General features: G+C 45.0%; 48 protein-coding genes, 1 riboswitch and 1 other annotated feature (2 of these 50 running past the window's edge). Of the genes, 25 read left to right on the forward strand and 23 right to left on the reverse strand.

Annotation, left to right across the window (positions count from 1 at the left end; translation table 11 throughout):
• From BUB28_RS01095 to abc-f, 4 genes are all read left to right on the forward strand, one after another.
• Positions 1-513: the 3' portion of a PIG-L deacetylase family protein gene (locus BUB28_RS01095; RefSeq protein ID WP_072947878.1), read on the forward strand. 168 nt of this gene lie to the left of the window's left edge; only the last 513 of its 681 coding nucleotides appear in the window; its start codon lies off the left edge, out of view; the stop codon is at positions 511-513.
• A 113-nt stretch (positions 514-626) separates the two neighbouring features.
• Positions 627-1,247 carry a hypothetical protein gene (locus BUB28_RS01100; protein WP_175547779.1) on the forward strand — a complete coding sequence of 207 codons (621 nt, stop codon included), beginning with the start codon at positions 627-629 and terminating at the stop codon, positions 1,245-1,247.
• Between the two features lie 4 nt (positions 1,248-1,251).
• Positions 1,252-2,046, forward strand: coding sequence for an ABC transporter permease (locus BUB28_RS01105; protein WP_072947881.1), 795 nt, complete (start codon positions 1,252-1,254; stop codon positions 2,044-2,046).
• Positions 2,047-2,082: 36 nt separating this feature from the next.
• A complete protein-coding gene (gene abc-f / locus BUB28_RS01110; RefSeq protein ID WP_072947883.1) occupies positions 2,083-3,573 on the forward strand; it encodes a ribosomal protection-like ABC-F family protein in 1,491 nt (496 codons plus the stop codon).
• Between the two features lie 196 nt (positions 3,574-3,769).
• On the opposite strand, the gene metG is transcribed toward abc-f, so the two are convergent.
• Positions 3,770-5,761 carry a methionine--tRNA ligase gene (gene metG, locus BUB28_RS01115; RefSeq protein WP_072947884.1) on the reverse strand — a complete coding sequence of 664 codons (1,992 nt, stop codon included), beginning with the start codon at positions 5,759-5,761 and terminating at the stop codon, positions 3,770-3,772.
• Positions 5,762-6,044: 283 nt separating this feature from the next.
• Positions 6,045-6,289 (forward strand) — a binding site (T-box leader).
• Between the two features lie 109 nt (positions 6,290-6,398).
• On the opposite strand from metG, the gene BUB28_RS01120 reads away from it, so the two are divergent.
• Entirely contained in the window at positions 6,399-8,750 is a 2,352-nt protein-coding gene (locus tag BUB28_RS01120; protein WP_072947886.1) for an AMP-binding protein, read from the forward strand.
• Between the two features lie 58 nt (positions 8,751-8,808).
• On the opposite strand, the gene BUB28_RS01125 is transcribed toward BUB28_RS01120, so the two are convergent.
• Both BUB28_RS01125 and BUB28_RS17210 read right to left on the reverse strand, forming a co-directional pair.
• Entirely contained in the window at positions 8,809-9,624 is an 816-nt protein-coding gene (locus BUB28_RS01125; RefSeq protein WP_072947888.1) for a 5-methylcytosine restriction system specificity protein McrC, read from the reverse strand.
• A 15-nt stretch (positions 9,625-9,639) separates the two neighbouring features.
• Positions 9,640-11,397 carry an McrB family protein gene (locus tag BUB28_RS17210; RefSeq protein ID WP_072947889.1) on the reverse strand — a complete coding sequence of 586 codons (1,758 nt, stop codon included), beginning with the start codon at positions 11,395-11,397 and terminating at the stop codon, positions 9,640-9,642.
• Between the two features lie 244 nt (positions 11,398-11,641).
• On the opposite strand from BUB28_RS17210, the gene BUB28_RS17315 reads away from it, so the two are divergent.
• From BUB28_RS17315 to carB, 5 genes are all read left to right on the forward strand, one after another.
• Positions 11,642-12,532, forward strand: coding sequence for a GNAT family N-acetyltransferase (locus BUB28_RS17315; protein ID WP_242939898.1), 891 nt, complete (start codon positions 11,642-11,644; stop codon positions 12,530-12,532).
• 14 nt (positions 12,533-12,546) lie between these two features.
• Entirely contained in the window at positions 12,547-12,930 is a 384-nt protein-coding gene (locus BUB28_RS01145) for a VOC family protein (RefSeq protein ID WP_072947891.1), read from the forward strand.
• 20 nt (positions 12,931-12,950) lie between these two features.
• A complete protein-coding gene (locus tag BUB28_RS01150) occupies positions 12,951-13,346 on the forward strand; it encodes a hypothetical protein (protein ID WP_072947893.1) in 396 nt (131 codons plus the stop codon).
• A gap of 34 nt (positions 13,347-13,380) precedes the next feature.
• Positions 13,381-15,024, forward strand: a complete 1,644-nt coding sequence (locus BUB28_RS01155) for a MutS-related protein (RefSeq protein WP_072947895.1) — start codon at positions 13,381-13,383, stop codon at positions 15,022-15,024.
• Between the two features lie 280 nt (positions 15,025-15,304).
• The gene (gene carB, locus BUB28_RS01160; protein WP_072947896.1) at positions 15,305-18,529 is read left to right on the forward strand and encodes a carbamoyl-phosphate synthase large subunit; all 3,225 of its coding nucleotides are present in this window, start codon (positions 15,305-15,307) and stop codon (positions 18,527-18,529) included.
• 138 nt (positions 18,530-18,667) lie between these two features.
• Here the strand turns inward: carB and mscL are convergent, their stop codons facing one another.
• Both mscL and BUB28_RS01170 read right to left on the reverse strand, forming a co-directional pair.
• Positions 18,668-19,090, reverse strand: coding sequence for a large conductance mechanosensitive channel protein MscL (gene mscL / locus BUB28_RS01165; protein ID WP_072947898.1), 423 nt, complete (start codon positions 19,088-19,090; stop codon positions 18,668-18,670).
• A 41-nt stretch (positions 19,091-19,131) separates the two neighbouring features.
• The gene (locus BUB28_RS01170) at positions 19,132-20,721 is read right to left on the reverse strand and encodes a DUF7577 domain-containing protein (protein ID WP_072947900.1); all 1,590 of its coding nucleotides are present in this window, start codon (positions 20,719-20,721) and stop codon (positions 19,132-19,134) included.
• 493 nt (positions 20,722-21,214) lie between these two features.
• Here BUB28_RS01170 and BUB28_RS01175 point away from each other — a divergent pair, with 493 nt between their 5' ends.
• From BUB28_RS01175 to BUB28_RS01190, 4 genes are all read left to right on the forward strand, one after another.
• On the forward strand, positions 21,215-22,333 hold the full coding sequence (locus BUB28_RS01175) for a M15 family metallopeptidase (protein ID WP_072947902.1): 1,119 nt from the start codon (positions 21,215-21,217) through the stop codon (positions 22,331-22,333).
• A 161-nt stretch (positions 22,334-22,494) separates the two neighbouring features.
• Complete coding sequence (locus tag BUB28_RS16890; RefSeq protein WP_072947904.1) at positions 22,495-25,794, forward strand: leucine-rich repeat protein; 3,300 nt, start codon at positions 22,495-22,497, stop codon at positions 25,792-25,794.
• Between the two features lie 361 nt (positions 25,795-26,155).
• The gene (locus tag BUB28_RS01185; RefSeq protein ID WP_072947905.1) at positions 26,156-26,677 is read left to right on the forward strand and encodes a hypothetical protein; all 522 of its coding nucleotides are present in this window, start codon (positions 26,156-26,158) and stop codon (positions 26,675-26,677) included.
• A gap of 309 nt (positions 26,678-26,986) precedes the next feature.
• On the forward strand, positions 26,987-27,586 hold the full coding sequence (locus BUB28_RS01190) for a hypothetical protein (protein WP_072947907.1): 600 nt from the start codon (positions 26,987-26,989) through the stop codon (positions 27,584-27,586).
• A gap of 129 nt (positions 27,587-27,715) precedes the next feature.
• Here the strand turns inward: BUB28_RS01190 and BUB28_RS01195 are convergent, their stop codons facing one another.
• The 11 genes from BUB28_RS01195 to BUB28_RS01245 form a co-directional block, all read right to left on the reverse strand.
• Complete coding sequence (locus BUB28_RS01195) at positions 27,716-28,336, reverse strand: redox-sensing transcriptional repressor Rex (protein ID WP_072947908.1); 621 nt, start codon at positions 28,334-28,336, stop codon at positions 27,716-27,718.
• 21 nt (positions 28,337-28,357) lie between these two features.
• Positions 28,358-29,743 carry an NADPH-dependent glutamate synthase gene (gene gltA, locus BUB28_RS01200; RefSeq protein WP_072947910.1) on the reverse strand — a complete coding sequence of 462 codons (1,386 nt, stop codon included), beginning with the start codon at positions 29,741-29,743 and terminating at the stop codon, positions 28,358-28,360.
• A 1-nt stretch (position 29,744) separates the two neighbouring features.
• Positions 29,745-30,584, reverse strand: a complete 840-nt coding sequence (locus tag BUB28_RS01205) for a sulfide/dihydroorotate dehydrogenase-like FAD/NAD-binding protein (protein WP_072947912.1) — start codon at positions 30,582-30,584, stop codon at positions 29,745-29,747.
• Positions 30,585-30,913: 329 nt separating this feature from the next.
• Positions 30,914-31,864 (reverse strand): LysR family transcriptional regulator, encoded by a 951-nt coding sequence (locus BUB28_RS01210; protein WP_072947913.1) that lies wholly within the window; start codon positions 31,862-31,864, stop codon positions 30,914-30,916.
• 21 nt (positions 31,865-31,885) lie between these two features.
• Positions 31,886-32,569: a sugar O-acetyltransferase gene (locus tag BUB28_RS01215; RefSeq protein ID WP_072947915.1), complete on the reverse strand. Its 684-nt coding sequence runs from the start codon at positions 32,567-32,569 to the stop codon at positions 31,886-31,888.
• A gap of 48 nt (positions 32,570-32,617) precedes the next feature.
• Positions 32,618-33,430 carry a hypothetical protein gene (locus BUB28_RS01220; protein WP_072947917.1) on the reverse strand — a complete coding sequence of 271 codons (813 nt, stop codon included), beginning with the start codon at positions 33,428-33,430 and terminating at the stop codon, positions 32,618-32,620.
• Positions 33,431-33,480: 50 nt separating this feature from the next.
• Positions 33,481-34,299: a hypothetical protein gene (locus BUB28_RS01225; RefSeq protein ID WP_072947919.1), complete on the reverse strand. Its 819-nt coding sequence runs from the start codon at positions 34,297-34,299 to the stop codon at positions 33,481-33,483.
• Between the two features lie 34 nt (positions 34,300-34,333).
• The gene (locus tag BUB28_RS01230; RefSeq protein ID WP_072947920.1) at positions 34,334-34,981 is read right to left on the reverse strand and encodes a hypothetical protein; all 648 of its coding nucleotides are present in this window, start codon (positions 34,979-34,981) and stop codon (positions 34,334-34,336) included.
• The gene (locus BUB28_RS01235) at positions 34,981-36,165 is read right to left on the reverse strand and encodes a D-alanine--D-alanine ligase family protein (RefSeq protein WP_072947922.1); all 1,185 of its coding nucleotides are present in this window, start codon (positions 36,163-36,165) and stop codon (positions 34,981-34,983) included. The genes BUB28_RS01230 and BUB28_RS01235 overlap by 1 nt, the downstream gene beginning before the upstream one ends.
• A 272-nt stretch (positions 36,166-36,437) precedes the next feature.
• Entirely contained in the window at positions 36,438-38,072 is a 1,635-nt protein-coding gene (locus BUB28_RS01240; RefSeq protein WP_072947924.1) for a Mur ligase family protein, read from the reverse strand.
• A gap of 106 nt (positions 38,073-38,178) precedes the next feature.
• Positions 38,179-38,952, reverse strand: coding sequence for an alpha/beta fold hydrolase (locus BUB28_RS01245; RefSeq protein WP_139277487.1), 774 nt, complete (start codon positions 38,950-38,952; stop codon positions 38,179-38,181).
• Positions 38,953-39,445: 493 nt separating this feature from the next.
• Here BUB28_RS01245 and BUB28_RS01250 point away from each other — a divergent pair, with 493 nt between their 5' ends.
• From BUB28_RS01250 to BUB28_RS17485, 9 genes are all read left to right on the forward strand, one after another.
• On the forward strand, positions 39,446-42,415 hold the full coding sequence (locus BUB28_RS01250) for an acyl-CoA dehydratase activase (RefSeq protein ID WP_072947927.1): 2,970 nt from the start codon (positions 39,446-39,448) through the stop codon (positions 42,413-42,415).
• 34 nt (positions 42,416-42,449) lie between these two features.
• Positions 42,450-43,679: a 2-hydroxyacyl-CoA dehydratase gene (locus BUB28_RS01255; RefSeq protein WP_072947929.1), complete on the forward strand. Its 1,230-nt coding sequence runs from the start codon at positions 42,450-42,452 to the stop codon at positions 43,677-43,679.
• Positions 43,680-43,700: 21 nt separating this feature from the next.
• Positions 43,701-44,564, forward strand: coding sequence for a phosphatidylserine decarboxylase (locus BUB28_RS01260; protein WP_072947930.1), 864 nt, complete (start codon positions 43,701-43,703; stop codon positions 44,562-44,564).
• Position 44,565: 1 nt separating this feature from the next.
• Positions 44,566-45,207, forward strand: a complete 642-nt coding sequence (locus BUB28_RS01265; RefSeq protein WP_072947932.1) for a hypothetical protein — start codon at positions 44,566-44,568, stop codon at positions 45,205-45,207.
• 90 nt (positions 45,208-45,297) lie between these two features.
• Positions 45,298-45,633 carry a YlxM family DNA-binding protein gene (ylxM, locus tag BUB28_RS01270; RefSeq protein WP_072947933.1) on the forward strand — a complete coding sequence of 112 codons (336 nt, stop codon included), beginning with the start codon at positions 45,298-45,300 and terminating at the stop codon, positions 45,631-45,633.
• A gap of 25 nt (positions 45,634-45,658) precedes the next feature.
• Positions 45,659-47,041: a signal recognition particle protein gene (gene ffh, locus BUB28_RS01275; RefSeq protein WP_072947935.1), complete on the forward strand. Its 1,383-nt coding sequence runs from the start codon at positions 45,659-45,661 to the stop codon at positions 47,039-47,041.
• 62 nt (positions 47,042-47,103) lie between these two features.
• The gene (rpsP, locus tag BUB28_RS01280) at positions 47,104-47,346 is read left to right on the forward strand and encodes a 30S ribosomal protein S16 (RefSeq protein ID WP_072947936.1); all 243 of its coding nucleotides are present in this window, start codon (positions 47,104-47,106) and stop codon (positions 47,344-47,346) included.
• A gap of 73 nt (positions 47,347-47,419) precedes the next feature.
• The gene (locus BUB28_RS01285) at positions 47,420-47,653 is read left to right on the forward strand and encodes a KH domain-containing protein (protein ID WP_024861192.1); all 234 of its coding nucleotides are present in this window, start codon (positions 47,420-47,422) and stop codon (positions 47,651-47,653) included.
• A 217-nt stretch (positions 47,654-47,870) separates the two neighbouring features.
• Positions 47,871-48,785: a DUF805 domain-containing protein gene (locus tag BUB28_RS17485; RefSeq protein WP_072947938.1), complete on the forward strand. Its 915-nt coding sequence runs from the start codon at positions 47,871-47,873 to the stop codon at positions 48,783-48,785.
• 38 nt (positions 48,786-48,823) lie between these two features.
• On the opposite strand, the gene BUB28_RS01295 is transcribed toward BUB28_RS17485, so the two are convergent.
• The 6 genes from BUB28_RS01295 to hrcA all read right to left on the reverse strand — a co-directional run bounded on the left by BUB28_RS01295 (position 48,824) and on the right by hrcA (position 54,815).
• Positions 48,824-49,258 carry a hypothetical protein gene (locus tag BUB28_RS01295; protein ID WP_072947939.1) on the reverse strand — a complete coding sequence of 145 codons (435 nt, stop codon included), beginning with the start codon at positions 49,256-49,258 and terminating at the stop codon, positions 48,824-48,826.
• A 50-nt stretch (positions 49,259-49,308) separates the two neighbouring features.
• Positions 49,309-49,704, reverse strand: a complete 396-nt coding sequence (locus tag BUB28_RS01300) for a DUF6483 family protein (protein WP_072947941.1) — start codon at positions 49,702-49,704, stop codon at positions 49,309-49,311.
• 66 nt (positions 49,705-49,770) lie between these two features.
• On the reverse strand, positions 49,771-50,919 hold the full coding sequence (gene dnaJ, locus BUB28_RS01305; protein ID WP_072947942.1) for a molecular chaperone DnaJ: 1,149 nt from the start codon (positions 50,917-50,919) through the stop codon (positions 49,771-49,773).
• Positions 50,920-51,185: 266 nt separating this feature from the next.
• On the reverse strand, positions 51,186-53,057 hold the full coding sequence (dnaK, locus tag BUB28_RS01310; RefSeq protein WP_072947944.1) for a molecular chaperone DnaK: 1,872 nt from the start codon (positions 53,055-53,057) through the stop codon (positions 51,186-51,188).
• Between the two features lie 134 nt (positions 53,058-53,191).
• Positions 53,192-53,752, reverse strand: coding sequence for a nucleotide exchange factor GrpE (gene grpE, locus BUB28_RS01315; RefSeq protein ID WP_072947946.1), 561 nt, complete (start codon positions 53,750-53,752; stop codon positions 53,192-53,194).
• Positions 53,753-53,768: 16 nt separating this feature from the next.
• The gene (gene hrcA, locus BUB28_RS01320) at positions 53,769-54,815 is read right to left on the reverse strand and encodes a heat-inducible transcriptional repressor HrcA (RefSeq protein WP_072947948.1); all 1,047 of its coding nucleotides are present in this window, start codon (positions 54,813-54,815) and stop codon (positions 53,769-53,771) included.
• 254 nt (positions 54,816-55,069) lie between these two features.
• Positions 55,070-55,184: riboswitch (THF riboswitch) on the forward strand.
• Between the two features lie 69 nt (positions 55,185-55,253).
• On the opposite strand from hrcA, the gene BUB28_RS01325 reads away from it, so the two are divergent.
• Positions 55,254-55,826, forward strand: a complete 573-nt coding sequence (locus tag BUB28_RS01325; protein ID WP_072947951.1) for a folate family ECF transporter S component — start codon at positions 55,254-55,256, stop codon at positions 55,824-55,826.
• Complete coding sequence (locus BUB28_RS01330) at positions 55,823-57,097, forward strand: bifunctional folylpolyglutamate synthase/dihydrofolate synthase (protein WP_072947953.1); 1,275 nt, start codon at positions 55,823-55,825, stop codon at positions 57,095-57,097. Before BUB28_RS01325 ends, BUB28_RS01330 begins: the two co-directional genes overlap by 4 nt.
• Before the next feature lie 49 nt (positions 57,098-57,146).
• Here BUB28_RS01330 and BUB28_RS01335 read toward each other — a convergent pair whose 3' ends face one another.
• A protein-coding gene (locus BUB28_RS01335; protein WP_072947954.1) for a hypothetical protein crosses the window boundary here: on the reverse strand, positions 57,147-57,671 show its 3' portion. The gene runs 324 nt beyond the window's last position; 525 of the gene's 849 nt are visible here — the last part of the coding sequence; its start codon lies off the right edge, out of view; its stop codon occupies positions 57,147-57,149.

Consider the following 57,671-nt stretch of genomic DNA (forward strand, 5'->3'; position numbering starts at 1 on the left):
TTTGCAGCAATAACAAGGCGTAAGGAAGATCAGAGGGTTTGTGAAAGAATAGGCGTATCATATAGACATCTTGATTTTCTGGACAATCCTTATGACAGAAATAAAGATATCAAGGTAATAAAAAAACAGCTTGATAAAGCTGTAGGAGAAGCAGATGAATTATATGCCCCGATTGGAATAGGTGCTCATCCGGATCATATTGCTGTTAGGGATGCAGCTTTGGAACTGTTCAGGGATAAGGATATCGAACTGTATCTTTATGCTGATTATCCGTATGCAGCCGAAAGAAATACTGATAAAAAAGAGTACGACTGGGATAAGACTATTCACTGCATTAGGGCTGTACTTGATAATGCAGAGCGTGTAGACCTGGAAAGAGAACAGCTCTTGAAAAAGATAGATACGTTCAGGCTTTATACTTCGCAGATAAATGTATTGAAAAGTCATTATCCGGGATTACTTGATTGCCCGGGGATACTGGGAGCAGAAAGCTTTTGGAGGGTAAGATTATGAATGAATACTTATGTTTCATGCCGATAAGTCTTGATTTTACAGATTGTACCGATATATCTGAGGATAATATAGACACTGTCAATAATATCGGATATAAAAGACGTTGGAAGCTTGTGGCATATAAGCGTTATAAAGGTATCGCTGATCTGAAAAGGTTTATAGAAGTATATTCTGATAAAGCTCCAAAATATATTCCTGCTATCGGTGTCGTCATCGGAACTGATGATATTAAAGAGCTTATCGAGTCAGATATAATGATAACTGAAAATATATTCTTTACAATAGATGTTACCGATGCGCTCACAGCGGAAGGGGTATTGAATGATATCCGATGTTTAGCTATGAAGGCAAAAATATTTTTCAGGAATTTTGATCCTGATATTTATCATTCGGTAATACCTGAAATAAGGGATATATTCGGAGATTCTGATAACGTAATGTTTGAATCCGATTATCTTTCAAGTGCGTCTGATCGCGGAATTTCATACATTGATGTTAATAAAGCTGATATCAGTAAAATTGCTGATCTGAGCAGATACTTAATATCAACGAGTTATAATGATGCGATAATATCCTGTTCTGATGACGAAAAAGTTTCTTCTGATTGGGAAATGTTCAGGAAGAGAGGGATATTTAATATGATACGTTTATTGCGTGACAGATGTATGAGTGAACAGGAAATAGCTGAATGTACTTATTATAAATTCCGCGATTTTTTTGGAGTGGGCAGATAAAGATATGAAATTGAAAAGGTATATAAAGCTATATTCAAAAATGGCGGCTATGTGTATAAAGACTAAAATGACATATAGAGCCGATTTCATTATTTCATCAATTGGCGTACTGGTAACGAGCGTTTTAGAGGTACTTACAATATTTATTCTGCTTCAGTCTATTGATACTTTTAAAGGCTGGTCATATTATGAAATGGTATTCATGTACAGTTTTTCTCTGCTGGCACTGATGCCTGCTGCTGTTTTCTTTGATAATTTCTGGAATTTGAAGACTTTTATCAAAGAGGGAACATTTATAAAGTATTATTTCAGACCATTGGATATAATGTTCAGCTTTACATCAGAAGTTGTAGAGGTCAAAGGACTTACACAAGGCTTGTTTGGTACAGGATTACTTATATGGTCAATGATAAAAATGGATCATGCTTTTTCATTGTTCAACATCATATCTATGATAGTGATGTTTATTTTCAGTTCCGGTATAATGATAAGCTTTTTGATAATATCATCTTCGACAAGTTTCTGGATAGTTAATTCTGACAGTGTTATGACTTTGGCAACTAAATTTAAAGATTATGCGAAATATCCTATGACTATATACAGCAAATCACTGAAATTAATATTTACATATATTATACCTGTTGGTTTTATTTCGTTTTATCCGTCTGATTTTTTTCTGCATCCGGACAGCTTTGACAAATCAATACTTTTGCTCCCGCTTATATCGGCAATATTCTTTTTTATTTCCTATAAAGTGTTTATGATCGGAGCAGCACATTATTCGGGAACAGGAAGTTAAAGTAAGCTTTATAAACAGAGATTTCGGAGGCTAAAGATGTCAAATATATGTGTCCAAAATCTGACATTTGGTTATGACGGCGGTTATGATAATGTTTTTGAAAATGTCAGTATTAATATTGATACAAATTGGAAGCTTGGTTTTACAGGGCGTAACGGCCGTGGAAAAACAACATTTCTAAAGCTCCTTTTAGGGGATTATGAATATCAAGGGAAAATAATCAGTGATATTGATTTTGCATATTTTCCATATCATGTAGCTGATAAAACACAGTTAACACTTGATGTAATGCATGAAATGTGTCCTGAAATTGAGGATTGGGAATTTATCAGAGAACTGTCATTGCTTAATGTTGATGCAGAGGTAATGTATCGTTCATTTGATACTTTATCAAATGGTGAACAGATAAAGGTAATGATGGGAGCATTGTTTGCAGGCGAGAATAAATTCCTTCTTCTTGACGAGCCAACTAATCATCTTGATATTGAGGCAAGGAAGACGATAAGTTCATATCTGAAAAAGAAAAAAGGCTTTATACTTGTTTCGCATGACAGAGTCCTTTTGGATTCGTGCATAGATCACATTATTTCTATAAACAGAGCTAATATTGATGTTCAGCGCGGAAATTTTTCGTCATGGTGGGCAAATAAGCAAATGCAGGATAATTATGAACTGTCGGAGAATGAAAGGCTGAAAAAAGAGATAAAACATCTTTCGGCAGCTGCAAAACGAACTTCTGAATGGTCTGCCAAAGCAGAAGGGAAAAAGATAGGTATAGATCCGTCAAAAACCGAAAAAAGCATTTCTCATCGTTCAAATCAGGCTGCAAAATCCAAAAAAATGATGTCAAGAGCTATTCAGATACAGTCAAGACAGGATTCTGCAATTGAGGAAAAGAAAAATTTATTGAAAAATATTGACAGGTCTTCTCCGCTGAAATTATCTCCTGAACCATATGTAAAGGATATGCTTGTTTCAGCAGCAGATCTTGCAATTTACTATGGCGACAAAAAGGCTTGTTCAGGTCTGGATTTCAATATACGTCGGGGCGACAGGATAGCAGTAAACGGAAAAAACGGGTGCGGAAAGTCAACATTGTTAAAGTTGATCTGCGGACAAAAACTGAAGTATACGGGAAATATAAATATAGGCAGTCAGCTGAAAATATCGTATGTTCCGCAGGATACGTCCGAACTGAAGGGGGATCTTAAAGATTATACAATAAGCTATGGAATAGATGAAAGTCTATTCAAAACTATTCTTCGCAAGCTTGATTTTGAACGAATACAGTTTGAGAAGAAGATTGAAGATCTGAGCGAAGGGCAGAAGAAAAAGATCCTTATCGCAAGAAGTTTATGCGAGAAAGCAAATCTTTACGTATGGGACGAACCCCTTAATTATATTGATATAATTTCAAGAATGCAGATAGAGGAACTTTTGCTTAAATATAATCCAACGTTGATATTTGTTGAGCATGATAGCGTATTTCAGAATAAGATCGCAACAAAAAGTATAAACCTATTGTGATCCTGCGCACTATTTGTTTTTCGTATCTGCTTCATACATCAGATCTCATTTTTATATCCTAAACAAAAAAATCAGCCTGCGCGATCGTGCAGGCTGATTTTTGTAAACACATAGAACTGTTATACTATTTTCACTCTCCGCATAAAATGAAATGGATCATGTTTTTAATAACAAGACAGTGAAAAACAAATTGAACTTATCTTATCTTTGAACCAACAGGAATACTGTCATCAACGAAGATAACTTTTACGCCGTCGGGAGTATCAGCAGCACAGATCATGCCGTTGCTGTCAACTCCTCTGAGTTTAACAGGCTTGAGGTTGGCAATGAGCTGGAGCTTCTTTCCGATAAGGTCTTCAGGCTCATAGTACTGGGCGATACCCGATACTACCTGTCTGCCGCCCATACCGTCATCAAGCTGCAAGCATAGGAGCTTGTCTGACTTTTTGACCTTTTCGCAGGCAACTACTTTAGCTACTCTTATCTCGACCTTAGCGAAGTCATCTATTGTGATCTCAGGTTTTAACTCGATCTTCTCAGCTTCTGCAGGAGCTTCGCCCTTTTCTTCTGATGAGAGCTTTGCCTTTGCCTCTTCCATGTTCTTTGTGAGGATAGCATTGAGCTCCTCTATTTCCTTGTCAACATCTATTCTCGGGAAGAGTATCTCGCCCTTATGAACAGTTACGTTTGCAGGAAGGACTTCAAACTTGTCCAGCTTATCGTATTCAACGTCAGCAGCTGATGCGCCTATCTGCTCCCATACCTTAGGCATAACTGTAGGCATGAAAGGTGCAAGAAGCGCAGATGTTATTCTGATAGTTTCGAGCAGATTATAGAGAACCGATGCAAGACGAGGCTTCTTTGAGTCGTCCTTGCCAAGCTTCCACGGCTCAGTTTCGTCGATATACTTATTAGCGCGTGAAACTACTTCAAAAATAGCTTCAAGAGCCTGTTTTATCTTGGTTTCGTCGATAAATCCGTCCACAGTTGAACGCAAGCCCGTAACAGCAGCCTTGAAATCATCATCTATAGGCTCAGCCTCACGCTCTGTCGGGAGAGTGCCGCCGAAATACTTGTCAGCCATTGCAACTGTACGTGAAACAAGGTTTCCGAAGCCGTTTGCAAGGTCTGAGTTTATACGGTTTATCATTATCTCGTTTGAGAAGAGGCTGTCTGCACCAAGAGCCATTTCGCGGAGGATATGGTATCTGATAGAGTCACAGCCGTAACGCTCGCCGAGTACGAACGGGTCAACAACGTTGCCGAGAGACTTTGACATCTTAACGCTTTCGCCGCCCTTGCTCTGCATAGTGATATAGCCGTGAACAGCAAGGTGCTTAGGAAGCGGAAGGTCGAGAGCCATGAGCATTGCAGGCCATATGATAGCATGGAAACGCATGATATCCTTAGCTACCATGTGAACATCAGCAGGCCAGTATTTCTCATAGTCGCTGTGAGCCGAGTTTTCATAGCCGAGAGCTGTGATATAGTTTGAAAGCGCGTCTATCCATACGTATACAACGTGCTTTTCATCAAACGATACAGGTACGCCCCATTTGAATGTAGTTCTTGAAACACAAAGGTCCTCAAGACCGGGAGTTATGAAGTTATTAACGAGCTCAACGGCTCTTGTTTTCGGACGGAGGTAATCTGTTTCGAGAAGAAGCTTCTCTATACGCTCGGCAAAAGGAGACATCTTGAAGAAGTAAGCCTCTTCCTTAGCGTATTTAACGGGTCTGTGACATTCGGGACAGCAGCCGTTTTCGTCAAGCTGCGAATCTGTCCAGAAGCTTTCACAAGGGGTACAGTACTTGCCTGAATATTCACCCTTGTAGATATATCCCTTGTCATAGAGAGCCTTGAATATCTTCTGAACGGCTTCTACATGGTAATCGTCAGTAGTACGGATATATCTGTCATATGATATGTTCATATATTTCCACAGGCTCTTGAACTTGTCAACGATAATGTCAACATACTCCTTAGGGGTAATGCCCTGTTCATTTGCCTTCTGCTCAATTTTAAGACCGTGCTCATCAGTACCTGTAAGGAACATTACGTCATAGCCCTGCATTCGCTTGTAACGGGCGATAGAATCGCAGGCAACTGTTGTATAGCAGTGACCTATATGCGGATTGCCCGATGGATAATAAATCGGTGTAGTAATGTAAAAGGGTTTCTTTGACATAAAAATCGCTCCAATCTGTGTGTAAGAATTCCGTTTCCGAATGAAAGAAACGGTTAATTTATATTATAACATATAATTATGATAATAGCAAGCCGCGGGGAGATACTTTTTTGTTTTTTCGCAGAAAAGCCTGCACTGAAAAATGTATCATACCGGGATATGTCATTATTTCTTTATCGTCCGTAGGGGAATTTAGCTGCATATAGAAAGGCGTTTGATGAAATAATCTCAAAAAAAAATAAAAAAGTTCTTGACAAAATGTTTTTTGTGTGATATAATCCAAACATAAGCTATGAGGAAGACAAGCAGAGTATCGCCAATGTCTACAGAGAGCCGACGGTTGGTGCGAGTCGGTGATAAGCAATGCTATGTATCCCTTCTGAGCCGGAATGCTGAAAACTGTCAGTAAGCGTTCCCGTGATTCTGCGTGAATGAATAGGGCTTGCTGGAGTCTGAAGTGGTGTTACGCAATAGCGGCACAATTTGAGTGGTACCGCGGGTAATCAGTTAATGATGCTCGTCTCAAAGAACGGATCTTTGAGACGAGCTTTTTTGTTTTTTCGCGGCAAAGACTGCGAGAGTATTTCTAAGCACCCGTTTCATTTTCCGATATTTAAATTTAAAAGGAGAGATAATCATGAGCGAGATGACAGAATTACAGAATGCAGAAGTCAGGATCAAGGAGGTCGCTGAGCGTATTTCGCATCTGCGTGAGGACCTTGGTATTTCCGTTGAGGAAATGGCTGCTGCAACAGATTATTCCGTAGAAGAATACAAGAAGCTGGAATCAGGCGAGCAGGATTTCAGTTTTACCTTTATTTATAAATGTGCAAACACCTTTAACGTTGAGATAACCGAGCTTATGGAGGGCAGCAGCCCTGAGCTCAGCGGCTATACTGTCACACGTAAAGGCGAGGGAGTACCGATAGTCCGCAGAAAGGGCTTTGCCTACAACCGCCTTGCATATAAATTCAAGAACAAGACAGTTGAACCTTTCCATGTAGTTATCCCTTATTCCGAGGAAGCACTCTCACAGCCGCTGCACATGGCAAGTCACGCAGGACAGGAAATGGATATCGTTATCAAGGGCACACTGCGCATGACAGTTGGTTCTCATACGGAGATACTCCATGAGGGCGACTGTATCTACTACGACAGCTCAATGCCCCATGACGAGGTAGCTCTCGGCGGCGAGGACTGCGAGATATATGCATTCGTTATGCCTCCACGCGGCACAACAGGCATGACCGAATACAAGGAGCAGGTAGCAGAGCATCATATCACAAATGTGGATAAAGCAGGTCTGCTCCACCCCGTAGCTGAAAAATTCGTAAAGTGCGAGACCAACGATGAGGGTATACTCAGCGCAGTAAATTTTGAAAATCAGGATAAGTTCAACTTTGCATACGACATTGTTGATGCAATGGCAGAAAAATGTCCTGACAAGACTGCAATGATATACGTTGATGTAAATAAGAACGAGCGTCGTTTCACATTCAAGGATATTAAGAAATACTCCTGCCAGACCGCCAATTATTTCAAGTCGCTCGGCATCAAGAAGGGCGACCGTGTAATGCTCATACTGAAGCGTCATTATCAGTTCTGGTTCTCGATAATCGCTCTTCACCGCATCGGAGCTCTTGTTATCCCTGCATCTAATATGCTGAAGGAGCACGATCTGGAGTACCGCTTCAATTCGGCAGAGGTATCTGCTATCGTATGTACTGCCGACGGTGAAGTTGCCGACGAAGTAGATAAGGCTTGTGCAGTTTCACCTTCACTCAGGACAAAGGTATTGGTGAACGGACAGCGTGAGGGCTGGCATGATTTCAATGCAGAGCTTTCCGCATACAGCACACATTTTGAGCGTACTGCCGAGACTCCCTGCGGAACAGACCCAATGCTTATCTTTTTCAGTTCCGGTACATCGGGCAATCCTAAGCTCGTACTCCACAGCTATCAGTATCCTCTCGGTCACTATGTGACTGCACGTTACTGGCAGAATGCCGACCCTAACGGTCTCCACTTCACTATCTCTGATACAGGCTGGGGCAAGGCGCTCTGGGGCAAGCTATACGGTCAGTGGATGTGCGAGGCTGCCGTATTCGTTTACGACTTCGACCGTTTCCACGCAGATGATATACTTCCCATGTTCAAGAAGTACAACGTTACTTCCTTCTGTGCACCTCCTACTATGTACCGTTTCTTCATTAAGGAAGACCTTTCCAAGTACGACCTTTCATCGCTTAAATATGCCTGCATAGCAGGTGAAGCTCTCAATCCCGAGGTATTCTACCAGTTCCAGCGTGCAACAGGCATCAAGCTCATGGAGGGCTTTGGTCAGACAGAGACCACGCTTACTATCGCAAACGTTGTAGGTATGGAGCCTAAGCCTGGCAGCATGGGCAAGCCAAATCCTCAGTATGACGTGCAGGTGCTTCTCCCTGACGGTACTCCCGCAGGTGTGGGCGAAACAGGTGAGATATGCATTAAGCTGAAGAACGAGAGTGCTCAGGGCTACGGTGTTCCGGGACTTGCACTGTGCTATTTCGGTGACGAGGAAAATACTGCCGATACATGGCGCGAGGGCTACTATCACACAGGCGATACAGCATGGGTAGATGAGGACGGTTATTTCTGGTACGTAGGCAGAGTTGATGATGTTATCAAGTCATCGGGCTACCGTATCGGACCATTCGAGATCGAAAGTGTACTTATGGAACTTCCATACGTGCTTGAATGTGCGGTTACAGGCGTTCCCGATGAAATAAGAGGACAGGTTGTAAAGGCAACTATCGTTCTCACAAAGGATAAGGCTCCATCGGACGACCTTGTCAAGGAGATAAAGGATTACGTCAAGGAGCGTACAGCGCCTTACAAGTACCCGAGAGTCGTTGAATTTGTTCCCGAACTGCCAAAGACAGTGGGAAGCGGCAAGATACGCCGTGCTGCTATCCGTGAAATGGACAAGGCTAAGTATCATAATTGAGTTTTTAGCAATAACAAAGCCTCCTGCGGTCTGCTTGACCATAGGAGGCTTTTTAATGTTATTTATCAGATTTAGGGGATATTCTGTAGAACTGAGCACAGGAAATATCCTTTCCCCAAAAGGAAGTCCCCTCATTTTTGTCGAACATCATTCGGCATATATTGAGAGTTGTGCTGTATTTTTTCGTATTGCGCGTGTTTATGCACTTGCTGAATTCTGCGGCAACGTCATATGGCTTTTTGACTTCGTCAAGGTATGACAGAGCTTCCATAAGAAGATGAGAGCTGTGAGAATTAGCTGTAACCTTGATAAGCTTTGCAGCGGCAGCTTTTATGATACGGTTTTCGGCGCGGTCGGGAGTAAAGATATCGTGCCGCACGTAAATACGCTCTCTGTGGACGAGATTGCGGCGGATATTCTCAGGAAAAAGAATAGTACCCTGCACCGATGTCATATTCTCCTCACGGCTTGTATACGTGGAAAGCACACCGCTTTTGATTATCTTCATTGTTTCGCCTGCAAAAACGGATATGAAATACTCCATGAAGTTCATCTCGGGGTCAAAACCGTAAGGATCAAAGGTAAAGCCGCTTCGCCTGCAAAACTCGTTACAGAGCGCCTTTCTTGCATCAGCAATGCTGTCCCTTGTACTCGGCAGTATCTCGATAAGAGTACCGTCCGTGAAGCAGACAGCTCCGCAGTAAGAGCCGATCATGAATTTTTCAGCACCGTTTTTTCTGCCTGCAATGACGACTTTTCTGCCGTCAGCTGCACATAACTCGGCAAAATCCCTCAGCAGCTTGGACAGCCCGGTATTTTCCCCGGAAACGGCTATCCTTTCGTTTGCTGATATGCAAATATGTCTTGTGTACATTGTATTCTCCGTTCATCAGGAAATATCGCGGTAGATGTTTATGAAATCGTCCATTTCCCATTTATCGGGATTTCCGAGGCGGTAGAGCTTCTGTCCCGAATCGAACTGCTTGATATACTTAGGAACAACGCACTCGATGAAGGTATTTTTATCGTTCAGGATAAGCCTTATCCTTTCGTAGTCATCGAAGAAATACTCCTGAAGCAGAGGTATTATCTTTGTGGCGAAAACATCTCTAAGCTCATCGAGGGTGGTGATGCAGCCATTGCTGTTCATAAAGTATGCATGACCTATAGCGTGTTCGCGGTCGTAGTAGTATTCTATGCGCTCATTCAGCGCGGTAAGCAGCTCGCAGAGGTCAACGCCGTCGCAGTTGCCGAGCAGCCACGGTTCGGGCATCATTTCTGTGAAGTCAAATCTTCTTCTCAGCGCAGTATCGAGCATAGCGATAGAGCGGTCGGCAGTATTCATAGTACCGAGGATATAAAGGTTCTGGGGCACAGAGAATTCTGACTGCGAATAGGGCAGGATAATAGAAGTACCGCGTTTTGACTCCTCGATAAGAGTGATGAGCTCGCCGAATATCCTTGAGATATTTCCGCGGTTTATCTCGTCGATTATCGCCACAAAGTTCATATGCGGACTCTTTGCAGCCTTCTCGCACAGCACCTTGAAAACGCCGTTGTAAGGGCGGTAAATGACAGTAGTTTCGGCGTGAGCGATATTTGTATCGTTGCCGTATTTATCAACTACAACAGGACGGATACCCTCAACAAATTCCTCGTAGCTAAATGACTGGTGGAAGGTGGTGAACTTTATCTGTCCCGAGGCGGCATACTGTTCATAGCGTTCCTTTATTGCAGCATAGGGCTCGCCCTCTGCTATTTTTTCGCCCTCGATAAGCTCGACTGCATACTTTACGACATTATAGGTCTTACCTGTTCCCGGAGGACCATACAATATCTGGTTGAGAGCAGCTTTTGCCTTTTTTCGCTGACGTATCTTGCCGTGTTTTTCCAGCTCCTCCGGCTCGTCCTTTGCATAGAGCATTTCCCATGACATTATATCAAATACTCTCATGTTCTGGAATTTGAATATGGAGTTGCGGAAATCCAGAACCTTGCGGCAGTTTGTGATATACTGCGATATATCATCATAGCAGCAAAGTCCGATGTCAAGGGTCTTGAAAACGATGGAATCGGTAGCGCTCTCACAGAGGATAGGGAAGGTAAAGGGCTTCAGGCAGTGAAGTATCCTTGACACGGCAAAGACAGGAAGACCCGAATTTTTTACCTGAGAGTTGAGCATCTGCTGAGCGGTGTCAAAAAGCTTTCCGTCGTTTTCAAGCCCTGAAATGTTTATGCACATCTTGAAAAAGAACTGTATCGACTCCGAGTTTTTAGCTACAGGCAGATCCTTGAAGGATACGGGAACTGTAAGGAACTCCATTTCCTCTTTTTCAATAACATGGTTGAACAACATTCTTGAACCCTTGCTCCATATTTTTTCAAGCTTTTTTTCAAGCAGCAGCTTGTCATTGTGGAGCAGGTGGCTTTTCTGAATGTAGTGTTTCAGTTCTTTTTTATCATTTTTCCATAACCCAAGGGACAGGTAATACATCAGTTCAAGGTCATTGTAATCAATGAGCGCGATCTTTCTCACCTTTGCATAAGACTCTATCGCTTCATGGACAGAGCGGTATGTTCCGTCAAATTCATTGGGCAGGATCTCGTTTTTATGTTTGAGTTTTTCAATAATGATCGTTTTATCCATAATATATTACTGCCTTTCCAATAATATCCTATAATAATTGTATCATGCTTACAAAGCGGTGTCAACAGTATTCAGAATTTTTACACACCATTCACAAAGAAAAACTGTTTTTGTTACTGGATTAATTTTTTTATCTTAAAAGCGCAGTTTCCTTGCTCCACCACTTGAAAACTCTCGGGATTTCGGTTATAATAGAAGCAATAAACAGATCGGGCAGTATTGCGTAAACGATAAGGAGAACGCCATGAACGAAATAAAAAAAGCCGAAAAAGACGATCTTCAGGAGATATTGCAGCTGCAATATCTTGCATATCAGAGCGAGGCGGAATTGTTCGGGAGCAGGGATATCCCGCCGCTCAGGCAGACACTTGAAGAGGTGATTGACGAATACGATAACGGATCAACATTGAAAATGGTGGGTGATGATGGTTCTATCATCGGTTCTGTACGCGCAAGAGAGCAGGACGGGACTGTATACATCGGCAAGCTTATGGTACACCCCGACCACAGGAATAAAGGCTTGGGAACAAGGCTGCTTGCGGAAATAGAAAAGTGCTTCCCGAATAAGCGCTATGAGCTTTTTACGAGCACGCGGAGCAAGGACAATATCAGATTATACGAGAAAAACGGCTACAGGATATTTGCGCGTAAGGCTGTAAATGACGAGCTTGAATTTGTTTACATGGAAAAAGAAGCGGATAAAAGCATGGTCGTTGATGAGCTTATGATGAACAAAGCGTACCTCATAGATATATTTCCGAGGACTGTTCAGGAGAAAGCCGATAACCGTTATTTTGACGTTGAGAAATACTTTCGTAATAACAGGGACGAGCTTGACCGCAGTCTCACAAATATCCTACTGAAGCTATATTGCTATTATGATATCATCGCAGTCACTAACAATGGAGCTTTTGAGATAAATGGGGCAGAAAAGCTCGTTATGCTGCTTGAAAAATACTTCTGCGGCGAAAACAGTTATATGAATATGATACTGCCTGGGTGCGGCACATTGCTTACTTTCAACAGTGATGACCTGTACACGGTGGTTTACACAGAGAATGATGAAGCAAAGGAGCTGATAGCGCAGCTTGTCCGCGCAGAGGGACTTTTCTTCTATGAAGCTCCCGACAAATAAAAACGGAGGCAGAAATGCAGATAGAACACATAGCAATGTACGTAAACGACCTTGAAGCAGCGCGGGATTTCTTCACGGAATATCTTGGCGGACGTTCCAACAGCGGCTATCATAATAAGAATACAGGCTTCAGGTCTTATTTTATAAGCTTTGACGGCGGCGCAAGGCTGGAGCTGATGAACAAGCCGCAGGTCGCAGATACAGATAAAGCCGCTGAGCGCACAGGTTACGCTCATATAGCATTCAGTGTCGGCAGCAGAGAAAAGGTGGACGAGCTTACGGAGCGTCTGCGTTCGGCAGGATACGAAGTGAAAAGCGGTCCGCGAACGACTGGTGACGGCTATTACGAGAGCTGTATCGCTGTAATAGAGGGCAATCTTATCGAAATAACAGTCTGAATAAAATACGGAGGAAAATAATGAAAAGGGAATTAGGTATAGCAAGATGCGGACTTGCCTGCTGTCTTTGCTCTGAAAATGTTGAATGTAAGGGATGTAAGCGTGACGGCTTCATGGAGCTTTCATGGTGCAAGGACGCAGAATGGTGCGAGAACAGAAAATGCGTCATAGCAAAGGGACTAAGGGGCTGTTATGAATGTGAGCCTGCGGTCTGTCGTAAGGGGCTGTATGCTGAAAAGATAAAAGCTCGTGCCTTTGCTGAATTTGCTGGCAGATACGGCGTTGAGGAGCTCCTTGACTGCCTTGAGCGCAACGAAAAAGCAGGCATAGTCTATCACCGCGAGGGCATCATGGGAGATTATGACGAATTTGACGACCTTGAAAAGCTCATAGGCTTTATCAGGAACGGCAAATGACATATTGCGTCTATGTAATGATATAGGAGGAAAAATGGAAATATTATTTATCGTAACAGGCATCGTACTACTTATTATCGTATTTTTTTGCGTAATACATATCAAAAACAAAAAGGCTATTGACTATCGCATACGCCATTCCTTCGGGGACAGCAAGCGTGTCAAGGACGATGTACTTGACAGGATAGAGGCGATATCGCTGCTGTATAAAAAGGAGAAAAAGAATTACAGCGATGCCGAGCTCGTTGATGATATCACATGGGACGACCTTGACATGAAGTCGATATTTTTTCGTGCAGACCATACCGACAGCTATGCAGGGGAGCAGTGTCTCTATTCAAAGCTGCACATTCTCAGCGACAGGGCTCCCGATGACCTGCTTAGCAATTCTACGGTTGAATTCTTTGACAAAAACGAGGAGAAGCGCAATAAGGTAAGGAAGGTGCTTTACAATATCGGAAAGCCTATCAGCGCTTATTATTCTGTTGAGGTTGCAGAGGATATCGACTCGAAGTATCTTCCGTACAAATTCATATATCCGCTGCTGCTCATATCAATGGCAGCATTTGGCATACTCGGATTAGTTTTGAAAAGTCCGCCGCTTATCATGCTGTTCATCTGCAACTATTTCGTAAATCTTGTGATACACTTATTTCTGAGAAACAGCTTTGAAACAAAGCTTGAAACACTTTTTTCAATGGGAATGACCATAAACGCGGGCTTTGCCATAAGCGATGAAGTCCCCGAATTATCGGGATCAGCCGAGGAAAGTCTCAAAAAGATCAAGAAGGCTGCCGCTATAATGAATTTGCTCAGCATGAAACAGTCAATGTCTAAATCCGACGGTATGTCAGCTTTTTTCATGGATTATGTTCTCGGACCTTTCATGTTTGACTTCATACTCTACAACAGGGGCTTAAAGGAGCTTGAAGGAAAAACTCAGGATTACCTGAAAATATTCAGATTTGTAGGCGACATAGACTGTTCCATAGCCATTGCTTCGTTCAGAAGGAGCATTGAAGGATACTGCGTACCCGAATTTACCGACAATAAGTGCATAGAGTTCAAGGGACTTTTTCACCCGCTTATTTCAGAAGCTGTTGAAAATGACATCAGGCAGGAGAACAGCATAGTTCTTACGGGCTCCAATGCTTCGGGAAAATCCACTTTCATCAAGGCTGTTGCCATAAATCTCATTCTCGGGCAGTCCTTATTCACCTGTACTGCGGAGCAGGCTTCCATTCCTCATTGCGGAGTCATTACGTCAATGGCGGTCCGCGACGATCTTGCTTCGGGAGAAAGCTACTATATCCGCGAGATAAAGTACCTGAAGCGTATGACTGAGACCGCAAAGAGCGGCAGACTGCTTTTCCTTGCCATAGATGAGATACTCAAAGGCACCAACACCAAGGAGAGGATTGCCGCGTCAAAGGCTGTGCTGCGCTATTTTGAAGACATGAACTGTATGCTCATGGTAGCTACTCATGATGTGGAGCTTGCGGAAGCCTTTGAGGGTATCTATGAGAACTATTATTTCTGTGAAAAGCTTGATGAAGACGATATAAGCTTTGATTACAAAATACACAAAGGCATATGCCGTTCAAGCAATGCCATAAAGCTCCTCGGAGTTATCGGTTTCCCCGAGGAGATAATAAACGGTGCTCTTTCGGAGCTGTGAAAACATTGTATTATATAACAGGCGGCTGATGCGATTATCAGCCGTTTTTTATGTTGTTCCGTTAACGGGAAGAAAGTGTAACGCCTAAAGGCTGACGGGAAAGGGGTGAAAGACTATTTCCTTTTTCACATATTTCCCAAAATTGTACCGAATGTAAAAGCTAATTTTTATATTGCATTTTGGTGAGTTTTATGTTATTATATAAGGTAAGAAGTTGCGCCATGACGTTTCATGGCAAATATATAAACGTACATTTCGGTGTACGGGTCAGGAGAATAATATGCCAAAAAGACAGGATATTAACAAGATAATGATCATTGGTTCAGGTCCTATTATTATCGGACAGGCTTGTGAGTTTGACTATTCGGGAACACAGGCTTGTAAGGCGCTTCGCCAGCTGGGCTATGAGATAGTTCTTGTTAACTCAAACCCCGCAACTATTATGACAGACCCCGATGTTGCGGATATCACTTACATTGAGCCTCTTAATCTCGAAAGACTTACACAGATCATCGAAAAAGAACGTCCTGACGCTCTCCTTCCTAACCTTGGCGGACAGTCGGGACTCAATCTCTGCTCTGAGCTCGATCAGGCAGGCGTACTCAAAAAGTACAATGTACAGGTAATCGGCGTACAGGTAGACGCTATCGAGCGCGGTGAGGACCGTATCGAATTCAAGAACGCTATGAGCGCACTCGGTATCGGTATGCCGAGAAGTGAAGTCGCTTATTCTGTTGACGAGGCTGTAAAGATAGCTGAAAAGCTCAAATATCCTGTTGTTCTGCGTCCTGCATATACTATGGGCGGCGCAGGCGGCGGCATGGTATATAATGTAGACGAATTAAAGGTAGTCTGTGCAAGAGGCTTACAGGCTTCTCTCGTAGGACAGGTTCTCGTTGAAGAATGTATCTTCGGCTGGGAAGAGCTGGAGCTTGAAGTTGTACGTGATGCTGACAATAACAAGATCACAGTATGCTTCATTGAGAATATCGACCCTATCGGCGTACATACAGGTGATTCATTCTGTTCAGCACCTATGCTCACTATCCCGGAGGACGTTCAGAAAACTCTTCAGGAGATGTCATACAAGATAATCGAGTCCATCGAGGTAATAGGCGGCTGTAACTGTCAGTTCGCACGCGATCCCGAGACAGGACGCATCGTTGTTATCGAGATCAACCCAAGAACTTCACGTTCTTCCGCACTTGCTTCAAAGGCTACAGGCTTCCCGATAGCTCTCGTATCCGCTATGCTTGCCTGCGGACTCACACTTAAAGATATCCCATGCGGAAAGTACGGAACTCTTGACAAGTACGTTCCGGACGGTGATTATATAGTTATCAAGTTTGCTCGCTGGGCATTTGAGAAATTCAAGGGCGCAGAGGACAAGCTGGGCACACAGATGAAGGCTGTCGGTGAGGTAATGAGCATCGGCAAGACCTACAAGGAAGCATTCCAGAAGGCTATCCGTTCACTGGAAACAGGAAGATACGGTCTTGGTTTTGCAAAGAACTTCAACAGCATGACAAAGGACGAGCTCCTTGCACAGCTCCGTTTCCCTACAAGCGAGAGACAGTTCGTTATGTATGAGGCACTCCGCAAGGGCGCAACTGTTGACGAGCTCCACGATCTTACAAAGATAAAGAAGTACTTCATCGAGCAGATGAAGGAACTTGTTGACGAGGAGGAGGCTCTCCTTAAAAACAAGGGCAGTGTTCCTGCAAACGATGTACTTAAACAGGCTAAGCTTGACGGCTTCTCAGACCGTTACCTGAGCTCTCTCCTCGAAGTATCAGAGGAAGAGATAAGAAACGCACGTATGGCTATCGGCGTTAAGGAAGCATGGGAAGGCGTACACGTAAGCGGTACACAGAATGCTGCATATTATTACTCCACATACCACCTCAGCGAGGACAAGAGCCCTGTAAATACAGACAAGCCAAAGATAATGATCCTCGGCGGCGGTCCTAACAGAATAGGTCAGGGTATCGAATTCGACTACTGCTGCGTTCACGCTGCACTTGCACTCAAAAAGCTTGGTTTTGAGTCTATCATCGTAAACTGCAACCCTGAGACAGTTTCAACTGACTATGATACATCGGATAAGCTCTATTTCGAGCCTCTTACACTTGAAGACGTTCTCGCTATCCACGAGAAGGAAAAGCCTGTAGGCGTTATCGCTCAGTTCGGCGGACAGACTCCTCTCAACCTTGCAAACGACCTTAAAAAGTACGGCGTAAATATTCTCGGTACAACTCCCGAGACTATCGACCTTGCAGAGGACAGAGACCACTTCCGCGCTATGATGGACAAGCTTGGAATACCTATGCCTGAGGCAGGAATGGCTGTAAATGCCGATGAGGCTATCGCTATCGCAAACAAGATAGGCTATCCTGTAATGGTTCGTCCTTCCTACGTTCTCGGCGGACGCGGAATGGAGATAGTACACGATGACGAGATGATGAGAGTATACATGAATGCTGCTGTCGGCGTAACTCCTGACAGACCTATCCTTATCGACCGTTTCCTCAACCACGCTACAGAGTGCGAGGCTGACGCTATTTCCGACGGTACAAACTGCTTTGTTCCTGCTGTTATGGAGCATATCGAGCTTGCAGGCGTACACTCGGGCGACTCTGCTTGCATACTTCCTTCAAAGAACCTGACAGAGAAGCAGGTAGCAACTATCAAGGAGTATACAAAGAAGATAGCTGTAGAGATGAACGTATGCGGTCTTATGAATATGCAGTACGCTATCGAGGGCGATACAGTATACGTGCTCGAAGCTAATCCCCGTGCATCAAGAACAGTTCCACTGGTATCAAAGGTATGCGATATCAACATGGTTCGTATCGCTACAGATATAATCACATCATCTATCACAGGCAGACCTTCTCCCGTACCTTCACTCAAGGACAAGGTGATCGGTCACTACGGCGTAAAGGAAGCTGTATTCCCGTTCAATATGTTCCCTGAGGTAGACCCGCTCCTCGGACCTGAGATGCGTTCTACAGGTGAAGTTCTCGGAATTTCTCCTTCCTTCGGCGAGGCATACTACAAGGCACAGGAAGGCACAAAGAACAAGCTCCCGTTAGAGGGAACAGTTCTCCTCAGTGTATGTGAAAGAGACAAGCCTGAGCTTGTAGACATCGCTAAGTCATTCAACGAGCTTGGTTTCCACATCATCGCAACAGGCAGAAGCTATGAGATGATAAAGGAAGCAGGTATCCCATGTGATAAGATATTCAAGCTTTACGAGGGCCGTCCGAATATTGCAGACCAGATCGCAAACGGCGAGATACAGATGATAATCAATACACCTGCCGGCAAGACAAGCGTACACGATGACAGCTACATCAGAAAGGCTGCTATCAAGCACAGAATACCATACATGACAACAATGGCTGCTGCAAAGGCAAGTGCTGAGGGTATCAAGGCTATCAAGCATAATACTCACCTCGGTGTTAAGTCACTTCAGGCACACCACGCAGATATCAAGGAATAATATAAAAAAGTCACTTCGTATGAAGTGACTTTTTTGCCCATTTATAGAAAGGACAAAATAAATTTGCCCAACACATATAAATAAGCTGCGAAAATAAAAAATCTCCGCATCTGCGGAGGTTTTTTATGTAAAGATGGATTATTTCTTTTCGTTCTGAGCCTTGAGAAGATCTCTGATCTCTGTGAGAAGAACCTCTTCCTTTGGTGGTTCAGCAGGCTTTTCTTCTTCCTTCTTCTTGCCGATAGCCATAGCCTTGTTTACAGCCTTGATGATGCAGAAGAGAATGATAGCGATAATAAGGAAGTTAAGTACAGCGGAAATGAATGCACCGTAGTTAAAGTCAACGCCTGCAACAGTGAATTTACCGCCGACGAGCTGCATTACACCGTTTTCGTCCTTCTCCGCACCGCCTGTAATAACAGCGATAAGAGGATTGATGAAATTATCGGTAAGAGAGCTTACGATGCTTCCGAAAGCAGCACCGATGATAACACCGATAGCCATGTCCATAACGTTGCCCTTGAGTGCGAATTCTTTGAATTCTTGTAAAAACTTCTTCATTTTTTACAACATCTCCTTAAAATGTGTTAGATAAATATTTATTAAAATTCCGGCAAGCCGGGAATTTCCGATTTATTGGTTTTCTTGGCTTTCATTTCTTCTGGAAGCTCAATGGCATCTATTTCGTCGTTATAGGTCTTGGGCTTTTTGGGCATAGCCTCAACAGCTCTGTCTGCCTGCGCCATCATAGAGCCTGTACGCTGTTTTGGGGTATTTGCCTGCAATTCATTTGGATCAGCCATACCTGCTGATGTCATAACGTTCCATGATTTGCGTTCTTCGTTAGCGCGGAGCTCAGATGCATCGACGCTCTTGGTAGAACCCATATAATTGAAGCGACGCTGTTCTTTTTTTGCTTCGAGAGCGGACGTATCGCCGACCTCTGCCGAACGCATGAACATCTTGTTGTATTTTGACTCTTCGTTTTTCTTCAGCTTGCTTGCGTCAACAAGGGGAGTATCGTTCATGTAGGATACTTTTTTCTTTTCGGGACGCTTTAAGCTTTCCGGACTCTCATTGCGCTTGCCGAAGAAGTCATTGGTAGGATCGGTCTCTGCGTGTTCTGTAGCCTTGCCGCCGTCGAAAAACTCCCAGAAATCGTCAGGGACTTCGACCTTGTTCTTATCCTCGACAGGAGGAGGAACGGGCTGGTTCATCTGCATACCGCCCATTTGCGGCATAACAGGCAGAACTCCCATAGCAGGCATACCGTTCATATCAGCTATCTCGGCAGTCTGTGCAGGATTTATTATGACGGGCTGACCATAGACGGGCATACCGTTCTGATCGTAGCCGATAATCTGCGGCTGTGCATACATAACGGGCTGACCGTAAACGGGCATACCGTTCTGATCGTAGCCGATAATCTGCGGCTGACCGTACATAACAGGCTGGCTGTAAACGGGCATACCATTTTGGTCATAGCCGATAATCTGCGGCTGTGCATACATAACAGGCTGAGGCATACCCTGTATACCTCCCTGTGCAGGAATACCCTGCATACCATTCTGTGCAGGGATCCCCTGCATACCGTTCGGCTGAGGGATACTCTGCATACCGCCCTGTGACGGTATACCCTGCATAGTATTCTGCTGCGGCAAGCCCTGCATACCATTCTGTGCAGGCATACCCTGCATCATGCTGTTTGGCGCAGGTATACCCTGCATACCTCCCTGAACAGGTATACCCTGCATCATACCCTGCGGTGATATAGGCTGCATACCGGCGGGAGCAGGAATACCCTGCATACCGCCCTGCTGGAGATATGGATTTGCGTTGTTCATCTGAGCCTGACGAACAGCTCTTGACTGTTCAGGGAGAGTAACTCTTCCTGTATCAAGCTTAGGAATAAAAGGCTCGTCGAAGCTGCTGAAATCGAACTCTTCGTCCGTATCGTTCAGCTCGTCGGCAGTATAAAGGTCTGAAGAAGAATCGTGAGAAGGGGTATCGCTTATAGTAAATGTGCCGCTTCCGAAGGAAAAACTGTTTGATGCAGGATCTTCCTCGGAGTAATAGCCGCCCATATCTAACTGTTCAATGTTAATATCCTGCGGATCTTCAAGGTTAACGCCGCATTTAACGCAGAACTTGAAACCCGCTTCGTTGTCTGTTCCGCACCGTGGACATTTCATAGAGATCACTCCTTAACGCGAAGATGACAAAGACCGCACAGCCGTATCCCCAACGGAGCGGTCATAATTAGTCGCTTAATTAAAGAATTTGTCTATACTCTCACAATATATTATAACATTTTCTTAACGCATTTTCAAGTGATTTAAAAAAGATTGTGCAATACGGTGTTAATTGCTCTATCCTTTTTGTGAAGATTAACACTATATTATATGGACTATAAGCGCTTAACTTTTTTATATATCATTCCGCTCTGTTATGTAAGTATTAAGAAAATTGTCGAAAGCTCACAATTTGTAGATTTTATCGACACAGACAATACTGCACCTTTACAAATATATGTGCCAAACACTATATTTTCGGCGATAAATATGATATAATATATCTACACGTCCATTTATACGGGATTTATAGAGATAAAAGAACAAAAGCAAGCGGAACATAAGCGTTCCCCAATGACGCGGCTGCCTTTGAGCAGCGGAATGGAGCAGACATATGTCCAAAAAGAAAATAAGCAAGGAAAAGAGTATACAACACGCAAAAATGACGACAGAGATAGTGATAAGTCTTGTTCTTGTCGGAGCCTGTGCATTCTTTATCAGGAACGGTTTAAACCATACCAAGAAGATAGAGCCTTCACCGTATGTTGAACAGAAAGCGGCAGATATCGAAGATCCTACAGCCACTACTCTTCCCGACCCGAATCAGACTATATACGAATCACTCTCTGTTGAGACAAAGAGCAAATTCCGCGGAGATCTTATCCTCGTTAATAAGGAGCACCAGTATTTCGGCGGCAGTGAAGATCTCGTAAGCATAACGGATATGAATTATGAGAACGAGATAGACTGTTTCAGTGCAGTTGATTCGACCTATACTATACTCAGACAGGTCTACGGTCCTATGACAAAAATGATACAGGACTTCTATGAACTGTATCATAACGATACGCTGCTTATTTACGGCTCATACAGAACAACGGATTTCCAGCAGGAACTCTATGATAATGACGTTGCCAACAACGGCGGCGAGGAGTCTACAAGAGTTGCAAAGGCAGGCTTCAGCGAGCATGAAACAGGACTTGCCTTCGATTTCAGTGAGACCGAAAACAACGATTATCAGGGCACAGGCGATTTTGAATGGATAAACGCTAATTGCTATAAATACGGATTTATCGTGCGTTATACCTCCAGCAAGGAAAAGATAACAGGCTTTCAGAACGAGCCTTGGCATTTCCGCTATGTAGGCATACCACACGCATATTATATGGACTCAAACGACCTTTGTCTTGAGGAGTATATCGACCTTATCCGTGAGCACCCATATGATAAGCTGAAGGATCATCTTGAATTCTCAGATGACAAGGGCAATGATTATGAGGTCTACTTTGTAAAATCCGACGACGGAAGCGATAAGACGACAGTTCCCGTGCCGGCAGGCGTAAGATACGAAATATCGGGAAATAACGTTGACGGCTTCATAGTAACCGTATACAAGGGTCAGAAGCCTATAGTTGAAGAAACGCCTACAAAGACATTTGAGGATACCTCCGAGGAAAACACTGAAAACAGCGAAGATACAGACTCTGAGGAAACCGAGGAATATAACGAATAACTGATACCAAAGCGGACGAGCATCGTCCGCTTTTTTCATACATGGGAAAGCGTGTAATCATGGTCATAATTGAGGAATGACCACAATTTTTGGTTTGACATATGTATAGACATATATTATAATAATATTTATATATATATGTAATAAAGGAGCGATAGATAATGCTTAGAAAAAGTAAAATCACAGCAGCCGCATTAAGTGCAGTTATGTGCCTTACAGCGGTAACGCCATGCAGTGCGGACTGTGCTGACAAAAACACTGCCTCCACATATGCAGGGATAGTATCAATTGCAGCAGGCAGCAAGGTCAGAGCTGATGCAGCCGTTACTTCCACGACAACGGTAAAAGCTTCGTCAGCGACTACTACTACAAAAGCCGGATCATCGACCACAACAACAACTAAAGCGTCAACTACAACCACTTCCAAAACTACAGCAAAGACTTCAACATCAACTACCACCACAACTACAGCACCTAAAACCACCGACATCAAGACAGAGGTGCTGGAGGAGGGCACGCTTGGAGCAGCTATAAGCTATACCCTTTATACCGACGGAAAGCTTGTTATAAGCGGAAGCGGCAATATGAAGGATTTCAGCTCGACTCCATTCAAGAATCCGGAAAAGATAAAGAAGGCTGTAATAAAGAATGAGGGCGAAAAGGGTATAACCTCAATAGGTGAGAATACCTTTACGGACTGTACAGCCATGAAGGAGATAGCTCTTCCCGATACCATAACCACCATAGGCAATTATGCGTTCAATAATTCGGGCATAGAAAGCATAACAGTTCCCGCATCTGTAATAAGTCTGGGTACAAGAGCATTTCAGAACTGCACAGCTCTTACAAAAGCTGTTATCGAGGGAAAGAACACGATTATCGGTGAATACCTGTTCAACAAGTGTATTGCCCTTAAAGACCTTACACTCCCGTTTGCAGGCTACACTCTTGACAGCGTGAACAAGGGCGGCAGTATATGGCTGGGATATCTGTTCTTTGATGAGGTCAAGGATAAGACCTACGATGTCATCGGATTTAACGGAGCTACAAGAAGTATCCCGAAATCCCTTGAAAGCGTCACTATCACAGGCGGCGAACTTATACCTTCATATGCATTTGACGGATTTCGCTCATTGAAGAAGGTATCTCTCCCTGAAAGTATCACAGCTATAGGAAATGCTTCATTCTCTAACTGTGTATTTATGGAAGACTTCAAAATGCCTTCAAAGGTGACTTCTATCGGCGGCTCAGCCTTCAACAACTGCGGAAAGATAGTTGTTGATATCCCCGAGGAAACAACAAGCATCGGAAGCTACACATTTGCAAACTGCGTATCCATAGAGGAGATAAATGTTCCCGAGTGTACAAAGACTATCGGCGAACACGCATTTGACGGCTGTATTTCACTGAAAAAGGCGGTCATCAGCGGCGGCGCTGAAGGAATAGGCTATTATCTGTTCAACAGATGTATCGCTCTTAAAGACCTTACACTTCCATTTGCAGGCTACACTCTTGACAGTGTGAACAAGGGCGGAAATATCTGGCTTGGATATCTTTTCCTTGACTCAGTAGCCGAAGAGGGCGAGTTCGATGACGACTTTGTTCATTCCTATACATATGATGTAGCCGGATTTAACGGAGCGACAAGAAGTATCCCGAAATCCCTTGAAAATATCACTATCACAGGCGGCAGTCTTATACCTTCATATGCATTTGACGGCTTCCGTTCATTGAAGAAGATATCCGTTCCTGATAGTATAGCATCTATCGGCACATCTGCTTTTTCAAACTGTGTTCAGCTGAAGGATTTCAAAATGCCAACTAAGGTGACATCTATTGCAAACTCCGCTTTCAATAACTGCAAGGTGCTGGATACATATATCCCCGAGGGAGTCACAGAGATCGGCGAATATGCGTTTGCAGGCTGTGAGGCTATTACAGAGATAACCGTTCCAAAGTCTGCAAAGAGTCTCGGCACATACGCATTTTCGGACTGTACTTCGCTTAAAAAAGCTGTTATAAACAATTGCAGCGAGGGTATAGGCGAGTATGTATTTAATGAATGTGCGTCCCTTGAAGATATCACCATGCCATATGCAGGCTTCAGCCTTGATGGTGTAAATGAGGGCGGCAATATCTGGCTGGGATATCTGTTCTTAAACGGCGAAAATGATGAGAAATTCTATTCGGCAAACGGCTTTAACGGCGCAGAAAGACGTATCCCTAAAACACTGAAAAGCATAACGGTTACAGGCGGCAAGCGGATACCGTCCCACGCTTTTGAAAATTTCGTGTCACTGGAGACAATATCTGTTCCTGATGATATCACAGCTATCGGAACAGCTTCATTCTCGAACTGCATTTCGCTTTCAGACTTCAAAATGCCTTCAAAGGCTGCAACTATTGATGCTTATGCCTTCAATAACTGCAAAAAGCTTGCAGCCGATATACCTAAGGTGACAACAAACATCGGAGATCATGCATTTGCAGGCTGTGAATCCATTAAAGAGATAAACGTACCTGCCTGCACAGAGACTGTCGGAAACAATGCATTTGACAGCTGTACTGCGCTGAAAAAGGCAGTTATCAACGGCGGCAGCAAAAGTATCGGACTTTACCTGTTCAATAAATGCACCGCTCTTGAGGAGCTTACACTTCCGTATGCAGATTTCAGTGCTGATTCCGAGAACTCCTTGGTATGGCTCGGACATCTGTTTTATGATAATGCAGAGGGAACCTATGCGGCAGCCGGTTATAACGGCGCAGTCCGCTATATCCCCGAGAGCCTTAACAGTATAACGGTATCGGGCGGCAAGAATATTCCCGACAATGCTTTTGATGGTTTTGCAAAGGTGGATAATTTCACACTTCCAAAGACTGCGAAGCAGATAGGACAGAATGCGTTCAAGGACTGCGAGGGCATACTCAACGTATTCTACCCCGATACGGAAAAAGCTTGGGAGTCTGTAACGGTAAACGCAGGCAATGAAAGCATTGACGGCAAGGTAAGATTTCTCAATTCCAAGGGAGAATACGAGAACGTAGTTACCACATCGACTGTATCAACAACAACTACTACTACGACGACTACAACAACTACCACAACATCAAAGACAACAACGACCTCAAAAACAACAACCACTTCAACAAGTACAACAACTGCACCTGTGACAACTACGCCCCCCGAAGAGGACTACCTTCTCGGTGACGTAAATAACAATAAGCACGTAGACGCAGTTGACGCTTCTATCGTACTTGCATATTACGCAAAGGCATCAACAGGCGGCGGAGACTTCACAGACAAGCAGAAAAAGGCAGCAGATGTGAACAAGGACGGACTTGTAGACGCAGTTGACGCATCGAATATCCTCTCATACTATGCGTATGTATCAACATTCCACGGTGAAGGAAAGGTACAGAGCATTTCCGAGTATATAGAGCAGAAAAACAATAAAAAGTAAGCGTAGCAATTGCTGATATAAGAAATGGTTCGGTACTCATATAGAAGTTTTCGGACAACTATGATGAAAGACACATTCAGCGGACTATAATAAAGAAAGACAGATACTTCATAAGAGGTATCTGTCTTTTTATATGCAATTCTATGGCATTGTTATCGCGGCAGTATAAATATCAATTTGTTAGTATTTGCTAACGAAAATGATGTATTTAACGCAGAACAGGCGAAAACGGCGCATGAAAATTTTTTTGGAAAAAACTTGACAAACTGAAAAAAGTGTGATATAATTCATAATGTCGAAAGGTTCAAACGAACTTATCAAGAGTTAGAAAGAACCCAATGTATTTATGGAGGAAATAATTATGACTATGAAAAGAATTTTTTGTTCATCACTCGCTGTAATCTGTGTTGCATCTGCATTTGTAGGATGTGGTGACAAGAAGGAAAAGAAGGACTCTGCTATCGGTAAGTGGGAGTGCGAGAAGCTTATAATGGACGGAGAGGAAATGAAGGATTTCCTCGGAATCGAGCCTTATGCTATGTTCCAGATTGAGCTTAAAGACGGCAACAAGGGTACATTGAATTCACTTCTTGCTACCGAAGACGGAAAGCCTGTTGACATCGAGTGGAAGAAGGCAAAGGATGGAAAGATCCAGCTTATCAACGAAGAGATATTTGATGATGAAGAGGTTTTCCTTATAAAGGAAGGCGAAAAGATGGTCATGGATATGTCTGAGGAGGGCGACGAAAAGGAAAACAAGGCTTATCTCATAAAGGTAGATGAATTCAAGGATATGCCTGAAAATCCATTCAGCAACTTCGGCAGCGATGATGATGACGATGAAGCTGATGTAGAGTTCACTTCTGACGACGAAGAAGAATAATAACAAGAAAACGGCGGTATTCCGCCGTTTTTTGTTTTTGCAGCAATGTTTTTTATCCTTTATGAAATGAATGTCAGAAAATCTCCTCATTGGCGAATATTACCAAGAATAACAAATCAAAATTGTAAGAAATCACCAATAAAACAGCTGAAATCCGTCAAAAATCGTTTGAATTAAGCTGTAAAAACATTTTTTCAAAAGCTTGACAAATTTTAAAAAAATATGATATAATTCACGAAGCCGAAAAAGTCAGACAAAAAAGTGGGATATTAAACTGACCAAGGCATATAATTATGGAGGATAAAAACTATGAAAAAATTTATTTGTTCAACATTAGCACTCGTATTTATCGCAGCATCAATGGTAAGCTGCGGCGACACAAAGGAGAAGGAGTCAGCTTCCGCAGCAAAGGAAGAGAGCACAACTTCTGCTGAAACAACAACAGAGGCAGCCGAGAGCAAGTCTGCTGAGGGCGCTATCGGCAAATGGCAGTGCGAAAAGCTCGTAGTTGACGGCGAGGAAATGGATAATTTCTTTGGCATAGACGCTTATGCACTTTTCCAGATCGAGCTTAAAGACGGCAACAAGGGTACTTTCTATTCAGTACTCTACAGCGAGGACGCAAAGCCTCAGGAAATCGAGTGGGAGAACAAGGGCGACAAGATACAGCTTATCAGCAAGGAAGTTTTCGATGAAGATGAAGTATTCTTTGTAGAAGAAAACGGAAAAATGATACTCAACCTTTCAGATGAGGGCGACGAAGAGGAGAGCTCAGCAGTTCTTGCCAAGGTAGACGAGTTCAAGGAGATCCCTGAGGATATATTTGATGATATCAAGGCTGAGGGCATCGAGACAGAGGAATCAGCAGCAGCCGGCGCAGAGGCTGAAACAACTGAAAACAAGGAATAATACAAAAAGGGACTGCATTAGGCTGCTCCCCTTAACGGAAAAAGCGGGTTACCGTGCCATAAACTTACGGCATATATTTGGTAACCTGCGATTCCGCCAAAGGGGGCTTCCATTAGGCAGTCCCTTTTCTTATCCGCTGCACCTTGCGAGCATAGCAAGAGTGAGGGAAATATTCTCATTATGTACCGCAACGCCTTTTGGAGCGTTAATATGGACAGCAGCGAAGTTAAGGATAAATTTTATCCCAGCCCCTGCCATACGGTCACAGACCTCCTGTGCCGCAGATTCGGGCACGGTTATGATACCTATACGTATATCGTTTTCAAGGCAGAAAGCCTCAAGCTCGTCGATATGGCGGACAGGTTTTCCGCCTATTTTTTTGCCGACGCGCTCTTTATTGCAGTCGAAGCCGCAGATTATATCAAAGCCGTAAGCCTCGAAGCCGTTATATTCCAGCATGGCTCTTCCGAAATTGCCCATACCTGCCACTACCACCTTATCGTGGTTCTCGAAGCCGAGAAATTTGCCGATATCGCCGATGAGCTCGGAGGTCATATATCCCACCTTCGGGCGACCGCCGCTGCTCACGGAGGCAAGGTCTTTTCTTACCTGTACATCGTTTAGTCCGAGAGCCTCTGCGATAGCCGTAGCGGATATATTTCCCTTTTTTCTCTCCTCAGGAAGTGATACAAGGTAATTGAAGTATATCGGGAGCCGTGAAAGCGTCTGTGAGGTAATATTTTTTTCCATGTTATACCTCCGTCAGAGGGCTTATTTGTTCTGCATATATTCGTCCATAGCTGCGGCAGCCTTTTTGCCTGCGCCCATAGCGAGGATAACAGTTGCAGCACCTGTTACAGCGTCGCCGCCTGCGTAAACGCCTTCCTTTGAAGTAAGACCGTTGTCATCAGCGATGATGCCGCCCCATTTCTGAGTATCAAGACCCTCTGTAGTGGACTTGATGAGCGGATTTGGAGAAGTACCGATAGACATGATAACGCAGTCAGCCTCAATGTCGATGAAAGCGCCCTCGATCGGAACAGGCTTAGCTCTGCCCGAAGCATCAGGCTCTGAGAGCTCCATCTGCTGGCAGTGAACGCTCTTTACCCAGCCGTCGTCTGTAGCCTGTATCTCAACAGGATTTGTGAGGAACTTGAATATAATGCCCTCTTCCTTAGCGTGTTCAACTTCTTCAGCTCTTGCAGGGAGTTCAGCCTCTGTACGTCTGTAAACGATGTATACCTCTGCACCCAGTCTCTTAGCGCAGCGAGCAGCGTCCATAGCAACGTTTCCGCCGCCAACGATAACAGCCTTGCTGCCTGCTTTTATAGGAGTAGCACTGCCTTCCTTGTAAGCCTTCATAAGGTTGATACGTGTGAGGAACTCGTTAGCGGAATATACGCCGTTAAGGTTCTCACCTGGGATATTCATAAATCTCGGGAGACCTGCACCTGAGCCGATGAATACGCTCTCGAAGCCTTCCTCCTTCATAAGCTCGTCAACAGAGATAGTCTTGCCGACAACAGTATTTGTCTCTACCTTTACGCCGAGAGCCTTGAGACCGCCTATTTCCTTCTGAACGATAGACTTAGGGAGTCTGAACTCAGGGATACCGTAGGAGAGAACTCCTCCTGCAACGTGGAGAGCCTCAAATATAGTAACGTCATAGCCCTTCTTAGCAAGGTCGCCTGCGCAGGCAAGACCTGAAGGACCCGAACCGATAACAGCAGCCTTGTGACCGTTCTTAGCAGGTATCTCGGGAGCTGTCTCAGGCTGAGCGTTGTGCCAGTCTGCAACGAAACGCTCCAGACGACCGATAGCAACAGGCTCGCCCTTGATGCCTCTTACGCACTTGCTCTCGCACTGTGTCTCCTGAGGACATACTCTGCCGCATACAGCAGGGAGTGAGCTTGACTTTGTGATTATCTTGTAAGCCTCTGCGAAATTACCCTCAGCCACCTGAGCGATAAAAGCAGGGATATCTATCTGTACAGGACATCCTGTAGAACATGGCTTGTTCTTGCAGTTAAGGCATCTTTTAGCCTCGTCGATAGCCTGTTCCTCGGTATAGCCGAGAGCTACCTCGCTGAAATTCTTATTTCTCACATCGGGAGCCTGTACAGGCATCTCGTTTCTTGTAAGTGACATATTAGGCATTTTACTTTACCTCCTTGAACAGATTGCAGGCTTCTTCGTAGGCATGACGCTCGAAAGGCTTGTACATAGCACCTCTTGCCATAGCCTCGTCGAAGTCGATAAGGTGACCGTCGAACTCAGGACCGTCAACGCAGGCAAACTTAGTCTGACCGCCGACAGTAAGACGACAGCCGCCGCACATACCTGTACCGTCAATCATAATAGGGTTCATGGAAGCAACAGTAGGTATCTCATATTCTTTTGTAAGACGACAGACGAACTTCATCATAATGAGAGGACCGATAGTGATGACTCTGTCATACTTCTCGCCGCTTTCGATGAGCTTCTTGAGAGCATCTGTAACGAGACCCTTTTCGCCTGCTGTGCCGTCATCGCTCATAAGCACGAACTTAGAGCTTGAAGCCTTGAATTCATCTTCAAGTATAACAAGGTCTTTGTTTCTGAAGCCGACTATAGAGTGTACCTCAACGCCCAACTCGTGGAGCTTCTTTGCAACAGGGTAAGCGATAGCACAGCCAACGCCGCCGCCGACAACGGCTACTTTTTTTAAGCCCTCTGTCTCTGTAGCTCTGCCGAGAGGACCAACGAAGTCCTGAAGGCAGTCGCCCTCGTTAAGATGATTGAGCTTTTCTGTTGTAGCTCCTACTATCTGGAATATAATAGTAACAGAGCCCTTTTCACGGTCGAAATCCGCAATAGTAAGCGGTATACGCTCTCCGTCAGCATCAGTTCTGAGAATGATGAACTGACCGGGTTCAGCCTTTCTTGCTACCTTGGGAGCGTTGATTCTCATAAGAGTAACGGTGGGATTGAGAGTTCTTTTTTCAAGAATTTCAAACATTAGTCCATACCTTCCTTGCGATAGATTTGCAGTACGGGATCATTTCTGTGATATCCCCATTGATCTCCTCAGATACAGGTACTGCGATATATTCAATATTATATCACAAAAACAAATGTTGCACAAATATAACAGCAGAATATCGGTATTCCGATATCGATATCTTTTTAGCGAAACAAACCTTGACAAATGCTTGACAAAGCCGTGTAAAGGCAAGAAATGTATGGAAAAAAGAGAAAAGGCGGCATAAAGCCGCCCATGTATATTATTATTTATACAGTTGATCTACATTCTTAAAAAGAATAATACCATAGTGAAAAAGATATATCTTACTTGTATTCAGCAAAGGCACTTTCGTTTCTTACCTCATACAGGCGGTTCACCAGCTTCAGCTCGTTGTCTGAGAGCTTATGACCCGAGGTGTATATGAGCATATCCTTGAAGCTGTTGTCGGGGAATGCGCATTTTCTCTGAACGAGACCATATTTGCCGCAGAGACTTGCAGGCATAGGCGAGTCAAGCATAAACGCCTGAGGCACAGTCAGCAGGAAGTCCAGAATACTTCCGCGGTCATACATACATACCTTTCTCACAGGCACGTCAGCAGGACGGTTAGAGGCGTAGAGCTTCTCAACAGCTCCCGAAACATAGGGAACTGCGTCATCGCCCTGTCCAAGCTCTATATAGTTGCAGGACAGGTCTGCGTAAGTTATGCTGTCAGCTCCTGCGGCAGGGTGCTCGGCGGACATTACCGCCAGCATTTCAAACTCCCAGAGGAGCTTGCTGTCCAGATTCTTTTCTGCAAGGAAGTCGGTGAAGTACTTCTCATGAGCGGTATTGAAGCGGATAACGCCGAAATCATAGCCATTTTCACGGACATTCTCGATAGTTCTGAGGGAATTAGTCTCACAGAAGAACAATTCCATATCCTCGGGAGCATTCAGCGAGGCGATATACTCCGAAAAAGCCTTTGAGATGTAGCCCGTTCTCGGCACGGATATGCGCAGACGGCTGTTTTTGGGCTTGTCAGGGGAGTGTATAGCCTCCATATTGTCTATCTGTATAAGTATCTGCTTTGCGTAATCGAGGAATTTCAGTCCCTGATCCGTAGGGATAACGCCCTTTGAGGTACGGCGGAAAATAGTGATACCCAGGGTATTTTCCAGTTCCTTTATAGCTTTGCTCAGATTAGGCTGAGCCATGTAGAGGTTTTCAGCTGCCTGAGTGATAGAGCGGGTTTTCTCAATCTCAACGGCGTATTTGAAGTGCAGGGTGTTCATGGTTCAGTCGTCCTTTCGTTATTATTTGTCGTCAGTACTGTTTATCATTGTAACTTCTATATGTCTGTGTTTTGGAGGTTCGGGCTTTTCGGGAGCTTTCGGAGTACGGAATGAAGCAGTTCCATCGCCCTGAGGCTCTGCTGTGGGTCTTGACTCGATAGGTCTGATAGGCTTGCAGGGATTACCTGCCGCAACGCAGTTTGAAGGGATATCATCTATAACGACGCTGCCTGCGCCGATGACCGTATTATCGCCTATAGTGACTCCGCCGACAACAGTTACACCGCCGCCTATCCAGACATTGCTGCCAACCTTGATAGGCTTTGCGGACTCAAATCCCTGATTTCTCAGGTCAGCGTCAATAGGGTGCTCTGCGGTATAGAAGCCGCAGTTAGGACCTATGAACACATTATCGCCGAAGGTGACCTCTGCACAGTCCAGGATAACGAGGTTGTGGTTTGAGTAGAAATTATCGCCCATGATTATATTATAGCCGTAATCGCAGAAGAAAACGGGCTCTATTACGGTATATTCGCCGTGAAAAGACACAAGTCTGTCAAGAAGGCGAGTTCTCTTCTGATAGTCGTTATACTCGATAGAGTTATACTCATTACAGAGTTTTTTCGCCTTGATACGCTCATCGTGGAGCTCCTTATCGCCTGCGAAGTAAAGCTCTCCTGCCTGCTGTTTTTCTTTTTCGGTCATTTTAAACCCTCCTTGATTTTGATATTTGATGAACTGAAAATAACAGTATCAATTATATAAATGGTCAATATAAACCTTGATAACATATGGTAACCATAAAATTGATGTAAATAACAGTAAAAAGAATATTTTTTTAAAGTAGCTCTTTATCAATTTGTAATTATGTCCGAATATCTGACGTGAGTAATAGGATTCGGGACAATTCGGGTCGACATATACTTGGTCGATAATTAAGCTATATTTTCTCTGACTCGGAGTATAGATTAATGTAACTTGATTATCGTGGTCAATGAAGTGATATGAGTTCCCTTCATAATAGTATCGGAAGACACGGGAACCACTTGGGACAGCGATTTTTTCGTATTCGATGTTTACAGGAACAGTACAGGCTTTTTTTCTGGCTAATATCGCAAAGGCGATCACTATAAGGTAGATGAGCCTGCCGATCATTAAAGCTATTAAAGCCGCTATATAGACCTTTAATATCATCATGCTTGTTTTGGTGGCGGTATACTCTGTACCCGTTTCGGTTTCTGTCTTTTCAGAAAAAAGACAGGAAATGTTAAAAATCAATATTGTCGAACCGAAAATAATGGAAGTTACACGGTTCCACATAGTATTTGCGCCGCTGTGACCGTTAACCTTTAAGGTGGTTTTCACATCGAAGGGCATAATGATAAAGATGCCTCCGAACATACTAAGTCCTGCCATGATGGAGCGTGAATAAGCGAAGAGCATTCCTGCAAAATAAAGAATATATATCCAGAAAGGAAGATCAAGTTTAAACCCTTGTTTCACAACTTTATAATTGCACGCACTGCTCTCAGGTATTTTTTCCGCCAGAGGAAGCATATTTATCATGTTTTTTCATCTCCAAATGCTGCCATTTACAATAGCCTGATGAAAGAAGTTTAAAAGTGACTTGTAAAATTATTAAAAGCGATAATACCAAGTATGATTATCGCAGGTATCAGAATGACCTTTACCAGCAATATGCAGTAATCGCATAATATCTCATAATTATCATGGGACATTTCTTCAATGTAATAAACATCGGGCTTTTCCGAGTCGATCATTATCTCAAAATTGCTTCCTATCTCCGAAAGCATAGGAGAATTTTCAGATACAGCGAAACGATAGTTTACTCCCTCAAAGTAATACTTGTATAAAGGGTCGATACCCGGAGGAGCCTCACGGTTCATGGAGATATCATAGCTGTTTGCAGCATATCCGATAAACTCTGCCATTACGGGAACAGTGCATTTCTTTTTTCTTATCTTTAATGCAACAGTTGCAGCAAGAATGTGGAGAAGTCTTATGATAAAGGCAAGAACTATCAGAGCGAGAAATATTATCGCAGCCATTTTAAACAGCTTTCCTGACAGTTTATCCGAAATACCGATCTCCATTAATAAGCCTATAATGCCAACGAATATCAGCGCAAGACCTGAAAGAAAAAAAGGAAGGGCTGTCCAAAGGTTGTGTTTTATCACCTTGCCGTTATGTTCCAGTTTTCCGTCGCCTTTTTGCATAGATAAAACTATCGCGGATATTCCCATTGCTATAAGGATTGCTGACTGAAGAAAAAGTGCAGTGACTATAGTTATTACAGCAAAAATTTCCCAGCCTGTGACCAATCGGTCTTTTGAAGACTTGGATTTTATTTTATGAGAATACAGTTCAGCTACAGTTATTTTTTCAGCTCTTGGAAGTAAGCTGAATTTTTTCATCTTTTTCACTCCTTATCGAAGAAGAAAGCCTCCTTTACAGGAATAAGTATAATGCAAATATCAGTAAAACAAAGAAATAAAACTTAAACAAAATACTAAGAGTGTCACGACTGTTTTCCTTAGCCCTTTTCAGCTCCATGCTATACCTGTGTTCATCATAAAAGACATCAGGCGAACTTGGGTCGATATACAGAGTACGCATCCCTTCTTTTTCTATGGGGCAAACGGAGTATAGGTGCTCACACAGGTGATATATCTGCCCATCGTATTCAACGGTATATTCGGGATCGTAATAAAGCACATCGTGTTCAGCACTATCGGAAGTACCGTCATCGGGCTTGGAGTAATAAGGCATTAATTTAATATAATCGCTGACCTGATAAGTAGGTCTTTCGTTATTTTGAGTACATCTGCCTATTACCTTTGCGGTGCATCTTTTTTCAAGGTAAGCAATATGCTTTTTGAAGTTGAACAGGGGTATCATATACGCTATAGTACCTGTTATCATAGCACCGATTATGCCGCCCCAGAAAAACTTTGCCGCAAGGAATTTATATCCTATTTTAGCGATTATCATAGCCGCAATAAAACCGCCGATACCTACAAAAAAGGTAATGCCTATCAATGTGCCGTGAAGGGTCCGTCTGTATCTTAACGGGTCTTTAGGATCGTGATCACGCATTATCTTTTGCTGCCCTTAGAGCCGAAGCTTCCACCCATAGAGAGAATATTGGTATCAAAGGTATAGCTTATCTTCTCGCCCTGTCTGTAGCGTTTGAGAGAGAGCTGGATAAGTCTTTCGAGGAGCTCAGGGTACTTAACTCCCTTTGGCTCCCAGAGATAGAAAGCGAGAGAGCCGGGGATAGTATTTATTTCGTTTATGTATATTTTTTCTGTAGCCATATCTATCATAAAGTCGATACGGGTAACGCCGTTGAGACCGAGATAGCGGAAAGCGTCAACAGCAGTCTTTCTGATGAATTCGTCCTGCTCGGCAGTGATATCGGCAGGTATCTTTCTTTTGAGGGTAGCCATACCCTTGCTGCCGCCCTTGCCGCCGCCAACGTACTTCTGGTCGTAGCTGAGTATATCGTCGCCGCTTGCCTGTACAGGCTCTTCACATACGGAAGCCTCTGCGGACTCGCTGTCGCCTGCAACTGCGCAGTTTATCTCCTTGAGCTGAACAACGCATGGTTCGATAAGGATACGGTCAGCGAACTCGAAAGCTTCCTCGATAGACTTGATAAGGCTGTCTCTGTCCTTGCCCTTTGAGATACCAACGCTTGAACCGAGGTTTATGGGCTTTACGATAACAGGGTAGCCGAACTTCTTTTCAACTTCCTCCACCATTCTGTCCATTTCGTTTATCTCGTATGAGGAGAAACGACAGCAGTCAAGTACAGGGAAACCTGCGTCCTTGAGGAGTATCTTCATTACGAACTTATCCATACCGATAGCAGAAGCTAAAACATCACAGCCTACATATGGCAGGTCGAGAGTCTGTAAATAGCCCTGTAATGCGCCGTCCTCAACGTTAGTTCCGTGAACGATAGGGAAAGCAACGTCGATATCGGAAATGACATTAGAGCCGAATTTCTTCATCTTCTGGCGGATAAGCTGTACCTTGCCCTCGCTTCTTACGAAAACGCACTCGGTACACTCCTTTAAAAGTGCGGGGATATCCTTGAAGCTGTTGATATCCATGAGCTTTTCACCTGTCCAGAATTCGCTCTTTTTGGTCATATAAACAGGGATTATGTTGTATTTTTCCTTATTAAGGCTTGCCATAGCCTGAACAGCCGAGATAACCGATACCTCGTGCTCAACGCTTCTTCCGCCGAAAAGAACTGCAAGATTGATCTTCATTGTAATTACTCCTTTATTCGAGCCATTAGCCCTTAGCTTGTAGGGGAGCCCGCCCTCGGGCTCCCGTTGGTTATATAATGTGTTTCGCGGGACGCCGAGGGCGGCGTCCCCTACAGTTTGTCTTTTACAGGTAATTATATTACGGGCTGATGTGGGCATCAGCCTCTACAAAGACAATAATTAATGTGCTGTAAGCGATGTACAATTATCACTTTTAATGAAAGTGAATGAGTTTACGAGTGCCAACGTGGAAGGGTGTAGCGTCACGCTGCTTAATAGTTATCGGGCAGGTCGTTTTCAAGAAGGACTATTTTCTTCTTGTCGGTCTGATATGCTCTTACGTGGTCGAGAGCCTCGTTAAGACCGTCCGCAACGAAAACGTTGTCCATATCGTAGCCTGCGTCCTTGATACCGTTGTATATAGGGACTGTCTGATTTTTGCCAACAAGTACGATATGGTCGCAAGCCTTTGCAGCCTCCTGACCGAACTCGAAGTTGAGCTCCTCCTGCTTTGCACCGAGCTCTACCATACCTGGAGTTACCAGTATACGGCAGGCATCGAAAAGACCGAGGACATTCAGAGCTGCGCGGCAGCCGCTTGGATTTGAGTTGTAAGCGTCGTCGATAAAGGTCATATTTCCACCCTTGTCGAGGAGCTGCAATCTGTGAGGAACTGCGGCAATACGCTTAACGGGGAGAGTAAGCTTTTCAAGGGAAATGCCTGTTCCGTGAGCGTAAGCGATAGCACCGAGAACGTTCTGAACGTTGTGCTCACCGAGAAGCTTCATTGAAAAACGCTGTGTTTCGCCGTTTGGAGCAGTTACCGTGAACTCCGTGCCCCTGTCGGAAACGGATATATCAGTTGCGCGGTAGTGGTTGCCCTCCTGTAAGCCGTAAAGCACCGCATTGGGATACTCTGGAGCCTTTTTGCGGATAAGCTCGTTATCGCTGTTGAGGTATATCTTGCCGCCCTTAGCCTTAACGTGGTCGGCAAGCTCGAACTTTGTATTGAGTACATTGTCGATAGAGCCGAAGGTCTCCAAATGCTGAGGACCAACAGAAGTAATGATACCGTCATGTGGGTCTGCAATGCCACAGAGCTCCTTTATCTCGTGAACTCGTCTTGCGCCCATTTCGCAGATGAAATACTCATGTGTGGGCTTTAAGTCGCGGCGGATAGTTATTGTAACACCCATAGGAGTGTTGAAGCTTTCGGGAGTTTTCAGCGTATTGTATTGAGAATTGAGAAGCTCGTCAAGGTAGAACTTCATGCTTGTTTTGCCGTAGCTTCCCGTGATACCTACCTTATGAAGTGTGGGACACTCGGAGAGTATGCGCTTTGCGTCGTTGATGTACCAGTTCTGGACAGCCTTTTCAACGGGCTTGTTGATAAGGTTGGAAAGGGGAACAAGTATTGGCGTGAGGTACAGAGCAGAGCCGACCATAATATACGGCAGATACCATGCGAACCAGTGTGTTTCGGTGCGGCAGAAATCAATTCCGTCAACAACGGCGTATGTTTTGCCTTTAATGACAGCGATAGCGTAGTATATTGCGACCAGTATGCTGAATGTTATCATCATCCGCTTCATACGTGCCGTGTATACCAGCGGCTTCTTGAACTTCTTGCCGGGTTTGTTGAGAAGTGCTATTATCGCATTGAAGAAGCAAAGCACAATTATAAGAGCTGCTGCGAGTCCTTTTTTATGCTGAAATGGAATGAGAAGGAACTGCGCCACAAACAGCACCGCAGGGAGTATATAGCGCCTTGCGTTCTTTTTCATCCAGCGTGAATGCTCGGGAGTCTTGTAGCCGTTGAGCTGAAGCATATGGAACTCTCTCAGCCCTAAAAACACAGTCGCTCCAAGGGAAATGACTGCATATATTATCCATAAAACCAAATTCATATATATCTCCTTGAATTCGTAATTCGGAATTGTGGTATCGCTTTACGGCGATAAATCTGAAAATTCAGATCCGTCTGCGAAGCAGACACATTAATTCCGCATTAAATTAATCTTCTATCTTCATAAACGAGCACATCACGCGGTTAAAGGTGAACTGCTGTTCGAGGAAGGAATAATGTCCTGCATTTTCCAGTTTTACAAGACCTGCATCGGGAATGAGCTTCTCCATTTTCTCACCGTCGGAGAGAGGGGTAGCTGTATCGTTAACGCCCCATACGAGCAGTGTGGGAGCTTTGATATTCGGCAGATAGGGCTCTAAGTCCTCGTTTACTACCTTTACCATTACCTGACGCATCATGGGTGAAGCTGCGGCGTAGTCCGCACTGCCCATTTTTTTGCGGAAGTTTTCAAGCGCATCGGGGAAGAGCTTCTTCACTATGCCCAGCGAGAGCACAGCCTTGCCCATTTTGTAATAGCGAGTGCGCCAGCTCTTTTTATTGGACTTTGGCGGCATGATGCCTGCGCTGTCCACAAGAATGACCTTTGTAACCTTGAAGGGCAGGTCATCACGGCTGTGCATCTTGATAATTACTCGACCGCCGAAGCTGTGTCCGAGGAGCATTACTTCTTTGGTGTCGTAGTCCTTGAGGAAGTCGATGACGAACTGAACATATGAGCTTACGTCCCATACTTCTTTTGGCTCGTCGCTCTTACCGAAACCAGGCATATCCATAGCAACGACCTTGTACTTCTTTGAAAGAAGCTCTATCATATTGGTAAAAAGGGTGATATTGCTGCCCCAGCCGTGAAGCAGTACGATAAGGTCTCCCTCGCCCTTTTCCTCGTAGTTTATCTTTAAACCGTTAACTGTTTTTATCAATTTCATTATCTCCGATAAATAAAGTCTTTTGTATATGATATACGGCATACAGCCGCAAATATACATATATAATTTATTATATCACTTACGGTATTTTATGTCAACATTTTTTTGCGAGCTGAGCCAGCTCGAACGCTTCCACGTTGTCGCTCGTAAACTCGCTTACAGCTTAGCTGATAGAACTAAGAACTGAGCTCGTAGGGGCTGCCTTTGGCAGTCCGTGTCTTACAAAACAACTTCAAATGACCGTTTGTAGGGGACGGCGTTCCCAATATTTTGATACGTCTGCGCAGGCAGACACTTTAACTCTCAACTCTCAACTCTAAACTCTGAACTTTAGGGCTGAAGTGTGTGCCTCCGTGCGGTACAGAACAAATGCTTTCTTATATAAAATATATACTTTACAAATACACATTAAATATGGTATAATTAAAAGATGACGGCAGGATCTTTGGGGGTCATGCTATATAATAACTTCTATCAGAGGTGTACAATGGCAAATAATTATTCTCTTGGCATTGATGTGGGCTCGACCACAGTAAAAACAGTCATAACGGACGCTGACAATAACATAATCTACTCAAAATATCAGCGCCACCTTTCAAAGGTCAAGGAAACTGTTACCGACCAGCTTAAAATAATACAGGCAGACTATCCCGATGAGGAGTTCACAGTCTGCATCACAGGCTCGGCAGGTCTGGGACTTGCCAATTCAGCGGATATACCCTTCGTTCAGGAAGTACACGCTGCATTTCTTGCTGTAAAGGAAAAGCAGCCCGATGCCGATGCAGTTATCGAGCTTGGCGGCGAGGACGCAAAGATAATCTTCCTTACAGGCGGCGTAGAGCAGCGCATGAACGGCACCTGTGCAGGCGGTACAGGCGCATTTATAGACCAGATGGCAACACTTCTCGGCATAACAGCCGACCAGCTTGACGAGCTTTCTCTCCATGCTCAGAAAATATATCCAATAGCTTCACGCTGCGGAGTATTTGCCAAGTCAGATATACAGCCCCTGCTCAATCAGGGCGCAAGACGCGAGGACGTTGCCGCAAGTATCTTTCAGGCGGTAGTTGACCAGACCGTTTCGGGACTTGCTCAGGGACGTACTATCGAGGGAAAGGTGCTTTTCCTCGGCGGTCCTCTCTTCTTCCTCAAAGGACTTAAAAAGGCTTTCGTAAAGACTCTCGGACTCGATGACGAACACGCTGTATTCCCGCAGGAGGCTCCTGTATTCGTGGCTTACGGCTGTGCTCTGTATGCGGCAAAAGCCGAGGAAGCCTTTAAAATAGGCGATATAATCGAAAAGATATACACAGCAAAGGCTTCGGACTCTATCGTTACGGGCGAGCCCCTTTTCCGCTCTCATGCGGAATATGACGAGTTCATCGACCGCCACAAGAAGTTCGACTTAGGATACGCCGATATACGTACATATAAGGGCGATGCTTATCTCGGTATAGACGCAGGCTCTACCACTACAAAGCTTGTTCTCATAACCGATGACGGACGTATGCTCTACAATCACTACTCCTCAAATCAGGGACAGCCCCTTGACAAGATAGCCGACCAGCTAAAGCGCATCTATGCGGCTATGAACCCTGAAATAACCATAAAGGGCTCGGCTGTTACTGGCTACGGCGAGGACCTTATCAAGGCAGGTCTTGCCGTTGACCACGGTATAGTTGAGACAGTTGCCCATTTCAAGGCTGCTGCTTATTTCTGCCCCGATGTTGATTTCATCATTGATATCGGCGGACAGGATATCAAGTGCTTCAAGATAAAGAACAAGAGCATCGACAGCATCATGCTCAACGAGGCTTGTTCCTCGGGCTGCGGCTCTTTCATACAGACCTTTGCAATGGCTTTGGGCTATGATATCGCTGAGTTCTCTCAGCTGGGACTTTTCGCGGAGCACCCCGTTGACCTGGGTTCACGCTGTACTGTATTTATGAACAGCTCCGTAAAACAGGCTCAGAAGGACGGTGCTACCGTTGAGGATATCTCGGCAGGTCTTTCATCATCTATCATCAAGAACGCCATTTACAAGGTAATCCGTGCAAATTCACCCGATGACCTGGGCAAAAACATAGTCGTACAGGGCGGTACCTTCCTCAATGACGCGGTTCTCCGTTCATTTGAAAAGGAGCTTGGCAGAAACGTTATCCGTCCTGCTATTTCGGGACTTATGGGCGCTTTCGGCTGCGCACTTTACGCAAAGGAGCGTGCAAACGGCGAAGCATCAAAGCTCATCTCTGCTGAGGAGCTTGAAAACTTCTCATATGAGTCTCGTTCAGCTAACTGCGGCGGCTGTACTGCTCACTGTCAGCTGAATATCATCAATTTCGGCAAAGGCAGACGCTTTATTTCTGGCAACCGCTGCGAAAAGGGCGGCGGCATGGCAAACAGGAACACTGTTCCTAATCTTTATGAGTTCAAGTACGACAGTATAATCAATACCGTAAAAACTCATCAGCCTAAGCGTTACCGCGGTGTAGTGGGACTTCCCCTTGCTCTCGGCTTCTACGAGCAGCTCCCGTTCTGGCATATGCTGTTCACTACGCTGGGCTTCAGGACTGTGATATCCGATGAAAGCTCCCGTGATATGTACTATCTCGGTCAGCACACTATACCTTCGGATACGGTCTGCTATCCTGCAAAGCTCACTCACGGACACATCGAAAACCTTCTTGACAAGGGTGTGGATTTCATATTCTATCCCTGCATGAGCTACAACCTTGACGAGGGCGGAAGCGACAACCACTTCAACTGTCCTGTTGTTGCATATTATCCCGAGCTTCTGCTGGCAAATAATCCGAGACTGAACAATAACAATTTCGTACACCCGTATCTTGACCTGAACATCAGAAAGAACGTTATAAAGGTGCTTGGACAGGCGCTTAAAAAGTACAACGTAAAGGGCAGGATACCCGATGCTGTTGACAAGGCTTACGAAGCGCTTGAAAAGTATCATAACTCCGTAATGCGCAAGGCTATGGAGATAATAGATCAGGCAAGAGCAGAGGGACGCAAGATAATCGTTATCGCAGGCAGACCTTACCATATCGACAAGGAGATAAACCACGGCATACACAAGCTGGTGTCAAGTCTCGGTATGGCTGTTATAACAGAGGACAGCGTTGCAGGTCTTGCGAGCACACCTAAGCTTGGCGTACTCAATCAGTGGACATATCATTCCCGTCTTTACCGTGCGGCTAAGTACGTTACCACACAGCCCGATATGCAGCTCATACAGCTGGTATCCTTCGGCTGCGGCATTGATGCTGTTACAGGCGATGAGGTAAGACATATCCTCGAAAGCCGCGGAAAGCTCTATACACAGCTGAAAATAGACGAGATAAACAATCTCGGTGCGGCAAGGATAAGACTTAGAAGTCTTGTTGCCGCAATGGAGCAGGCAGAGCATAAGCCTGCCAAAAAGCCCGAGGTACAGCCTGTTTGACCGCAGGCACAGACGTTTGAACATGGAGGATATTATGCCTGAATATGCAAAATTTACCGAGGATATGATAAAAACCCATACTATCCTCGTTCCCGATATGCTGCCCATACACTTCAAGATGCTCATTGCTATCTTTGAGGCTAAGGGCTATAAATTGGAGCTGCTGAGAAACGACTCCCGTGCGGTAGTAGACGAGGGACTGAAAAACGTCCATAACGATGCCTGCTATCCTGCACTTCTCGTTATCGGACAGTTCATGGACGCGATTAAAAGCGGCAAGTACGACCCCGACAAGACTGCTCTGCTCATTACGCAGACAGGCGGCGGCTGCCGTGCGTCAAACTACATACACCTGCTGAGAAAGGCAGTCGCAAAGAACTATCCCCAGATACCCGTTGTATCACTTAATTTCAGCGGACTTGAAAAGGACAGTGCCTTCAGGATAACTGCGCCTATGTTCCTGCAAATGCTTTATGCGGTGCTTTACGGCGACCTTCTCATGACCTGCTACAATAAATGCAGAGCCTATGAGATAAACAAGGGCGAGTCAAAGAAGATGCTGGACAAATGGCACCGCAGACTGTGCAATATCTTCCGCAAGGGCAGCAGGATGTTCCTGAAAACAAAGAAGATATACAGGGATATACTCAACGATTTCGCTTCTATCGAGCTCAGCGATGAGAAAAAGATAAGAGTCGGCATAGTTGGCGAGATATATGTAAAGTATTCGCCTCTTGCCAATAATCACCTGGAGGATTTCCTCATATCAGAGGGCTGCGAGCCTGTTGTGCCGTCGCTTCTGGAGTTCGTTATGTACTGCGCGGCAGGAACCTTCAACGAGGCAAAGATATACGACCACCCCACAAAGCGCTCTATATTCAACAAAATAGGCTATGACCTTATCTACGCAAAGCAGAAGGAGCTCATAAAGATAATGAAGGAGCAGGGCAGCTTTGAGCCGCTCCACGATTTCGAGCACCTGAGAAAGCTTGCTGACAAGTATATAAATCAGGGCGTTGTCATGGGCGAGGGCTGGCTCATTCCTGCGGAAATGGCTGCACTTGCCAAATCAGGCGTTGAGAACATCATCTGCACTCAGCCTTTCGGCTGTCTGCCGAACCATATAGTTGCAAAGGGTATGTCGAGAGCTATCAAGCAGGACAATCCTAATGCCAATATAGTTGCTATCGACTATGACCCGGGTGCAACAAGAGTAAATCAGGAAAACAGAATAAAGCTTATGCTGGCTAATGCCCGTCTGTAAGACCAAGCAAGGAGCTCTAATATGATAAAAACACGAAAGGGCGATATCATCGTCACTAATGAAAATCAGAACAAGCTGCTGAAAAAGCTTTACGGAAATACTCTCGGACGAGTTCTGCTGAAAACTCTTACTGCACCGTGTATATCAAGGACAGCAGGAAAATTCATGGATTCAAGGGCTTCAAAGCTTCTTATAAAGCCTTTTATAAAGAGGAGCGGCATTGATACCTCACAGTATATAATGTGTGATTTCCGCTCGTACAACGACTTTTTTACAAGGCGTGTAAAGCAGGGGAAGCGTCCCATAGACTTTGAGGCGGATCACCTTATAAGCCCCTGCGATTCAAAGCTTACGGCTCATAAGATATCAAAGAACAGCATATTCCGCATCAAGGGCTCTCGCTACAGAGTAAGCGACCTCTTGTGCAACGACTTCCTCGCAAAGCGTTTCTGCGGCGGATACTGTCTTATATTCCGACTTGAAGTGGACGATTATCACCGCTACTGCTATATCGATAACGGTACAAAGACCCATAATACATTTATAGCAGGAGAGCTTCACACAGTAAATCCTATAGCCCTTGAAAGATACAATATCTACAAGCGCAACAGCCGTGAGTATACGGTGCTCCATACCGAGAATTTCGGCGATGTGGTGCAGATAGAGGTGGGAGCTATGATGGTGGGACGCATCGTCAACAACCACGGTGAAGCAAGCTTCCGCAGAGGCGAGGAAAAGGGAAGATTTGAATTCGGCGGCTCTACAATAGTTATGCTCTTCGGCAAGGACAGTATAAGCATAGATGAGGATATACTGCGCAATTCCGCCGAGGGCATCGAGACCATGGTAAAAATGGGAGAAAAAATAGGAAGGGCAGGAAAATAATATGAAGAGATTACCGTTACTGCTTCTTGCAGGGGCAATGCTGTTTTCCCTGACAGCCTGCCTTGAACCCGATAAAAAGCACGACATACCCTTTGAGGTCGCACCAAAGGTGGAGCCTCATACTGCTCCTGAGGGCACATTTGATGTTGATGCCGTAAGAAGTATGATAAACATAAAGGGTCAGCATTTTGACCTGCCTCAGCTCATAGACGATCTGGGCAAGAACTGGGAGTTCAGATACTACGACAGAAAGGACTACGGTCTGAAGGAAGGAAGCGGTCTTGCTACCCTTTACTATTCAGGCGTTGAAATGGGTACGGTCTCTCTCGAAAACTGCTATACTGGCAGAGAGCAGGACAGCGTTATGTACAGCATCGCCATAAAGACAAGTGACAGCGATATTTACGGCATAACCCCCATGGTATCCACTATAGCCGATGTCGAGCACCTTATCGGTCAGCCCGATACTGTTGATCTGGTGGAAAAGCCTTACGTCCACATATACCACTATGGTATAAATCTCGGCGAGGACGCTCATGGTATCGTCCGCGGTCATAATATCGCAGTTTCTTTTGACGAGCAGGGTATCGTTGACCTTGTGAGCATTACCTATTCGGATCTTACTCAGCAGGAACAGGGATAAAAATTTCATTTTACCCCTTGACAAAGCTTGTGATATGTAGTATAATGTGTAAAGTGATTTTGCATTACACCCTGAAGAGGTGCTACAAAAATGGCTAAGGAACTTAAATTCGTAATGCTTCTTGACTGCTACGGCGATCTGCTCACAGAGCATCAGCGCAGCATAATGGAGCTGTATTACTGCGAGGATCTTTCTCTTGCAGAGATAGGTCAGCCCCGTGATATCACAAGGCAGGCTGTCCGCAGTATCATAAAGCGCACCGAGGATATACTCCTCAACTATGAGGAAAAGCTCGGTTTTGCCGAAAGGCTCGGAAAAATGCGGGAATGTTTCGGACGTATCGAGGCTGCCGCAGAGCATATCACAGATGAAAATATAAGAAATACCATACTCTCCGAAACTGCCAAGGGTACGGAGATGTTATAAATACGATATACGAAGGAGGCTCGACATGGCATTCGAGGGACTTTCAGAAAAACTGAATACCGTCTTTAAAAAGCTCAAATCAAGAGGAAAGCTCAGTGAGTCTGACGTTAAGGAAGCTATGCGTGAGGTGCGCCTTGCACTTCTCGAAGCCGATGTCAGCTATAAGGTCGTTAAGGACTTTGTAAAAAGCGTTACAGAACGTGCTGTGGGAGAAGAAGTGCTGTCAAGCCTTACTCCTGCTCAGCAGGTAATAAAGATAGTTAACGAAGAACTGGTATCCCTCATGGGAAACAGCAATTCACGCATAAATATGGCATCAAAGCCGCCTACGGTAATAATGATGTGCGGACTTCAGGGTTCAGGTAAAACTACCCACGCCGCCAAGCTGGCTAAGCTCCTGAAGAAGGAAGGACACCGTCCGCTTCTTGCAGCCTGCGATATCTACCGTCCTGCTGCTATAAATCAGTTGCAGGTAGTTGGCGGAAAGGCTGATGTCAAGGTATTTGAAATGGGTCAGACAGACCCCGTTGTTATTGCTAAGAAGGCACTTGCTTACGCTAAGGATTACGGTCACGATATCCTTATCATTGATACAGCAGGTCGACTTCATATAGATGAAGCTCTCATGGACGAGCTCATAAACATCAAGAAGGAAACTCAGCCTGACGAAATAATGCTGGTAGTTGACGCTATGACAGGTCAGGACGCTGTAAACGTTGCCAAGGCTTTTGATGATGCTGTTGGTATCACAGGCGTTCTTATGTCAAAGCTTGACTCTGATACCAGAGGCGGTGCGGCTCTGTCCGTACTCTCTGTAACAGGTAAGCCGATCAAGTTCGTTGGTATGGGCGAAAAGCTTGACGATTTCGAGCAGTTCCACCCCGAGCGTATGGCTTCAAGAATACTCGGTATGGGCGATGTCCTCACACTTATTGAAAAGGCTGAGAACGTTATGTCTCAGAAGGACGCTGAAAAGCTCACCAAGAAGTTCAAGGAGAACAAGTTCGATATGGACGATCTCTTAGATCAGATGAAGTCTATCAAGCGTATGGGCTCTATGAAGTCTATACTCGGTATGCTTCCGGGTGTGGGCGATAAGATAAAGGAAGCCGATATCGACGAAGGTCAGCTTGGCAGGATAGAGGCTATGATAACCTCAATGACCAAGGCTGAAAGAGCTAAGCCTTCTATCATAAACCCGTCCCGCAAAAAGCGTATCGCAAAGGGCTCGGGTACCAAGGTAGAGGACGTAAACAGACTGCTCAAGCAGTTTGACCAGATGCAGTCGATAATGAAGCAGTTTACAGGTAAAAACGGCAAGATGTCACTGCGTAAGGCAAGAAAGAACCTTGCAGGCATGAACTTTGATAAGTACACAGGCAAGGGCGGCGGAAACCTGCCTTTCTAAAGCTTTCAATGCGGTCTCCCGCCGCTTGAATATATCATTATTTTTTACGGAGGTGAATACAAATGGCAGTAAAGATCAGACTCAGAAGAATGGGTGCTAAGAAGGCTCCTTTCTATCGTGTAGTAGTTGCTGATTCAAGATACCCAAGAGATGGTCGTTTCATCGAAGAGATCGGTTTCTATGATCCTACTAAGGAGCCATCAGTTGTTAACATCGACGCTGAGAAGGCTAAGAGCTGGATCGCTAATGGTGCTCAGCCTACTGATACAGTAAAGGCTATCCTCAAGAAAGAGGGAGTTCTTTGATCAAAAGCTTAATGGAGGAGGAGAGGCTGAAGGTCTCTGCCTCTGTCCCAGAGCTTGAACGGAGGTTTTTACTATGAAAGATTTACTTTATGCTATCGCAGCAGGCCTCGTAGAAGACAAGTCCGCTATCAATATTACCGAAGATGCTCCCGATGAAGAGGGCGTTATCGTTTTTCACCTTAACGTTGCTCCTGATGATATGGGCAGAGTTATCGGTAAGCAGGGCAGGATCGCAAAGGCACTCCGTACAATTATGCGTGCAGGCGCAGCTAAAAAGGACCAGAAGGTCTCTGTTACGATCGAATAAGTATGACAAGCTCCCTTTGGGGAGCTTTTTTGTTTCTGATTTGTACCCCCTTCTGTAAAGGGGCAAAAAAATGGCTTTTTTCAACGAAAAACCATTGATTATTGAAAAAGATATACCCTGAGTGGACTTTTTGCAGGCTCTTATACCATAGCAGGTCTATTGACAAAAAAGGGTTTTTTTGATAGAATAATATCATCATAATAAGGGGGGTATTGCTATGAGATGTAAATACTGTAATTATGAAAACAAGCCCGGTGATAAATACTGCGAGAACTGCGGCGCAAGCATCGAGAATAACATGGGAATGAACGATATATCTTCTATTCCTGTTCCGCCGCCTATGGGTCAGGAGGGAGCTTCTCAGCCGACGGCTCAGAATTCTCCTCAGCAAAATAATGGCTATCAGGGTGGATATAATGGTCAGCCTAATCCATACGGACAGCCCAACGGCTATAATGGTCAGCCTTACGGTCAGCCTAATCCTTACGGACAGCCAAATGGCTATAACGGTCAGCCCTATGGTCAGGCTAATCCTTATGGTCAGCCAAACGGTTACAACGGTCAGCCCTATGGTCAGCCCAATCCCTATGGACAGCCTAATATGTACGGACAGCCGCCCTTCGGCTATTTCAATACTACCGACGAAAGTCCGAAATATGTTGAATTCGGTGAAGCGATAACCCTGTTTTTCAAGAACTATGTCAATTTCAAGGGACGTTCGACACGAAGCGAATTCTGGTATGCTTTCCTGTTTACCTTCCTTGTGGGACTGGGAGTAGTTTTTATGAGTATATTTATGAGTAGGACTGCTTCAAATATTTTGAGTTATGCTGTTGACGCTGCACTGATCGTGCCTAATTTCTCAATTGAAGTAAGGAGACTGCATGATGCAGGAAAATCAGGCTGGTGGATAGTAGGTTCGATACTGGCAACGCTGCTTATGCTTTATTCAACCATAGCAGGATTAGTCACAAGCTTGGGCGGCAACATTGAAGCCGGCAGTGCGCTGATCGGATTAGGCTATCTTATCGCATTTCCAATATGTATCGTGCTTATCATATTCTGGTGCAGACCGAGCGAGGGTAATAATAAATGGGGACCTCCTCCGATGCCGCCTATGTTCAGAAGATAATAATTAAAGGCTTCCGATTTTTTCGGAAGCCTTTTCGTTTAAAGATAGGGTCTTACATCAGCACATAATTGATCTTCTGCGCTTATGAGCTTCTTTGCCATATCCTTTGAGCGTTCATCGGCAGCTGCATACTTATTGAGATAGCGGCTCAGGGACTTTACGCCCATATTGCAGCCGTCTGTCATAAGGTCGGCAACTGTGCTGTCAGATTCGTTCATTTTCAGCATGACATTGGTCTTTATCCATGACATTCCCTTTGCCATTGCCGCAGGCTCCTTGCCCTCGTCATGGTATTCGCTGAGCAGCTCTTGCAGGTCAGTTTTTATACTTTCGTGCTCGTCGGAGCTCTTTTGAAGTATGCTGCGAAGCTTGCTGCTGCTTACGTTGTCTATAACATCATTTATTGATGATATTCCCATTTTTACGCCCGAATCGCACTCCCTAAGAAGCTTTATCGTATCCTGTTCGACCATAAAAACACCTCCCTTTGCGGTTATTATGCCCGCAAAGGGAGGTGTTATACTTATTTGCTGACTTTTTTCTCTTCTTTTCCGAAATAAAGCTCTGTCATCTGCTCCAGACCGAATTTCTCAGCAAAGCTTTCAAAATCCTCACGCGCCTTTACGAGGCTGTATCCATTTTCGATGAAGTAGTCCTCGTCCAGATCGCAGAGCTGATTATAGAACTCAAGACCTATCATAAGGTTTTCCTTAGTGTTGTTGTCGGCAAGTCTGTTTAGTTCATCGACAGCGTCCTGAATTTCGCCGTCTTTTACCTTGTCGGCAAGGAACTCAACCTTTTGTCTTTCGCGCTGATGCAGCATGAGCGTCATTGAGTCAGCCTTTTTTCCAAAAAGCACCTTTGCGATAACTGCGGTTATTTCCCTTATCTGCCGCATGATGAAATCCTCTTCATACATAAATAAGCCTCCTTTCGGTATAAAAACAGACCTGCTGCGCTGTTTGCAAAAGGTCTGTATCGGTTGTCAAAAATCAAGCTTTGAGCGGAGCTTGTCGAAGAAGCTCTGACGCTTTGCATAGTTCTTTTCTGTAAGGGAAGCCTCGAACTCCTTCAGCAGATCCTTCTGCTTCTTTGAAAGGTTCTTTGGTACTTCAACGTATATCTTTACGTACTGGTTTCCGCGCTCTGTGCGGTGAAGTCTTGTAACGCCCTTGCCCTTTAAGCGGAATACAGTACCTGTCTGAGTTCCCTCGCTGATATTGTATTTTACATCGCCGTCGATAGTAGGTACGATAATTTCAGCGCCAAGAACAGCCTCTGTGTAAGTAACAGGGATATCGCAGTATATGTCGTAGCCCTCGCGCTTGAAGATAGGGTGTGATTTTACGTTGATACCAACGAGAAGATCACCGTTAGGACCTCCGTTGATACCGCAGTCGCCCTGTCCGCTTACGCGCAGTGTCTGTCCGTCGTCGATACCTGCGGGTACGTCAACAGTAACTGTTTTCTGTACTCTTACTCTGCCTACGCCGCGGCACTTTGAACATGGATTTTTTATGATCTTGCCCTTGCCTCCGCAGTGAGGACAGGGTTTTGTTGATGAAATAGCACCGAAAGGAGTACGCTGAGTGGTCTTTACGGAGCCTCTGCCCTGACAGTCAGGACAGATATCGGGTGTAGAGCCTGCCTCTGCACCTGTGCCCTTACAGTTTTCACATACAGACATACGGTTGATCTTCAGGTCTATCTTCTTGCCCGAGCAGGCTTCCATGAAGTTTATGGAAACAGCCTCCTGTATATCCGAGCCGCGTCTTGGAGCATTGACGTTAGAACGTTTTGTACCGCCGCCAAATCCGAATCCGCCGAAGATACTGCCGAGGATATCGTCCATATCAGCAAAACCGCCGAAGCCGTCCATACCGCCTGCGCCGCCGCCGTAGCTTGGGTCAACGCCTGCGTGACCGAACTGGTCATAGCGTGCACGCTTTTCGGGGTCTGAAAGCACCTCGTTAGCCTCGTTTATCTCCTGAAATTTCTCAACATAGGAGGGATCGTCAGGGTGAAGGTCGGGGTGGTTTTCTCTTGCCTTTTTACGGAAGGCTTTTTTTATCTCGTCCTCGGAAGCACCCTTCTGGATTCCCAGGACTTCATAATAATCTCTTTTTTCAGCCATAGAAAACTCCATTCTTCCGTTAAACAGCGGAAAGATTTTGTAGGGGACGGCATCCTCGACGTCCCGCTTCGGACATAATCATCAATCCAAATACGGGCTGTCGGGGACGCCAGCCCCTACAAACAAGAATTCGGATCTTTTAATATCCATAGATACACCATTAGTGCGGGCGGAGAGCCTCCGCTCCCTTTTTTGCCGCGTCTATAAATATACCTATAGGGCGGAAGGATTTTCCGCCCTTTTTATGGTGTTTTATTTTAAGTTCATCAAACCTCTGTGAAGTCAGCGTCAACCACGCCGTCATCGTTTCCGCCCTGCTGAGCACCTGCACCTGCTGCGCCGCCCATGTTAGCGAACTGTGAAGGATCAATGCCCTGTGCGCCTGCTGCACCGTTAGGAGATGCCTGCTGGTAAACCTTTGCGGAAAGGTCATAGAATGCCTTCTGGAGGTCTTCCTTGAGTGTCTTTATCTCAGCATCGTTGTTTGCTTCGATAGCAGACTTGAGAGCTGTACACTTAGCCTCGATATTAGCCTTTTCGTCAGCTGATACCTTGTCGCCGAAGTCTGTGAGAGCCTTTTCGCACTGGAATACAAGGTTCTCAGCCTCGTTCTTGTTGTCAACAGCCTCACGACGCTTCTTGTCCTCAGCAGCGTACTGCTCTGCTTCCTTGACAGCCTTGTCGATGTCGTCCTTTGACATATTTGTTGAAGAAGTAATTGTGATGTTCTGCTCCTTGCCTGTGCCGAGGTCCTTAGCAGATACGTGTACGATACCGTTCTGGTCGATATCGAATGTTACTTCGATCTGTGGGATTCCTCTTGGTGCAGGAGCGATACCGTCGAGACGGAATGTGCCGAGCTGCTTGTTGTCACGAGCAAACTCACGCTCACCCTGAAGTACGTTGATATCAACAGCAGGCTGATTGTCTGCATATGTTGAGAACACCTGTGACTTCTTTGTAGGGATAGTTGTATTTCTTTCAATCATTCTTGTGCATACGCCGCCTGCTGTCTCGATACCGAGTGAAAGTGGTGTAACATCAAGAAGAAGGAGACCGTTCTTAACGTCGCCGCCGAGAACGCCGCCCTGATATGCTGCACCGAGTGCAACACACTCGTCAGGGTTGATGCCCTTGAATGGCTCCTTGCCGATGAGCTTCTTAACAGCTTCCTGTACAGCAGGGATTCTTGAAGAACCGCCGACCATGAGGACCTTGTTGATCTCTGAGATCTGGAGTCCGCTGTCGCTGAGTGCCTGTCTTACAGGTCCCATTGTAGCTTCTACCAGGTCAGCTGTGAGCTCGTTGAACTTAGCCTGTGTAAGTGTAAGGTCAAGGTGCTTAGGTGTGCCTGAAGCATCAACAGTGATGAATGGAATATTGATATTTGATGTTGTTGTAGATGAAAGCTCGATCTTGGACTTTTCTGCTGCGTCCTTGAGTCTCTGTGCAGCCATCTTGTCCTGTGAAAGGTCGATGCCCTCTGTCTTCTTGAATTCGTCAACGATCCAGTTGATGATACGCTGGTCGAAATCGTCACCGCCGAGACGGTTGTTACCTGCTGTAGCAAGTACCTGCTGAACATCTTCGCCCATTTCGATGATAGATACATCGAATGTACCGCCGCCGAGGTCGTAAACCATTACGGTCTGCTCCTCTTCCTTGTCGATACCGTATGAAAGAGCAGCTGCTGTAGGCTCGTTGATGATACGCTTAACAGTAAGACCTGCGATCTGACCTGCGTCCTTTGTAGCCTGTCTCTGTGAGTCTGTGAAGTAAGCAGGAACTGTGATAACAGCCTCTGTTACAGGCTCGCCGAGGTAAGCTTCTGCGTCAGCCTTGAGCTTCTGGAGTATCATTGCTGAGATCTCCTGAGGTGTGTAGTTCTTGCCGTCTATAGCTACCTTGTAATCAGAGCCCATGTGTCTCTTGATTGAAGATACTGTTCTGTCGTGGTTTGTGATAGCCTGTCTCTTAGCCACCTGGCCTACGAGACGCTCACCGTTGTTTGTGAAAGCAACAACAGAAGGTGTTGTTCTTGCACCCTCGCTGTTAGGAATTACTACAGCGTTGCCGCCTTCCATAACGGCTACGCAAGAGTTAGTTGTACCAAGGTCGATACCAATAATTTTTCCCATAATAATTTCCTCCTGATCTATAAGCCATTAGCCGTTAGCCCTTAGGATTTAGCCAATGGTGTCCGCTTTGCGGACGGATTTGATTGCTTTGTTTGATGTTATTGCGGAACGCCGCCTCGGCGTTCCCTACAAGGCTATACTGCGACTGCTACCATTGCGGGGCGTACCAGCTTGTCGCCAAGCATATAGCCCTTCTGGAATACTGAGCATACGTGATTGCTTGCGTAATCAGTGCCGTCAAGCTGCTGTATAGCGTTGTGTACATTGGGGTCGAATTCAGCTCCGAGAGCCTCAATCTCAGTTACATTCATCTGAGTAAGGAAGTTCTTCAGCTGATTGTATATCATCGCCATGCCGTTCTTGAAGTTTTCATCTGTACATTCTGCTTCCAGTGATCTTTCAAAGCTGTCGAGCACGGGGAGTATCTTTTCTATACACTGTGCGGAAGCGTTCTGATAGGTCTCTGTCTTTTCCTTTGCTGTACGCTTGCGGTAGTTGTCATACTCTGCGTAAAGTCTGAGGTACTTGTCATTAGCCTCTGCAAGAGCGTCCTCAAGGTCGGAGAACTGAGTAGCAGTATCATTGTATTCGCTTGCTGCATCGTCCTCGTCAAGAGCGTCTGTGTTTTCATCAGCCGCGGCAGTATCGCCTGCAAGCTCATCGAGCTCCTCCGAGATGTTCTCGTTCTTTTCCATCGGTCATTTCTCCTTTCTATGGCTCCTGCCCGTTTGGCGGAGCGTTTATGATGTCATCGTCTGAACCGTCCATAAGATAAGATATCTTTTGTGTAAGGTATTCGACGTAAGGGATTATCTTTTTATAATCGACTCTCATAGGGCCTATGATGCCTAAGGAGCCTGCCTCCTTGCCGCCCTTGCGGTATTTGGAGACTATAAGGCTTGAATTGCCTATTGCAAGGGAGTCGTTTTCAGCTCCGAACTTTACCTGTATTCCGCTGAATGCAGTTTCAAGGAGCTCGGAAAGGCCGTCCTTGTGTTCTATAAATCTTACGACTTCCATTTTGTCAAGGTCCTCGCAGGAGAGGAGCTTTTCTCCTCCGCTTACTGTAAGTTCTTCCTGACGAAGATTCTCTGAAAGCTCGCAGATGCCTTTTACAAGCGGTGAAAGCGATACCATATAGGCACTTACAGCCGCTACCATTTTGTCGAAAACGTCCTCGGACAGTTCGTCAACCGATACGCCGCTGAGGTTTTCCTCTATATAATGTGTAAAGAAATCAAGCTGTTCATGGCTGAGGTCGAATTCAAGTCTGCAAGCCTTGTTCTTTATGCTTCCGTTAGATGTTATCAGCAGGATAACATACAGCCTTTTGCCCGTTGGGATTACCTCTACCTTGGATATTACCGAAAATCTCGGTACAGCGTTCGATACTACTGCTGCACACTGTGTTATCTCGGTAAGAGCGGTTGCGGCATTCTGTACCAGCAGCTCTTCGGGAGTATCCTTATCTCCGAGCATTTCATCGAGCCGCCGCTTTTCCTCATCGGGGAGGTCGTGAGGCGTCATAAGCTCGTCGATATAAAGGCGATAGCCTTTGAAGGTAGGGACTCTGCCTGCCGATGTATGGGGCTGTTCCAGATATCCCATCTGTTCGAGAGCCGCCATATCATTTCTGATAGTAGCGGAGGAAACATTTATATTTTCAAGCTTTGAGATAGATTTCGAGCCGACGGGTTCGCCCGTCCTTACATATTCGTCAACCACAGCAGCAAGTATTTTCAGCTTTCTGTCGTCCACGATACTCACAACCTTTCGATCTCGTTAGCACTCTAACTCTCTGAGTGCTAATTATAATTTATCACTATTATGGAGTTTTGTCAAGGGTTTTATACATTTTCGGCTTTTTGACTTATTTTCACCACCTGCTTATGTGTATTTAGAGCAATTTGACAAAGAGCCTAAAAGTACACTTTTTCGCGTCCCGAACTATTGACAAACGGCGATATGCACTGTATAATGTAAGTGCAGTAGGGTACTGCAAATTAATCATTTGAAGAGTAAAAATGCGTTCGTTATACCTTTGGGTATTCCAGTGTTGACCGAACGGGGAGTTGTCGGTCAAACGAAAAGCTTAGGCTTGCGGTTCGCATTTTGCATCCCGCTTCATAGGACAACTAAAAAAGAGACTATGCCTTCTTTTCGTGTCGTATGAGTGAGGAAAAGGAGGTTATTTTTATGGTTTCAAACAACAGAGGAGCTGCTGTAAAGAATAATATCAGACTTTTCGGCAGCACAAAGGTACTTATCATTGCAGGACTGTTGGCAGCAATGAGCATCGTTCTCGGCAAATTCGGTGCTATCAATATCGGCAACAGTATCCGCATAGGCTTTGGCGGACTCCCGATACAGATGGCAGGTATCTTCTTCGGACCTGTCATAGGCGGAGCGGTAGGACTTGTGGCAGATGTTGTGGGCTGCATAATGAAAGGCTATGCTATCAACCCTATAATCACTATAGGTTCGACCTGTATCGGTGTTTTCTCGGGACTTGTCTACCATTTCGCACTTCGCGGCGTCAAGAACGCTCTGCTCCCGAAGGTAGCAGCTTCGACGGTTACTGCACACGCTATAGGCTCTATGATAATCACTTCCATAGGTCTTTACGTTTACTATCACACTCCATTTGAGACTCTTTGGCTTCGTGTGCCGATCTACCTCATCACAGCAGCTATCGAGACAGCTGTCATCTATCTCATGCTGAAAAACAAGGCTTTCACAGCAGAGCTCAACAAGGTAAGAAGAAAATGAATTATACAGATGCACTTTCATATATGAAAAAGGCTGCCGAAAGAGGCAGCGTACTTGGACTTTCACGTATCACCGAGCTTCTGAGGCTCATGGGCGACCCGCAGGAAAGAGTGAGAACAGTCCATATTTCGGGAACTAACGGCAAAGGCTCTTTCGGAGCTATGCTCACATCGGTTCTGAAAAATGCAGGCTATAGGGTAGGGGGATTTTCTTCACCTGCCATAACTAAGGTAACGGACAGCTTCCGTATCAACGGCGTGGAGATATCCGAGGAGGATTTCGCGGATATCATAGGTGATATAGCTCCAATATGCGAGAGCATGGACGAAAAGTCTACAGAATTTGAAGTCCTTACTGCTGCGGCATTTGAGCTTTTTGAGCGCCGCGGCTGTGATATAGCCATAGTTGAGTGCGGCATGGGCGGCGACCTTGACTCCACCAACGTCATAAAAGCTCCCGTGCTTTCGGTCATCACCAATGTGCAGAAGGATCACAGTGCGTTTTTGGGAAATACCGTTGCGGAGATAGCTTCTCACAAGGCAGGTATTATCAAAAAGGGCAGACCTGTTTATTTCGGCGGCAACAGCGAGGAAGCCTATGAGGTAATTGCCGATGCTGCGGAAAAGCAGGGTTCGGAGCTGTTCCTGCCTGATTATTCAGGGTTTGAATGGTCTGAGGACTGCTGTGATATAAACGGTGCGGACTTCGCCTATAAGGGTGAAAAGCTCCATATACCGCTTCTTGGCACGTATCAGCTTGAAAACGCGGTGAATGTTATAAGCTGTGTGGAGATACTCAGGCGAGAGGGATTTTCTATACCCTGTGAGGCTGTGAAAAAGGGGCTTGCAGAGGTGAAATGGCACGGACGCTTTGAGGTGCTGAGCAAAAAGCCTCTTATCATATATGACGGTGCGCACAATCCCGACGGCATACGCTGTGCTGCTGACAGTATTAGCCGATATTTCGGGGATAAGAAGGTCGCTTTGCTCATCGGCGTAATGGCTGATAAGGAGTACGGACTGTACGCGGATATGCTTGGTGAGCTTGCAGAGATCGCCTTTGCGATCAAGCCTGCAAATCCACGCTCGCTTGATAGTCAAAAACTTGCGGATACTCTTAATGCAAAGGGACTGCACACAGAGCCGTTTTCGGTGCTTGCAGAGGGAGTTAAGGCTGCATACAGCTATGCAAAGGAGCACGATGTACCTCTTGTCATACTGGGCTCGCTTTATATGTACAGCGAGGTCACAGAGGCGCTCGGCAATTTGTAAATTTGCAAAAAACAGAAATGGCGGATATTTTAAATATCCGCCATTGTTTTTATGTGTAATTGAATGAGCAGGCTTTCCATGTGCCGCCGTCGTTTACAGCGTTTACCTCGAAGGTCTTAACTCCGCCGCCTGTAGCTATCTGCACATTGAACGAGAATGAGCCGCCCGATGCGCTTATGATAGCAGGATCGCCCTGATATCCGAAGCCGCAGCCTCTTGTTTCGTTAAGATAGTATAACGAGCCGTTGAAATCCTTGAATGTGGGAGTATCTCCCGTATAGAGTCCGCTGTATCTGTAGACGAGATCGCCGCAGACCAGAGTATTCACAAAGCTTGTAACGTCGTTAATGCTTGAAAAGCGATAATCAAGCACCTTGCTGTAGGTATGACCGTTGTCCTGTATGGTATCGCTTCCGTCTATGCTTACATTGCTTCCGCCTGCAATAGTATCGAGCACATCGAGCGAATTCATTATATTCTTTGCTATAGGCACATACTCGGAATAATTATTTGCTGCTGCTTTTTGCTGCTGCTGAGCAGGTGAAGCTGTTACCTCGGGGGGATCGGATTTAGG

Source organism: Ruminococcus flavefaciens, assembly GCF_900143025.1.
GTDB classification, from domain to species: Bacteria; Bacillota; Clostridia; order Oscillospirales; family Ruminococcaceae; genus Ruminococcus; species Ruminococcus flavefaciens_I.

What these genes read in the sequence shown, in the direction of transcription:
- BUB28_RS01105 (WP_072947881.1), top strand. Translation starts at nt 1,252, where the DNA reads ATGAAATTGAAAAGGTATATAAAGCTATATTCAAAAATGGCGGCTATG.
- abc-f (WP_072947883.1), top strand. Translation starts at nt 2,083, where the DNA reads ATGTCAAATATATGTGTCCAAAATCTGACATTTGGTTATGACGGCGGT.
- metG (WP_072947884.1), bottom strand. Translation starts at nt 5,761, where the DNA reads ATGTCAAAGAAACCCTTTTACATTACTACACCGATTTATTATCCATCG.
- BUB28_RS01120 (WP_072947886.1), top strand. Translation starts at nt 6,399, where the DNA reads ATGAGCGAGATGACAGAATTACAGAATGCAGAAGTCAGGATCAAGGAG.
- BUB28_RS01125 (WP_072947888.1), bottom strand. Translation starts at nt 9,624, where the DNA reads ATGTACACAAGACATATTTGCATATCAGCAAACGAAAGGATAGCCGTT.
- BUB28_RS17210 (WP_072947889.1), bottom strand. Translation starts at nt 11,397, where the DNA reads ATGGATAAAACGATCATTATTGAAAAACTCAAACATAAAAACGAGATC.
- BUB28_RS17315 (WP_242939898.1), top strand. Translation starts at nt 11,642, where the DNA reads ATGAACGAAATAAAAAAAGCCGAAAAAGACGATCTTCAGGAGATATTG.
- BUB28_RS01145 (WP_072947891.1), top strand. Translation starts at nt 12,547, where the DNA reads ATGCAGATAGAACACATAGCAATGTACGTAAACGACCTTGAAGCAGCG.
- BUB28_RS01150 (WP_072947893.1), top strand. Translation starts at nt 12,951, where the DNA reads ATGAAAAGGGAATTAGGTATAGCAAGATGCGGACTTGCCTGCTGTCTT.
- BUB28_RS01155 (WP_072947895.1), top strand. Translation starts at nt 13,381, where the DNA reads ATGGAAATATTATTTATCGTAACAGGCATCGTACTACTTATTATCGTA.
- carB (WP_072947896.1), top strand. Translation starts at nt 15,305, where the DNA reads ATGCCAAAAAGACAGGATATTAACAAGATAATGATCATTGGTTCAGGT.
- mscL (WP_072947898.1), bottom strand. Translation starts at nt 19,090, where the DNA reads ATGAAGAAGTTTTTACAAGAATTCAAAGAATTCGCACTCAAGGGCAAC.
- BUB28_RS01170 (WP_072947900.1), bottom strand. Translation starts at nt 20,721, where the DNA reads ATGAAATGTCCACGGTGCGGAACAGACAACGAAGCGGGTTTCAAGTTC.
- BUB28_RS01175 (WP_072947902.1), top strand. Translation starts at nt 21,215, where the DNA reads ATGTCCAAAAAGAAAATAAGCAAGGAAAAGAGTATACAACACGCAAAA.
- BUB28_RS16890 (WP_072947904.1), top strand. Translation starts at nt 22,495, where the DNA reads ATGCTTAGAAAAAGTAAAATCACAGCAGCCGCATTAAGTGCAGTTATG.
- BUB28_RS01185 (WP_072947905.1), top strand. Translation starts at nt 26,156, where the DNA reads ATGACTATGAAAAGAATTTTTTGTTCATCACTCGCTGTAATCTGTGTT.
- BUB28_RS01190 (WP_072947907.1), top strand. Translation starts at nt 26,987, where the DNA reads ATGAAAAAATTTATTTGTTCAACATTAGCACTCGTATTTATCGCAGCA.
- BUB28_RS01195 (WP_072947908.1), bottom strand. Translation starts at nt 28,336, where the DNA reads ATGGAAAAAAATATTACCTCACAGACGCTTTCACGGCTCCCGATATAC.
- gltA (WP_072947910.1), bottom strand. Translation starts at nt 29,743, where the DNA reads ATGCCTAATATGTCACTTACAAGAAACGAGATGCCTGTACAGGCTCCC.
- BUB28_RS01205 (WP_072947912.1), bottom strand. Translation starts at nt 30,584, where the DNA reads ATGTTTGAAATTCTTGAAAAAAGAACTCTCAATCCCACCGTTACTCTT.
- BUB28_RS01210 (WP_072947913.1), bottom strand. Translation starts at nt 31,864, where the DNA reads ATGAACACCCTGCACTTCAAATACGCCGTTGAGATTGAGAAAACCCGC.
- BUB28_RS01215 (WP_072947915.1), bottom strand. Translation starts at nt 32,569, where the DNA reads ATGACCGAAAAAGAAAAACAGCAGGCAGGAGAGCTTTACTTCGCAGGC.
- BUB28_RS01220 (WP_072947917.1), bottom strand. Translation starts at nt 33,430, where the DNA reads ATGATAAATATGCTTCCTCTGGCGGAAAAAATACCTGAGAGCAGTGCG.
- BUB28_RS01225 (WP_072947919.1), bottom strand. Translation starts at nt 34,299, where the DNA reads ATGAAAAAATTCAGCTTACTTCCAAGAGCTGAAAAAATAACTGTAGCT.
- BUB28_RS01230 (WP_072947920.1), bottom strand. Translation starts at nt 34,981, where the DNA reads ATGCGTGATCACGATCCTAAAGACCCGTTAAGATACAGACGGACCCTT.
- BUB28_RS01235 (WP_072947922.1), bottom strand. Translation starts at nt 36,165, where the DNA reads ATGAAGATCAATCTTGCAGTTCTTTTCGGCGGAAGAAGCGTTGAGCAC.
- BUB28_RS01240 (WP_072947924.1), bottom strand. Translation starts at nt 38,072, where the DNA reads ATGAATTTGGTTTTATGGATAATATATGCAGTCATTTCCCTTGGAGCG.
- BUB28_RS01250 (WP_072947927.1), top strand. Translation starts at nt 39,446, where the DNA reads ATGGCAAATAATTATTCTCTTGGCATTGATGTGGGCTCGACCACAGTA.
- BUB28_RS01255 (WP_072947929.1), top strand. Translation starts at nt 42,450, where the DNA reads ATGCCTGAATATGCAAAATTTACCGAGGATATGATAAAAACCCATACT.
- BUB28_RS01260 (WP_072947930.1), top strand. Translation starts at nt 43,701, where the DNA reads ATGATAAAAACACGAAAGGGCGATATCATCGTCACTAATGAAAATCAG.
- BUB28_RS01265 (WP_072947932.1), top strand. Translation starts at nt 44,566, where the DNA reads ATGAAGAGATTACCGTTACTGCTTCTTGCAGGGGCAATGCTGTTTTCC.
- ylxM (WP_072947933.1), top strand. Translation starts at nt 45,298, where the DNA reads ATGGCTAAGGAACTTAAATTCGTAATGCTTCTTGACTGCTACGGCGAT.
- ffh (WP_072947935.1), top strand. Translation starts at nt 45,659, where the DNA reads ATGGCATTCGAGGGACTTTCAGAAAAACTGAATACCGTCTTTAAAAAG.
- rpsP (WP_072947936.1), top strand. Translation starts at nt 47,104, where the DNA reads ATGGCAGTAAAGATCAGACTCAGAAGAATGGGTGCTAAGAAGGCTCCT.
- BUB28_RS01285 (WP_024861192.1), top strand. Translation starts at nt 47,420, where the DNA reads ATGAAAGATTTACTTTATGCTATCGCAGCAGGCCTCGTAGAAGACAAG.
- BUB28_RS17485 (WP_072947938.1), top strand. Translation starts at nt 47,871, where the DNA reads ATGAGATGTAAATACTGTAATTATGAAAACAAGCCCGGTGATAAATAC.
- BUB28_RS01295 (WP_072947939.1), bottom strand. Translation starts at nt 49,258, where the DNA reads ATGGTCGAACAGGATACGATAAAGCTTCTTAGGGAGTGCGATTCGGGC.
- BUB28_RS01300 (WP_072947941.1), bottom strand. Translation starts at nt 49,704, where the DNA reads ATGTATGAAGAGGATTTCATCATGCGGCAGATAAGGGAAATAACCGCA.
- dnaJ (WP_072947942.1), bottom strand. Translation starts at nt 50,919, where the DNA reads ATGGCTGAAAAAAGAGATTATTATGAAGTCCTGGGAATCCAGAAGGGT.
- dnaK (WP_072947944.1), bottom strand. Translation starts at nt 53,057, where the DNA reads ATGGGAAAAATTATTGGTATCGACCTTGGTACAACTAACTCTTGCGTA.
- grpE (WP_072947946.1), bottom strand. Translation starts at nt 53,752, where the DNA reads ATGGAAAAGAACGAGAACATCTCGGAGGAGCTCGATGAGCTTGCAGGC.
- BUB28_RS01325 (WP_072947951.1), top strand. Translation starts at nt 55,254, where the DNA reads ATGGTTTCAAACAACAGAGGAGCTGCTGTAAAGAATAATATCAGACTT.
- BUB28_RS01330 (WP_072947953.1), top strand. Translation starts at nt 55,823, where the DNA reads ATGAATTATACAGATGCACTTTCATATATGAAAAAGGCTGCCGAAAGA.